The 56,419-nt window shown below is 69.9% G+C and carries 55 protein-coding genes (1 of these 55 cut by a window edge); 26 read left to right on the top strand and 29 right to left on the bottom strand.

Features of this window, described 5'->3' with window-relative positions:
• Positions 1-117, top strand: the final stretch of a protein-coding gene (locus FPZ12_RS11105; protein WP_144747891.1) for a transcriptional regulator. Its footprint begins 1,401 nt before the window's first position; the window shows 117 of its 1,518 coding nt (coding positions 1,402-1,518); its start codon lies off the left edge, out of view; it ends in the stop codon at positions 115-117.
• Positions 117-467, top strand: a complete 351-nt coding sequence (locus FPZ12_RS11100; protein WP_144747890.1) for a signal peptidase I — start codon at positions 117-119, stop codon at positions 465-467. The genes FPZ12_RS11105 and FPZ12_RS11100 overlap by 1 nt, the downstream gene beginning before the upstream one ends.
• Here FPZ12_RS11100 and FPZ12_RS11095 read toward each other — a convergent pair.
• Positions 439-1,803 carry a transcriptional regulator gene (locus FPZ12_RS11095; RefSeq protein ID WP_144747889.1) on the bottom strand — a complete coding sequence of 455 codons (1,365 nt, stop codon included), beginning with the start codon at positions 1,801-1,803 and terminating at the stop codon, positions 439-441. The genes FPZ12_RS11100 and FPZ12_RS11095 overlap by 29 nt on opposite strands.
• A gap of 333 nt (positions 1,804-2,136) precedes the next feature.
• Between FPZ12_RS11095 and FPZ12_RS11090 the strand changes: the two genes are divergently transcribed.
• Genes FPZ12_RS11090 through FPZ12_RS11075 form a run of 4 tightly spaced genes read left to right on the top strand, consistent with a single transcriptional unit; the run spans position 2,137 to position 3,373 of the window.
• Positions 2,137-2,367 carry a hypothetical protein gene (locus FPZ12_RS11090; protein ID WP_144747888.1) on the top strand — a complete coding sequence of 77 codons (231 nt, stop codon included), beginning with the start codon at positions 2,137-2,139 and terminating at the stop codon, positions 2,365-2,367.
• Entirely contained in the window at positions 2,348-2,809 is a 462-nt protein-coding gene (locus FPZ12_RS11085) for a winged helix-turn-helix domain-containing protein (RefSeq protein WP_243769791.1), read from the top strand. The genes FPZ12_RS11090 and FPZ12_RS11085 overlap by 20 nt, the downstream gene beginning before the upstream one ends.
• Complete coding sequence (locus FPZ12_RS11080) at positions 2,806-3,078, top strand: winged helix-turn-helix domain-containing protein (protein ID WP_144747886.1); 273 nt, start codon at positions 2,806-2,808, stop codon at positions 3,076-3,078. Before FPZ12_RS11085 ends, FPZ12_RS11080 begins: the two co-directional genes overlap by 4 nt.
• Positions 3,059-3,373: a hypothetical protein gene (locus tag FPZ12_RS11075; protein WP_144747885.1), complete on the top strand. Its 315-nt coding sequence runs from the start codon at positions 3,059-3,061 to the stop codon at positions 3,371-3,373. The genes FPZ12_RS11080 and FPZ12_RS11075 overlap by 20 nt, the downstream gene beginning before the upstream one ends.
• 15 nt (positions 3,374-3,388) lie before the next feature.
• On the opposite strand, the gene FPZ12_RS11070 is transcribed toward FPZ12_RS11075, so the two are convergent.
• Entirely contained in the window at positions 3,389-3,697 is a 309-nt protein-coding gene (locus tag FPZ12_RS11070; RefSeq protein WP_144747884.1) for an SHOCT domain-containing protein, read from the bottom strand.
• Positions 3,697-4,137, bottom strand: coding sequence for a DUF6325 family protein (locus FPZ12_RS11065; protein WP_144747883.1), 441 nt, complete (start codon positions 4,135-4,137; stop codon positions 3,697-3,699). Before FPZ12_RS11065 ends, FPZ12_RS11070 begins: the two co-directional genes overlap by 1 nt.
• 123 nt (positions 4,138-4,260) lie before the next feature.
• On the opposite strand from FPZ12_RS11065, the gene FPZ12_RS11060 reads away from it, so the two are divergent.
• On the top strand, positions 4,261-4,830 hold the full coding sequence (locus FPZ12_RS11060) for a TMEM198/TM7SF3 family protein (protein WP_144747882.1): 570 nt from the start codon (positions 4,261-4,263) through the stop codon (positions 4,828-4,830).
• On the opposite strand, the gene FPZ12_RS11055 is transcribed toward FPZ12_RS11060, so the two are convergent.
• Entirely contained in the window at positions 4,818-5,249 is a 432-nt protein-coding gene (locus tag FPZ12_RS11055; RefSeq protein ID WP_144747881.1) for a DUF6069 family protein, read from the bottom strand. The two genes, FPZ12_RS11060 and FPZ12_RS11055, sit on opposite strands and share 13 nt — an antisense overlap.
• A 116-nt stretch (positions 5,250-5,365) precedes the next feature.
• On the opposite strand from FPZ12_RS11055, the gene FPZ12_RS11050 reads away from it, so the two are divergent.
• From FPZ12_RS11050 to FPZ12_RS11040, 3 genes are read left to right on the top strand one after another with little or no spacing between them, the layout of a single operon-like run.
• Positions 5,366-7,129, top strand: coding sequence for a SulP family inorganic anion transporter (locus tag FPZ12_RS11050; protein WP_243769790.1), 1,764 nt, complete (start codon positions 5,366-5,368; stop codon positions 7,127-7,129).
• The gene (locus tag FPZ12_RS11045) at positions 7,110-8,240 is read left to right on the top strand and encodes an AI-2E family transporter (RefSeq protein WP_243769789.1); all 1,131 of its coding nucleotides are present in this window, start codon (positions 7,110-7,112) and stop codon (positions 8,238-8,240) included. The genes FPZ12_RS11050 and FPZ12_RS11045 overlap by 20 nt, the downstream gene beginning before the upstream one ends.
• Positions 8,233-8,901 carry a GAP family protein gene (locus FPZ12_RS11040; RefSeq protein ID WP_144747879.1) on the top strand — a complete coding sequence of 223 codons (669 nt, stop codon included), beginning with the start codon at positions 8,233-8,235 and terminating at the stop codon, positions 8,899-8,901. Before FPZ12_RS11045 ends, FPZ12_RS11040 begins: the two co-directional genes overlap by 8 nt.
• A gap of 5 nt (positions 8,902-8,906) precedes the next feature.
• Here the strand turns inward: FPZ12_RS11040 and FPZ12_RS11035 are convergent, their stop codons facing one another.
• Complete coding sequence (locus FPZ12_RS11035; protein ID WP_144747918.1) at positions 8,907-9,356, bottom strand: DUF7144 family membrane protein; 450 nt, start codon at positions 9,354-9,356, stop codon at positions 8,907-8,909.
• A gap of 195 nt (positions 9,357-9,551) precedes the next feature.
• Between FPZ12_RS11035 and FPZ12_RS11030 the strand changes: the two genes are divergently transcribed.
• A complete protein-coding gene (locus FPZ12_RS11030; RefSeq protein WP_144747878.1) occupies positions 9,552-11,435 on the top strand; it encodes an alkyl/aryl-sulfatase in 1,884 nt (627 codons plus the stop codon).
• Between the two features lie 14 nt (positions 11,436-11,449).
• Positions 11,450-12,853 carry a DUF1254 domain-containing protein gene (locus FPZ12_RS11025; protein WP_208025825.1) on the top strand — a complete coding sequence of 468 codons (1,404 nt, stop codon included), beginning with the start codon at positions 11,450-11,452 and terminating at the stop codon, positions 12,851-12,853.
• 45 nt (positions 12,854-12,898) lie between these two features.
• Here FPZ12_RS11025 and FPZ12_RS11020 read toward each other — a convergent pair whose 3' ends face one another.
• The 4 genes from FPZ12_RS11020 to FPZ12_RS11005 all read right to left on the bottom strand — a co-directional run bounded on the left by FPZ12_RS11020 (position 12,899) and on the right by FPZ12_RS11005 (position 16,641).
• Positions 12,899-13,390 carry a DUF1269 domain-containing protein gene (locus FPZ12_RS11020; RefSeq protein ID WP_144747877.1) on the bottom strand — a complete coding sequence of 164 codons (492 nt, stop codon included), beginning with the start codon at positions 13,388-13,390 and terminating at the stop codon, positions 12,899-12,901.
• 90 nt (positions 13,391-13,480) lie between these two features.
• Entirely contained in the window at positions 13,481-14,479 is a 999-nt protein-coding gene (locus tag FPZ12_RS11015; protein ID WP_208025824.1) for a DUF389 domain-containing protein, read from the bottom strand.
• A 146-nt stretch (positions 14,480-14,625) separates the two neighbouring features.
• The gene (locus tag FPZ12_RS11010) at positions 14,626-15,897 is read right to left on the bottom strand and encodes a hypothetical protein (protein WP_144747876.1); all 1,272 of its coding nucleotides are present in this window, start codon (positions 15,895-15,897) and stop codon (positions 14,626-14,628) included.
• Positions 15,898-15,966: 69 nt separating this feature from the next.
• The gene (locus FPZ12_RS11005; RefSeq protein ID WP_166462684.1) at positions 15,967-16,641 is read right to left on the bottom strand and encodes a DUF998 domain-containing protein; all 675 of its coding nucleotides are present in this window, start codon (positions 16,639-16,641) and stop codon (positions 15,967-15,969) included.
• A gap of 102 nt (positions 16,642-16,743) precedes the next feature.
• Between FPZ12_RS11005 and FPZ12_RS11000 the strand changes: the two genes are divergently transcribed.
• Both FPZ12_RS11000 and FPZ12_RS10995 read left to right on the top strand, forming a co-directional pair.
• Positions 16,744-17,103: a BlaI/MecI/CopY family transcriptional regulator gene (locus tag FPZ12_RS11000; RefSeq protein ID WP_243769788.1), complete on the top strand. Its 360-nt coding sequence runs from the start codon at positions 16,744-16,746 to the stop codon at positions 17,101-17,103.
• Positions 17,100-18,050 carry a M56 family metallopeptidase gene (locus FPZ12_RS10995; protein WP_243769787.1) on the top strand — a complete coding sequence of 317 codons (951 nt, stop codon included), beginning with the start codon at positions 17,100-17,102 and terminating at the stop codon, positions 18,048-18,050. The genes FPZ12_RS11000 and FPZ12_RS10995 overlap by 4 nt, the downstream gene beginning before the upstream one ends.
• Here FPZ12_RS10995 and FPZ12_RS10990 read toward each other — a convergent pair.
• The 3 genes from FPZ12_RS10990 to FPZ12_RS10980 all read right to left on the bottom strand — a co-directional run bounded on the left by FPZ12_RS10990 (position 18,026) and on the right by FPZ12_RS10980 (position 20,656).
• Positions 18,026-18,730, bottom strand: coding sequence for a polysaccharide deacetylase family protein (locus tag FPZ12_RS10990; protein WP_144747873.1), 705 nt, complete (start codon positions 18,728-18,730; stop codon positions 18,026-18,028). The two genes, FPZ12_RS10995 and FPZ12_RS10990, sit on opposite strands and share 25 nt — an antisense overlap.
• Before the next feature lie 234 nt (positions 18,731-18,964).
• On the bottom strand, positions 18,965-20,038 hold the full coding sequence (locus FPZ12_RS10985; RefSeq protein ID WP_144747872.1) for a glycosyltransferase: 1,074 nt from the start codon (positions 20,036-20,038) through the stop codon (positions 18,965-18,967).
• 63 nt (positions 20,039-20,101) lie between these two features.
• Positions 20,102-20,656 (bottom strand): TetR/AcrR family transcriptional regulator C-terminal domain-containing protein, encoded by a 555-nt coding sequence (locus tag FPZ12_RS10980; RefSeq protein WP_144747871.1) that lies wholly within the window; start codon positions 20,654-20,656, stop codon positions 20,102-20,104.
• A gap of 106 nt (positions 20,657-20,762) precedes the next feature.
• Between FPZ12_RS10980 and bioB the strand changes: the two genes are divergently transcribed.
• The 8 genes from bioB to atzF all read left to right on the top strand — a co-directional run bounded on the left by bioB (position 20,763) and on the right by atzF (position 32,608).
• Positions 20,763-21,821 carry a biotin synthase BioB gene (bioB, locus tag FPZ12_RS10975; RefSeq protein WP_144747870.1) on the top strand — a complete coding sequence of 353 codons (1,059 nt, stop codon included), beginning with the start codon at positions 20,763-20,765 and terminating at the stop codon, positions 21,819-21,821.
• A 3-nt stretch (positions 21,822-21,824) separates the two neighbouring features.
• Complete coding sequence (locus tag FPZ12_RS10970) at positions 21,825-23,084, top strand: adenosylmethionine--8-amino-7-oxononanoate transaminase (protein WP_144747869.1); 1,260 nt, start codon at positions 21,825-21,827, stop codon at positions 23,082-23,084.
• Positions 23,081-24,202 carry an 8-amino-7-oxononanoate synthase gene (locus FPZ12_RS10965; RefSeq protein WP_144747868.1) on the top strand — a complete coding sequence of 374 codons (1,122 nt, stop codon included), beginning with the start codon at positions 23,081-23,083 and terminating at the stop codon, positions 24,200-24,202. The genes FPZ12_RS10970 and FPZ12_RS10965 overlap by 4 nt, the downstream gene beginning before the upstream one ends.
• Positions 24,199-24,876 carry a dethiobiotin synthase gene (bioD, locus tag FPZ12_RS10960; protein WP_144747867.1) on the top strand — a complete coding sequence of 226 codons (678 nt, stop codon included), beginning with the start codon at positions 24,199-24,201 and terminating at the stop codon, positions 24,874-24,876. Before FPZ12_RS10965 ends, bioD begins: the two co-directional genes overlap by 4 nt.
• A gap of 67 nt (positions 24,877-24,943) precedes the next feature.
• A complete protein-coding gene (locus tag FPZ12_RS10955) occupies positions 24,944-25,669 on the top strand; it encodes a GntR family transcriptional regulator (RefSeq protein ID WP_144747866.1) in 726 nt (241 codons plus the stop codon).
• 35 nt (positions 25,670-25,704) lie between these two features.
• The gene (locus FPZ12_RS10950; protein WP_144747865.1) at positions 25,705-27,339 is read left to right on the top strand and encodes a purine-cytosine permease family protein; all 1,635 of its coding nucleotides are present in this window, start codon (positions 25,705-25,707) and stop codon (positions 27,337-27,339) included.
• Entirely contained in the window at positions 27,336-30,917 is a 3,582-nt protein-coding gene (gene uca / locus FPZ12_RS10945; protein ID WP_243769786.1) for an urea carboxylase, read from the top strand. The genes FPZ12_RS10950 and uca overlap by 4 nt, the downstream gene beginning before the upstream one ends.
• A complete protein-coding gene (gene atzF, locus FPZ12_RS10940) occupies positions 30,914-32,608 on the top strand; it encodes an allophanate hydrolase (RefSeq protein ID WP_144747864.1) in 1,695 nt (564 codons plus the stop codon). Before uca ends, atzF begins: the two co-directional genes overlap by 4 nt.
• On the opposite strand, the gene FPZ12_RS10935 is transcribed toward atzF, so the two are convergent.
• The 9 genes from FPZ12_RS10935 to FPZ12_RS10895 are packed head-to-tail and all read right to left on the bottom strand — an operon-like array spanning position 32,562 to position 42,376.
• On the bottom strand, positions 32,562-33,443 hold the full coding sequence (locus FPZ12_RS10935; protein ID WP_166462683.1) for a class II fructose-bisphosphate aldolase: 882 nt from the start codon (positions 33,441-33,443) through the stop codon (positions 32,562-32,564). The two genes, atzF and FPZ12_RS10935, sit on opposite strands and share 47 nt — an antisense overlap.
• Positions 33,440-34,750, bottom strand: a complete 1,311-nt coding sequence (locus tag FPZ12_RS10930; RefSeq protein WP_144747863.1) for an MFS transporter — start codon at positions 34,748-34,750, stop codon at positions 33,440-33,442. Before FPZ12_RS10930 ends, FPZ12_RS10935 begins: the two co-directional genes overlap by 4 nt.
• Positions 34,750-35,736, bottom strand: coding sequence for a D-erythronate dehydrogenase (gene denD, locus FPZ12_RS10925; RefSeq protein ID WP_144747862.1), 987 nt, complete (start codon positions 35,734-35,736; stop codon positions 34,750-34,752). The genes FPZ12_RS10930 and denD overlap by 1 nt, the downstream gene beginning before the upstream one ends.
• Positions 35,733-37,067, bottom strand: a complete 1,335-nt coding sequence (locus FPZ12_RS10920) for a four-carbon acid sugar kinase family protein (RefSeq protein ID WP_144747861.1) — start codon at positions 37,065-37,067, stop codon at positions 35,733-35,735. Before FPZ12_RS10920 ends, denD begins: the two co-directional genes overlap by 4 nt.
• Positions 37,064-38,239 (bottom strand): DUF993 family protein, encoded by a 1,176-nt coding sequence (locus FPZ12_RS10915; RefSeq protein ID WP_243769785.1) that lies wholly within the window; start codon positions 38,237-38,239, stop codon positions 37,064-37,066. The genes FPZ12_RS10920 and FPZ12_RS10915 overlap by 4 nt, the downstream gene beginning before the upstream one ends.
• 15 nt (positions 38,240-38,254) lie before the next feature.
• Positions 38,255-39,511 (bottom strand): CaiB/BaiF CoA transferase family protein, encoded by a 1,257-nt coding sequence (locus tag FPZ12_RS10910; RefSeq protein WP_144747860.1) that lies wholly within the window; start codon positions 39,509-39,511, stop codon positions 38,255-38,257.
• A complete protein-coding gene (locus FPZ12_RS10905) occupies positions 39,508-41,121 on the bottom strand; it encodes an acyl CoA:acetate/3-ketoacid CoA transferase (RefSeq protein ID WP_144747859.1) in 1,614 nt (537 codons plus the stop codon). Before FPZ12_RS10905 ends, FPZ12_RS10910 begins: the two co-directional genes overlap by 4 nt.
• Positions 41,118-41,873: an SDR family NAD(P)-dependent oxidoreductase gene (locus tag FPZ12_RS10900; RefSeq protein ID WP_144747858.1), complete on the bottom strand. Its 756-nt coding sequence runs from the start codon at positions 41,871-41,873 to the stop codon at positions 41,118-41,120. Before FPZ12_RS10900 ends, FPZ12_RS10905 begins: the two co-directional genes overlap by 4 nt.
• Positions 41,870-42,376, bottom strand: coding sequence for a MaoC/PaaZ C-terminal domain-containing protein (locus tag FPZ12_RS10895; RefSeq protein WP_166462682.1), 507 nt, complete (start codon positions 42,374-42,376; stop codon positions 41,870-41,872). The genes FPZ12_RS10900 and FPZ12_RS10895 overlap by 4 nt, the downstream gene beginning before the upstream one ends.
• A 153-nt stretch (positions 42,377-42,529) precedes the next feature.
• Between FPZ12_RS10895 and FPZ12_RS10890 the strand changes: the two genes are divergently transcribed.
• Complete coding sequence (locus tag FPZ12_RS10890) at positions 42,530-43,342, top strand: IclR family transcriptional regulator (RefSeq protein WP_144747857.1); 813 nt, start codon at positions 42,530-42,532, stop codon at positions 43,340-43,342.
• 189 nt (positions 43,343-43,531) lie between these two features.
• Here the strand turns inward: FPZ12_RS10890 and FPZ12_RS10885 are convergent, their stop codons facing one another.
• Positions 43,532-44,140, bottom strand: a complete 609-nt coding sequence (locus FPZ12_RS10885) for a dihydrofolate reductase family protein (RefSeq protein WP_144747856.1) — start codon at positions 44,138-44,140, stop codon at positions 43,532-43,534.
• Positions 44,141-44,260: 120 nt separating this feature from the next.
• Between FPZ12_RS10885 and FPZ12_RS10880 the strand changes: the two genes are divergently transcribed.
• A complete protein-coding gene (locus tag FPZ12_RS10880; protein WP_144747855.1) occupies positions 44,261-44,905 on the top strand; it encodes a histidine phosphatase family protein in 645 nt (214 codons plus the stop codon).
• Between the two features lie 85 nt (positions 44,906-44,990).
• Positions 44,991-45,812: an alpha/beta fold hydrolase gene (locus tag FPZ12_RS10875; RefSeq protein WP_144747854.1), complete on the top strand. Its 822-nt coding sequence runs from the start codon at positions 44,991-44,993 to the stop codon at positions 45,810-45,812.
• A gap of 454 nt (positions 45,813-46,266) precedes the next feature.
• Here FPZ12_RS10875 and FPZ12_RS10870 read toward each other — a convergent pair whose 3' ends face one another.
• Genes FPZ12_RS10870 through FPZ12_RS10860 form a run of 3 tightly spaced genes read right to left on the bottom strand, consistent with a single transcriptional unit; the run spans position 46,267 to position 50,797 of the window.
• Complete coding sequence (locus FPZ12_RS10870; RefSeq protein ID WP_144747853.1) at positions 46,267-47,004, bottom strand: cysteine hydrolase family protein; 738 nt, start codon at positions 47,002-47,004, stop codon at positions 46,267-46,269.
• A gap of 25 nt (positions 47,005-47,029) precedes the next feature.
• A complete protein-coding gene (locus FPZ12_RS10865; RefSeq protein ID WP_144747852.1) occupies positions 47,030-48,559 on the bottom strand; it encodes a class I adenylate-forming enzyme family protein in 1,530 nt (509 codons plus the stop codon).
• 51 nt (positions 48,560-48,610) lie between these two features.
• A complete protein-coding gene (locus FPZ12_RS10860; RefSeq protein WP_144747851.1) occupies positions 48,611-50,797 on the bottom strand; it encodes a molybdopterin-containing oxidoreductase family protein in 2,187 nt (728 codons plus the stop codon).
• 197 nt (positions 50,798-50,994) lie between these two features.
• Here FPZ12_RS10860 and FPZ12_RS10855 point away from each other — a divergent pair, with 197 nt between their 5' ends.
• Positions 50,995-51,594 carry a TetR/AcrR family transcriptional regulator gene (locus FPZ12_RS10855; protein WP_166462681.1) on the top strand — a complete coding sequence of 200 codons (600 nt, stop codon included), beginning with the start codon at positions 50,995-50,997 and terminating at the stop codon, positions 51,592-51,594.
• Positions 51,595-51,597: 3 nt separating this feature from the next.
• Here FPZ12_RS10855 and FPZ12_RS10850 read toward each other — a convergent pair whose 3' ends face one another.
• The 4 genes from FPZ12_RS10850 to FPZ12_RS10835 all read right to left on the bottom strand — a co-directional run.
• On the bottom strand, positions 51,598-53,091 hold the full coding sequence (locus FPZ12_RS10850) for an alpha/beta hydrolase (protein WP_144747849.1): 1,494 nt from the start codon (positions 53,089-53,091) through the stop codon (positions 51,598-51,600).
• A gap of 67 nt (positions 53,092-53,158) precedes the next feature.
• Entirely contained in the window at positions 53,159-54,799 is a 1,641-nt protein-coding gene (locus FPZ12_RS10845) for an AMP-binding protein (protein WP_144747848.1), read from the bottom strand.
• Positions 54,796-55,806 carry an SRPBCC family protein gene (locus tag FPZ12_RS10840; RefSeq protein ID WP_144747847.1) on the bottom strand — a complete coding sequence of 337 codons (1,011 nt, stop codon included), beginning with the start codon at positions 55,804-55,806 and terminating at the stop codon, positions 54,796-54,798. Before FPZ12_RS10840 ends, FPZ12_RS10845 begins: the two co-directional genes overlap by 4 nt.
• 12 nt (positions 55,807-55,818) lie before the next feature.
• A partial coding sequence (locus FPZ12_RS10835; RefSeq protein ID WP_150980276.1) for an enoyl-CoA hydratase/isomerase family protein occupies positions 55,819-56,419 on the bottom strand: 601 nt, incomplete at its 5' end.

Below are 56,419 nucleotides of genomic sequence, written 5' to 3'. Positions count from 1 at the left end.
ATCGGCGATGTAGCGTGGAGCAACGAGGGACTGTTCGCGCTGCTGCAAGGATTGCGGCGGCTCGGCGAGATCGGCGGTGACCGCGTGGACCTGCCGGCGATCGAAGGGGAGATCTAGTGGGCGCCAACTTCTACAGCGGCAACGCCGACGACGACGCGCCCGGCAACCGCGGCTGGCTGCTCGGTCATTTCATCAGGCCGGCCGACGATGTCCGCGCCACCAAGGACGTCGAGGTCAAATGGGGTATCCACCCGGCAGGCGACAAACGCGCCGAATGGACCGCCGACGACCAGCGCACCACACTGCTGCTCATGGTCGGCGGCACCTTCCGCCTCGACCTCACCGAAGGCAGCGTCACTCTGGCCCGCCAAGGTGACTACGTGATGTGGGGCCCGGGTATCGACCATTCTTGGGAAGCGCTCGCGGATTCCACCGTCATCACCGTGCGCTGGCCATCCGCGACCTGACCTCCGGCAGCCGCGCCCGTTCTCCCCCGCATTCGGTCAACCGGCGAAACCCCTGCAGCAGAGCGAAAAGTCCCTCGTTGCTCCAGTCATCATCCGCGACCAGCTCCGCCGTGAGTTCGGTGTCCACACTGGAATACACCTGAAGCCCTGACGCTTCCCAGTTCGCCTCGATGTGCCCGCCGAACCTGGTCCAGAACTCCTCGTCCTCGACCACGACCAAACCGGCGAACTCGTAGTTGCCGCTGACCAGGTTCAGGCCGAATCCGGTGCACTCCAGGCGCAAGCGGCCTGGCGCGCCGAGCAGCCACCGCATCGGCTCGGTCAACCTGCTCACGTGCATCGGCGCGGCAGCCGCTGCCGCCGCGGCGCTGTCCACCTCCGCGCGCCCGAACAGCTCTTCTTCCATTTCCCGCAACAGTGTCGCGCGAATCGGCAGATCGCCTCGGTGATCGGTCAGTGGCTGGTGAAAAGCCTTGGGAATCACCGACAATCGCCCCGCGCCGTTCACCACGCGATCGGATCTCCGCTGCACCAGCAACGCGTAATCCGCCGGACGATTCCCCTCCGCGGGGCGCGCGATCGCACACAACGCCGCCACGCCACCGGCACACAGGCGTCCGGGCAGGTGCCACACGGCGTCGAGGTCCGGGAGGTAACGGGGCCGCAGCTGCCAGGTGTCCACCGGCCCGGGGAGTTCCGCTTCGAGCAGGTCGGGGCCGAGCGCATAGTCCATAAAGGACACACGACCGAACGTCCCGGAAACTCCGCCCGGCCCGATGTCGATGTCCAGCAGCCGGTACAGTGGCGCGTCGACCATCTCGGCGTCGCGCTTCACGTCGGTACGCGGATCCACCAGGCTTTGCGCGGGCACCAGGTCGAACCGCTCGCTGCCGGGCTCCAAGGTGACCGCGCCGGACAGCCATTCCGGGCGGGTCACGATGCTGGTCACCCTCTCGTCGCCCGCGCAGTCCACGCGGTAGGCGAACTCGTCAGCGCCGTAGTAGCCGACCAGCGTCTCCGCGATCTCGGAGCGCCCGGGCGCGCCCGAGTCCAGCCTGACCTGCGGAGGCTCGAGAAGCTCCTGGATGCCGATGCCGAAGATCCGCTCCAGCAGACGCGCCGTGCCCGGCCTCGGCAGCCCGACCGGCCCGCCACCAGGCCCACGGCCCGCGACCAGCCTGTTCAGGTGCCGGAGACTCACCGTGCCCGACTCCCCGTGCTCGCGGGCGAACCGGTCCGCGAAATCGACGAACTCCCCCAGCGTCAGCCTGCGTCCGCGGATCTCGCGTTCCAGGACCGTGCGAGCTGGCGGCTGACGTACAGCTGAAGTGCGCATGATTTCATCATGCCATTGGGACGCCGTCCCGTCCCAAAGAATCTCTCGTTTTCCGGCGATTCGGCGCCTCGACCGGGACGGCCTGGCCGTCCCCGACAACCCGTCCCATTGGGCCGACCTGGCACCAAAAGCGCAGATAGAAGCCTTGCGTCACCCGTCCCACCAACACCGGAAAGCCCGTCCCAAAGCGGGGACACGTGGGACACCTCGCCCAGGCGCTTCCCGGCGCGGCCGGCCGCAATGGCCCGCTTATGGCCCGGCCAGGACCTGGCCTTGGCATCCCGGGAGCGGCGAACCTGGCAGCGATGATCTTGCCGAACCCGGGAGCCACCGATGAGCCCGTCTCTCACCCTGATCCTGGTCTTCCTCGGACCGCCCCTGACCTACCTGGCCGTCCTCCACCTCCGCGCACGCAGCGGGACCCCTGAACGGATCACCGTCGCGCAGATCCGCGCCCGCATCGCCGCCGAAAGCACTTCGCACAGCTGGCTTCCGCAGGACCGGCACTGGCCCCAGACCGACCCCGACGCGCCGGAGCATCACCGTGGACTTCACGCCCGATAAGAACATCGGCTACCTCTATGCTCAGGTCGCCGACCACCTCGCCGAACGCATCCGCGGCGGCGAACTCGCGCCGCGCACGACACTGCCCAACGAACAAAAACTCGCCGCCGAGTACAACGTTTCACTGGGCACCGTTCGCCACGCCACCAAACTCCTCCGCCTGCGAGGACTCGTCGTCACCCTTCCCTCCCGCGGCACCTACATCGCCGCACCGTCCACACAGGAGGATCAAGCTCGCGCCTTCCTGGTCGAAATCCTCCCGAGCGACAACGCCTGGCACGTCGTCCTCGACGGCGAGCACCTCCGCGGCCACGCCGAGAAATCCAGCGCCTTGTGCACCGGTATCGATGTCGCCCAGACCCACCGCCCCGGCGTTCTCGTCGTCAAGGCACCCGACGGCACCATCGAGGCCGAATACACCTTCGCCCGGAACGCCGAATGAACCGCGGGCCGGGCTACGTCTACGAACGAGTGGCCGACGACCTCGAAGACCGCATCCGGTCCGGCGAACTGGCACCAGGAACCGCGCTACCCAACGAAAACGATCTCGCCCGCGAATACGGCGTCTCCGTCGGCACCAGCCGCCACGCCACCAAACTCCTGCGCGAACGCGGGCTCGTCACCACGATCCGCTGCAAAGGCACCTACGTCACCCCCGTTGACCGATGGAGCAAACCGGGAGAGAACCAAAATGACACCAGCCACTGGTAGCGATTACCGCGCCCAGCACATCCGCGCCCGCACACTGCTGCACCAGCTCACCGACACCGCCGACAAACTCGACGACTACGAGGCGGCGGCCTTCGACCTCGCCCGCGCCGATGTCACCGGCATCGGCGAACTCGAGGAGGCCGACGAAAACGACCTCTGCCAAAGCCTCGTCATCGCCGCCCGGCACGCCCGCGCCGCGCAACGAATTCTCCGCAGCTACGAACGGGACCTCACCACCGCCATGCACCATGAAGGCATCGAGATCGAAAGCGCACCCGATGCCCGCGATGCTTAGGCGAAGCGGTCAGCGCTACGTCCCGAGCAGCTTCGCCTTTGCGGCGGCGAACTCCTGGTCATTGAGAACCCCGGAGGTGTGCAGCGAGTTGAGCCGCTCCAGCTGGCTCATCAGGTCCGAGCCGCCGCTCTGCCCCGGTACCTGAGCCAGCTCAGCCTGTGACTGGAGCGCCGCCTGTTGTGCCCGCGCCTGCTCGGCCGCGTCCCGCTCGTCCGCGCGTCGTTGCATGCGGCCGGTCACTGCCTTGGCCGTGCCCGCGACGACCGCGGTGCGCGCCATGGTGCCCAGCAGCCCGGGCCTCCCGAACCGTCGTCCTCCCAGCATCAGTGGGCACTCCCTTCCAGCGAACCGAGAACCTCGTCCACGACGACGTCCGGCACGTGCACGTCGGCGAGCAGGCGGCCCTCCGACTCGGCCACGGCCGAACGCATCCCGGCGAACCAGGTGTGCTCGAGCACGACCACGGCCGCCGCGTCTCCCGCGCCTAGCCCCGCCGTCAGCTCTTCCGCATCGTCCGCGGACACGAGGTCGACGCCGCCGTCACCGACCAGGTCCGCGAGCGGCGCGAGATCCGGGTCCCCGGCGAGGTCCTCGAACTCGACCAGGCGGACGTGGCCCTCTTCGTCCCGCCGGACGAGCAGGGCGTCGACCAGCCGCGCGACGTTCCGCTCCCGCAGGCTGACCAGCTCCTCGATCACCCGCCCGCTGAACCGGCTGCCCGGGAAGCTGATCACCAGCACTTCGATGGGTTCCAATCCGGCCATGTGCACTCCTCGCTCGAACGGCAACGCCTCGCATGCTCCGCCGCCCGCGCGAGCCCCGGGTCATCCGTCAAGTGTGAGGCGTCCCCCGGCCCGATGCCGGATCCTGCGTTCCGAGGTGATGGCGTGAACACAACCGGACTCGTCGTGCTGGCCGTCGGGCTGCTGCTGTGTTACGCGGGCGTCCGCTCAGTCAACCTGGCGGTACTGGCCTCGGGATTCGCCATCGGCTGGCTGATCACCGAACCGTTCAGCGCCACCTTCCTCACCGCGCTCATCGTCGGGCTGGCGTGCGCGGTGGGCGCGTGGGTCCTGGCGCACCTCGTCTTCCGCGTGGCGCTCTTCTTCGTCGGCGGACTCGCGGGTGCGGTGATCGGCGCCAAGGTCTTCGGGCTGCTCCAGCCCGAAGACCGCAGCGTCGTGCTGGTCATCATTTTCGTCGCGGCCACCGGGTTTCTCGGCGGACTGGTCACCCAGCGATTCCGTCGTCCCGCGCTCGCCGCGATCTGCGCGCTCGGCGGTGCCGCCTTAGTCCTTAGTGGACTCGCCCGCTCTTTCCCGCACGTCTTCACGTTTCTCCGCAACCCGGCTGGAAACTGGCAGGCGGCTTTCGCGGCGATCGTGTGGGTCGCGCTGGCTTGCACCGGCTGGGTGGTCCAGCGCAAAGCCAAGGACAAGGCGGCTCAATCCCGTTGAGCCACGGCGGAAAGCGTGGCGGTGATCGCCAGCCCGATCGCCAGATTGAGGACGGCGGTGGCGATACGGCTGTCGGTATCGGCCTTCGCGCTCAACGGAAGCACCACGACGATCAGCGTCAGCAGCAGCATGATCGAGGAGAAGAACACCCGCTGGCGCGGCGTCCCGGCCAGGATCAGCAGTTGCAGCAAGGCGGTCGCCAGCAGCGCGGCGATCGCGGACGCCACCGCGTAGCCCGCGATCCCGGCGGTGTCGGCGGGGGCGGTGTCCGTGGGCGCGAGCACATCGATGCCCAGGATGCCGTTGATGATCAGGAACCCGGCGATGGCGACCAGCGCGGCGACGACGGCCGCGGCCAGACCGCCGTACCAGAGCCGGGAGAAGGACTTGCGCGCCTGCGGACCTGCTACCTCGTGCATGCGGAGAGCGTGGTCGCGTTGCCCGCGCGGCGCCTCACACGCGAAGGGTGAGTGCGCGCCCCTACGGCGGGCTTCGGCCCGGTCACCGGTTCATCCACAAGAGGCGAGGCGTCCCGGTGGCGACGCGAGACAGGCTGGCCGGAACGGACGGTGAGGAGGCGGCGATGCCTGCCGGGACAGGAGCGTCGGGTCCCTGGTTGTTCGGCTCGTTGCGCGGTTACCGGCCCGCCTGGGTGCGCAGCGACCTGGTGGCCGGGTTCACCGTATGGGCGGTGCTGGTACCGGAGGCCCTCGCCTACGCCACGATCGCCGGGGTACCACCGGTGACCGGGCTCTACGCGGCCCCGGCGGCGTTGGTGCTGTACGCGGTGTTCGGCAGTTCGCGGCATCTGGTGGTGGGCCCGATGTCGGCGACCGCGGCGTTGTCCGCCGGCGTGATCGGGGGCGTCGCGGGCGCGAGCGGCGGCGATTTCGTAGCGCTGACAACGGCTTTGGCGATCGTGGCCGGGGTGGTCGCGGTCGTGGCCGGGCTGGCGAGGCTCGGGTTCCTCGCGGGGTTCATCTCCGAACCGGTGTTGAAGGGGTTCATCGTCGGGCTCGCGCTGACGATCATCGTCGGCCAGCTGCCGAAGCTGTTCGGCATCGAGAAGGCCGAGGGCGACTTCTTCGAGAAACTGTGGGGAGTGATCCGCGAACTCGGCCACGTCGACCTGGCGGATCTGACGATCGGCGTGCTGTCGCTGGTGATCGTGCTGCTGCTCAAGCGGTTCGTGCCGCTGCTGCCGTCGTCGCTGATCGTGGTCGCGCTCGGGGTGCTGGCCGTCGCGCTGTTCGGCCTGGACGACCACGGGGTCGAGACGGTGGGCGACATCGCGGGCGGGTTGCCGTCGCTGGGGCTGCCCGACGTGCCGGCGCACGACTACCTCGCGCTCGCGCCGGGCGGGATCGGCATCGTGCTGGTGGGGTTCGCCGAAGGGCTCGGCGCGGCGAAAACCTATGCCACCAAAGCGGGTTACGACGTGGACGCGAACCGCGAGCTGCTCGGGCTCGGCGCGGCCAACCTCGGGGCGGGGCTCAGCTCGGGCATGGTCGTCAACGGCAGCCTGTCCAAGACCGCGGTCAACGGCGGGGCGGGCGCGCGGTCGCAGGTGTCGGGGCTGATGGTGGCCGTGCTGACCATCCTGACCCTGCTGTTCCTGACTCCGCTGTTCGAGCAGCTGCCCGAGGCGACGCTGGGCGCGGTCGTGATCGCGGCGGTGATCGAGCTCGTCGACATCGACGCGCTGCGGGCGCTGTTCCGGGTCTGGTCCGGCCGGCTGGGCTCGATCTACGGCTACGCCGCGCGCGCGGATTTCCTGGCCGCGCTGGCGGCGATGCTCGGCGTGCTGGTGTTCGACACGCTGCCGGGCCTGTTCATCGGCATCGGGGTTTCCTTGCTGCTGCTGCTTTATCGCGCTTCCCGCCCGAACATCGCCGTACTGGGGACGGTTCCGGGTACGCGAGTGTGGGTCGACCTCGAACGCCATCCCGAAGCACGCACCGTGCCCGGGGCGCTCGTCGTCCGTGTCGAGGGCGGGATCTTCTTCGCGAACGCCGACCACGTGCGGGCGCGGGTCCGGGAGCTGGCCGCGCACCACGAAACGGTGGTGCTCGACGCGGAAACGGTGCCGTTCGTGGACGTGACCGCGGCGCGGATGCTCGCCGAGCTGGCCCACGACCTCGACCGGAAGCACGCGCGGCTCGTCGTCGCGCGCGATGTCGGCCAGGTCCGCGATGTGCTGCGCCGCAGTGACGTCGAGGCGCCGCCCTTCGACGTCTATCCGACCGTCCGCGCGGCGCTCGGCGAAGAAACGGGGAGCGATGACCAACGAAACACGTGAGCGCCACCGGACACGTCGGCGGATCCCACCGCCCGCGCTGCTCCCGGCCGCGGACCGGGACCTGCTGGCGCGGGGCATGCCGAGGGCGCTGATCCTGCTGATCGGCGGCGCGTCCGCAGTGATCCTGCTGGCCGGGATGTCGATCGCCTCGTGGCTGATCGGCCCGCTGTTCCTGGCGATGGTCATGGTGATCGCGCTGAGCCCGGTGCCGCGGTGGCTGCGCGGGCACGGCGTGCCCTCGTGGGCGGCGACCACCCTGCTGATCCTGCTGGTCTACGCGCTGGTCGCCGCGCTGGTCCTGGTGCTCGTCGTTTCGGTGGCGCAGCTGGCGACCGTGCTCCCGACGTACGCGGCGCGGGCGAACGACCTGCTCGCGAGCGTGACCGCTTTCCTGAGCAGGCACGGAATCGATCCGGCGCGGCTGCGGCCCGCGACCGACCAGCTGGACTTCGGCAAGCTCGCCGGGTACGTGGAGACGCTGCTCGGCGCGGTCACCAGCGTCGGCACCGGCGTGCTGTTCCTGTTGTCGCTGCTGCTTTTCGTGAGCATCGAGGCGACGACGGCCCGCAAGCGCCAGCTCGCGATCGCGGCCGACCGGCCCGCGCTGAGCGCCGCGCTCAGCTCGTTCGTCCGCAACACGCGCCGCTACCTGCTGATGACCACGCTGTTCGGGTTCATCGTCGCGGTGCTCGACACCCTCGGGCTCGTCATCCTCGACGTCCCGCTGCCCGTGCTGTGGGGCCTGCTGTCGTTCATGACCAACTACATCCCGAACATCGGCTTCATCCTGGGCCTGGTGCCGCCCGCGCTGCTGGCGTTGCTGGACGGCGGCTGGCCGCGCCTGATCGCCGTGGTGGTGGTCTACTGCGTGCTGAACTTCGTGGTGCAGTCGGTGATCCAGCCGCGGTTCGTCGGCGGCGCCGTGGGGTTGTCGACGATCGCCACGTTCGTCTCGCTGGTGCTGTGGGGCTGGATCCTCGGGCCGCTCGGCGCCATCCTCGCGGTGCCGCTCACCTTGCTGGCCAAGGCTTTGCTCGTCGACGTCGACCCGCGTGCCCGGTGGGTCGACGCGCTGATGGGCAGCCACCCGCCGGAGCCCGGCGATGGGTGACGTCCTGGGCGACCTGCTGCCCTTGGCACTGGGCGTCGCGATCAGCCCGGTGCCGGTGATCGCGGTGATCCTGATGCTGCTCGCCCCGAAAGCGGGCGCCACCAGCGCGGGTTTCCTCGGTGGGTGGGTGGCGGGGATCGTCGTCGCGACGGTGGTCTTTCTCGTGCTGGCCGAGGTCGCGGGCCTCGGTGACGGCGGCGGGCCGTCCACCGCCGCGTCGTGGATCAAACTCGTGCTGGGCTTGGTGATCGTGCTGCTGGGGGCGAAGCAATGGCGCGGCCGTCCTCGCGAGGGCGAAGAAGCCACGCTGCCGAAGTGGATGGCGGCGATCGACACCTTCACCGCGATGAAGGCGACCGGGCTCGGTTTCCTGTTGTCCGCGGTGAACCCGAAGAACCTCGCGATGACCGTGGCAGCCGGGGTGACGCTCGGCGCGCTGCCCGCCGGGCAGGCCGCGATCGGCACGGCGGTGTTCACGGTGCTGGCCGCGTCGACCGTCGCGGCGCCGGTCGTGGCCTACGCGCTCGCGGCGGAAAGCATGGCGAAGGTGCTGGACCGCCTGCGGACCCGGCTGGTCCAGGACAACGCGGTCATCACGGCGGTACTGCTGGTGACGATCGGGGTGATGCTGGCAGGCAAGGGAATCGGGGGCGTGACCTGAGGTCTTCAGTCCGCGGTTTCCCGGCCGTGCACGACGACCGCCCAGATGACCAGTACGTCCAGCGCGATGGCGATGACCGACCACGCGGGCGAGGCGGGCAGGAAAGCCAGCTGCGCCAGCGCGTTGATCCCCGCCAGCAGCACCGCCACGACGCGGGCCCAGGTGGCGCCGCTGAAGAGCGCGAGACCGGTCAGCACGGCGCAGGCGCCCACGACCAGGTGCAGCCATCCCCACGAAGTGAGGTTGAACAGCAGCAGCCCGTTGGGCCCGACGACGTAGTAGTCCTTGCGGAACAACGCCACCAGCCCGAAGATGACGTTGAACAGGCCGGTGATGATCATCATCGTGGCGGCGAACCAGATCCAGCCCACCCACAGGCTCGCCCGTGGCTGCTCGCGGCGGGGCCCGGTCGCCGGTGCGGCGGTCGCGGTGCTGTGCTGCGCTTGCTCGGTCATGTCCACTCCTGGGTAGGCGTCGGGCGCCATGCTCCGCGCGGCGCAGGGCCTCTTCTTCGCCTGCCAGGGGTGAAAAACGTCCACAGTGGACGCGGCCAGGCCGTCCGGGAGCTGGCTCACCCCTGGCAGGCGATTCGCGCCTTCCCCGCGCGTGTTGTCGTCTCGGAAGACGACCACCGACGAAATGGGGCGCGCATGACCGGGACAGTCGCCGACCAGGGCATCGTCGCGGCGGCTGCCGCGATGCAGGACCACCTGCCGTTCACCGACACCACCGACGAAGCGAACGCCCGGCGTGGCTTCCTGCGTACGCGCCGGCCCGCGCAGGTGCGGGCCGAGGACGGCCGCGTCGTGTGGGACGCCGACGCCTGGGCGGGCCTGCTCGCCGGGGAGCGGCCGGACACGGTGAACCCCAGCCTGTGGCGGCAGGCGCGGCTGGTCGCCATGCACGGTCTCTACAAGGTGACCGAGGGTATCTACCAGGTGCGCGGGATGGACCTGTCGAACATGACGATCGTCGAGGGCCGCACCGGCATCATCGTGATCGACCCGCTGATTTCGACGGAGACAGCGGCCGCCGCGCTCGCCCTGTACCGCGAAGAACGCGGCGACAGGCCGGTGACCGCGCTGATCTACACGCACAGTCACGTCGATCATTTCGGGGGCGCACGCGGGGTTCTCTCCGGCGAGCCGGTGCCGATCCTCGCGCCGGAAGGGTTCCTGCACCACGCGGTCGCTGAGAACGTGTACGCCGGGACGGCGATGGCACGGCGGTCGGCCTACATGTACGGCGCCGCGTTGCCGACGGGGGCCGCGGGGCAGATCGGCGCCGGGCTGGGGATGACCGTTTCCACCGGCAACGTCTCGCTGGTGCCGCCCACGCACGATGTCATCCATACCGGCCAGGAAGAAACTCTCGACGGCGTGCGGATCGTTTTCCAGATCACGCCGGGCACCGAAGCACCGTCGGAAATGAACTTCTTCTTCCCCGAACACGGCGCTTTGTGCATGGCCGAAAACGCCACTCACACACTGCACAATCTGCTCACCCTGCGTGGCGCCCTGGTGCGGGATCCGCACGTGTGGTCGCAATACCTGACCGAAGCGATCGAGCTGTTCGGGAACGACACCGACGTCGAATTCGCTTCGCACCACTGGCCGACGTGGGGCCGCGACGAGATCATCACTTTCCTCTCCGAGCAACGGGATCTCTACGCCTACCAGCACGACCAGACGCTGCGGCTGCTGAACAAGGGCTATGTCGGCGCCGAGATCGCGGAAATGCTGGAAATACCGACCGCGCTGGAGAACGCGTGGCACACGCACGGCTATTACGGCTCGATCAGCCATAACGTCAAGGCTGTCTACCAGCGCTATATGGGCTGGTACGACGGCAATCCCGCGCATTTGTGGCAGCACCCGCCGGAGCAGGCCGGACGCCGTTACGTCGCGGCGATCGGCGGGCCCGATGCCGTGCTCGGCGTGGCACGACGGGCTTACGACGAAGGCGACTTCCGCTGGGTCGCGGAATTGACCGGGCACCTCGTGTTCACCGATCCCAGCAACCAGGAGGCGCGTGAACTGCAGGCCGCGGCGTTCGAGCAGCTCGGTTTCGGCGCCGAGAACGGGACCTGGCGCAACTTCTACCTCACGGGCGCGAGGGAGCTGCGCGGGGAGGTCGCCGGGACGCCGACGACCACGGCGTCCGCGGACCTGCTCGCGCAGCTCAGCCTCCCCCAGATGTTCGACAGCCTGGCGATCCGGATCGACGGGCCACGCGCGGGCGAGCTGCGCATCGGTCTGGATTGGACAGTCACGCACGAGGACGGCGAGGACACCTACTGGTCGCGCCTGCGCAACGGGGTGCTCATCCACGGCGCGGGAAGTGGACGCGACGAGGCCGACGCGCGGATCCGGATCAGCCGCGCGGGATTGCTGAAACTGTTGTCCGGCACCGCGAATCCGGATGCGCTGACCGGCTCCGGCGACCTGACGATCGACGGGAACGCGGACGTGCTCACGCGGTTGTTCGGTGTCCTCGACACCCCGGATCCCGGGTTCGCCATCGTGACTCCCTGAGGGGCGGTGAAACCGTGACGACCTCGCCGCTGCTCCGGCGGATCAACAACGGCAACTGGCTTCCGCGCGAGGAAGCGGAGTCCCTGCGCGCCGAGCTGTACTACCAGCGCGCGGTGCACGCCTACGTGACCATGCTGCCCGCGCTGAACCTGATCGGGATGCGGGACGGGTCCGAGGCGGAATTCGGCCAGGGCTACCACGTCCTGCCGATCTGGAAGGACCGGATGGACAGCCGCACCTGGGTGCCGACGCCCAACGCGGACGTCATCTACTCGATGAGCTACCTGGACCTGAAACGCACCGGGCCGCTCGTGGTGAACGCGCCCGCGAACGTGATCGGCATGTTCACCGACTTCTTCCAGCGCACCCTCACCGACGTCGGGGCGGTGGGGCCGGACCGTGGCCGGGGCGGGCTGTTCCTGCTGCTCCCGCCCGGCTACGTCGGCCACGTGCCGGGTGGGTACTACACGTTCGAATCGTCCACGTACAACGTCTTCCTGTTCTTCCGCACGATCATGGGGCGGGGCGAGCACGGGCCCGACCCGGCGTCCGCCGTCGCGGTCGCCGAGCAGACGCGCCTGTTTCCCTTGTGGGAGGAGGAAAAGGACGTCCCCGCGATGCGGTTCCCGAACGCGAGCGGGGTGCGGGTGAACATGATGTACCCGACGGACTTCGCCTACTGGACCAAGCTCAAGGAGTTCGTCGACCACGAACCGGTCGGGGCCATCGCCCCCGAGCTGCGGGGAGTCCTGGCGTCCATCGGCATCGTCAAGGACAGGAAGTTCGAACCCGAGAGCTGGCAACGCGCTCAGCTCGAGCGCGCCGTCACGGACGCGCCGCGGATGATCCTCGCCGCCACCCAGCTGGGGCGCGCGGACAAACGCAACTACTACTACGACGACAGGCAGTGGGAAGTCGCGTGGTGCGGCGCCACGGCGGAGTGGATGCAGGAGACCTACCTCGACATCGACGCGCGCTCGCGCTTCTTCCAGTACGCCTACTCCTCGGCGCCGGCGATGAACATCCACACGACGGGCGCCGGCTCGAAGTACCCGTACACGATCCGTGACGCCGATGGTGAGTTCCTCGACGGCTCGAACACCTACAAGCTCCGCCTGCCACCGAACCCGCCTGCTGGGCTGTTCTGGGCAGTGACCGCCTACAACGTCACCGACGGCACCATGCCCGAGACCGAACAACTGCTGCCGTCGACCAACGGCTACTACGACATCCCCGCGAACGAGGACGGCTCGATCGACCTGTGGTTCGGGCCGCGGCAGCCAGAAGGTGTGGCGGACACGGCGTTCATCCAGACCGTTCCCGGCCGGAACTTCGTCGGCGTACTGCGTCTTTACGGCACGGGCGCCGAGTTCTACGACCAGACCTGGCGGCCGGACGACCTGATCAGAACGATATGAAAGCGCCCCGGCCGGGGAATTCCCGGCCGGGGCGCCGCCTGGTGGTTACTGGGCGATCATCTCGCGCAGTGCGGTTTCCTGGTCGGCCGACAGGTTGGACTGGATGAGCTCCGGCTTGAGGCCGAGGCCGTCCAGCGACGCCTTGACCTTGTCCTGCACCGCGTCGCTGGAGAGCAGGAACAGCGCCGACGTCCCCTGCGTGATCCGTTCCCGCGCGGACTTGATGAGGTCGTCGTCGATTCCGACGTCGCTCATCTTGCCGCCCAGCGCGCCGGTGGCCGCGCCCACGGCGGCACCGAGGAACGGCACGAAGAAGATCAGCCCGAACAGCATGCCCCAGAACGCGCCGCCGAGCGCGCCCGCGCCGGTCAGGTTGTGCAGCTGCCGGATTTTCGGCTTGCCCGCGGTGTGCGGCCACGACACGGTCGCGGCGTCGTGCACTCTGATGAGTTCCTGTTTGCTGAGCGTCTCCAGCATCGCGACCGTGTTGTCGGCCGCCGCGGGATCGTCGAACTTCCAGACCGTCAGCGTCGCCATGGTCGTCCTTCCGTCGGCAATGAGTGATGTGCTCGCAGCGTCCCCCGGCGACCACCGGCGGCCCTCACCTCTGGGGGACGAAATTCCCGCTCACCGATCGGCGGGCAGATCCTGGGTGCCCTCCATGACCAGCGACAGCCGGGCCGGAACGTCACCGAGTCCCGCGTCGTCGAGCGCGGTCCGCAGCGAGGTGGTGTCCCCGGCCGGGGGCAGCCCGGCCACGGTCACTTCGAGCACTCCCTGATCGAAGGTCAGCTCGACGAGGTGCCACGCCCTTTCCTGGGTCCAGCGCTCCACAGCGGGCCGGGCCACAGCGACCGTGCGCTCCTGCTGGAAGACCTGGTAGCTGCCGACGCCCAGCGGCACGCTGACCAGAAGCACGAAACCCACGATCACGACCAGCGTCGGCGCACTGAGCCGTCCCACCGGCTTGCCGAAGGACTGGGCCGCCGCGCGCACCCGGTATGCGAGCAGGACCGCCGTACCGGTCGCGATGATCGCCGCGACGTTGGTGGCGAACAGCAGCAGCGCTCCGCCCGACTGTCCGTAAGCGCCGGACTCCAGCGTCAGGCCGACGACCGAGAGCGGCGGCACGAGCGAGATCGCGATCGCGACACCGGGCAGGGTGTCCGAGACGTCGGACCGCACCAGCGCGAAGGCACCGACGACACCCGTCGCGAGCGCGGCGATCAGGTCGATGAGGCCGGGGCTCACCCGCGCCGCGACCTGTGAATTGGTGTCGGCGGTGACCGGGCCGGGCACGAGCAGCCCCATCAGGTAGCCGATCGCGACCACGACGACCGCCCCGCCGAGGACCAGGGCGACGCTGAGCAGCACCTGCCGCCGGATCGCGAGGACCGCGGCGAGCGCGGTGCCGAGGATCGGTGTCATGAGCGGCGCGACGATCATCGCCCCGATCACGGTGGCAGTGGAGTCGGTCACCACCCCGGCGGTGGAGATGATCGCGGCCAGGGTCAGCAGCACCCAGAACGCCGAGCGTTGTGCCCGTCCGGTCAGGAACAGTTTCCCGGTCATCCGGTCGATATCGGCCTCGGACAGCACGGGCCGCACCACCGATTCGAGGTTCACCCCCGCATCATCAGCACCGTCGGCCTCGTACCCATCGCCTCCGGCGGATGAGGTCTTGTGGCTGAACCGATGATCTCATCCCCGCATGTGAGGCGCCGTGCTCGGGCCGCAGAGCAGCGCGCCGCGACGTTGTGCCAGTCGGGTAGCTAGCTTTCTTTCTCCGCCGCGGGCTGGTCCAGCAGCTGTACCACGCCGAGAAAGGCCAGCAGCACCAACGCGATCAGCCCGACGGTGAGCCCGCTGGGCCGGTCGAGGAACACGAAGATCAGCACCGCCACCGCGACCAGTGCCACCCTCAGCGCGTTCAGGTGCGCGTGCACCCATGGACCCACCGAGCCGGTGCGCAAGCCGCTGGAACCGCGCAGCCAGGCGATGCCTCTGGTTACGCCACGGCGCAGGCCCACGGCGGTGGACGAAGGCCCGGCGAGGAACGCGCCGAGCGCCACCACGACGCCGACCGCGAGCACTGTGCGCAGCCCTGCCCGCAGGTAGCGCACGAAGATGTCGTAGGCGTCACCCGCCGCCACGCTCGCCTGTGGCTGCACCGCGTTGACGAGGATCCCGCGGGCGATCATCAGCCCGACCGCGACGACGAGCATGCTCACCGCGACCCCGAGCCCGGCCCCGACCAGCGCGCGCCGATGACGGCGCGCCAGGAACACTCCGAGCGCCAGCAGCACGAGCATGACCCACGGCAGCCACGTCGCCGCGTTGTCCAAAAGCGCGTATCCCGTCCTGGCTTTCACCAGGCCTGCCGCGTCGGCGATCGCGATCGTCGGGTGGAGGTCGGGGATCCGGCCGGCGAGCGCGAACCCGGAATCGACCAGTTGCTGGCGCGCCACCACGATGAACGGCGCGAGGTCCAGCTGGACCTGCCCGCCGGAGATCACGACCGCCTTGCTGTCACCGGAAAGCACGGAGTTCAGCTGCTCGTGGGCGGTTCTGATGGTCTGGTCCCATAAGCTCGCGACACCCGGACTCGCCACCAGGTCGGCGATCTTGTCGTGGACGAACGTCCGGACGCTCGCGGTCAGCGGGCCGACGAGCCCCTGCATCGTGGTGGTCACGATGGGCGGAAACCCTTGCGCGGCAAGGGCGTCGACCGCGTTCGTGGCCAGGCCCCGCAAGTCGACCTGGCTGGACACGGCCTCGGTGACGCGATCGGTGACCACGGTCCGCACCGCCGGGTCACGGATGAGCGGGGACGCGGTCGCGACGAAACGATCGGTGTCGGCGACCTGGTTGTGCACCCACACGGTCAGCAGCGAGACCGGCGCGAGCAGGCAGCCGAGGACGAGCAGCACAGCGGACACGACCGACTTCCACGAGAACCGGCGGCGAGTCCGCACTTCCGCCCGCAAGCGCGCGAGCTCGTTGCGTTCGTCGGAGGTGAGCGGATCCTCGCGCGCTTCCGGCATCCCCGCACGATGCACCGTCCCGCTCGAGCAGGTCTTCGCCCGTGGGAGGTGACATCCACTGTGGACGGATCAGCGGCGCCTGGCCAGGGCGAGCGCGGGCTGGGCCAGTGTGACGACGTACGTGGCGAAAGCGAGGCGCTCGCACAGCCCTTGCACCGGCAGGGCCGTGCTCGCTCCGGGTCCCGCGAAAATGATCATGACCTGGGTGGCGGCGAAAGCGGCGACGATCACCCAGCACCACCGCGTCCACAAGTGCAACCGGGCGCTGAGCCGCGCGTGCTCGGGGCCGAGGTTGCGGGCGAGAATCCGCAGCGCGGGCGGCAGGCTGGTGAACAACATCGCCCCGGCGGCGAGGTGGATCGAGCCGCCCACGGTCCGCGCGCCGCCGGTCGGGTCGGTCGGGATGAACGCGCAGACGGCGAGCCCCACGCACCAGCCGCACGCCAGCAGCCGGAACCGGTTGCCCAGCTCGATTCCGGCCCGCGCCAGCCCGACGACCAGCAACGCCATCCCGCCCGCGAGCGCCAGCGCGGTGACGGCGAACCAGCCCTCACCGCCGGTCAGCGCGTAGTCGCTGATCACCTCTTCCACCGGATTCACCTTGGCGCCCAAGAAGAAGTGCAACCCGGTGACGACCACGACAGCCACGCCCAGCGCGCCCAAACTGGACAGGAACCAGCGCCGGGAGGCGGCGTGTTCCAAAGGGCGTGCGGGCGCGAGGCGGGAGTCGTCGACGAGAGTCACGCCCGCACACGTTGCCTGCTCCCCATGAGGAAAAGCTGAGAATGCGGTTTCGCTTCGCTGTGAGGTGACCCACGAACTTCTACACTCCTGTAGATTCAAGGGGTGACACGACGAGGGCCCGGAGAGCTCGAGACCGAGGTGCTGGCCGCGCTGTGGAGCCACGACGGCCCCGCCACGGCGGCCGAGGTCCAGCAGCTCGTCGACGCCGGGCTCGCCTACACGACGGTGCTCACGATTCTCACCCGGCTGCACGAAAAAGGCGTACTGACCAGGGAAAAGCGTGGCCGTTCGTTCGTGTTCGCGCCGGTGGAGGACGAGGCGGGGCTGGCCGCGCGGCAGATGCGCGAACTGCTCGACACCCAGCCGGACAGAGCCCGCGTGCTCGCCCGGTTCGTGTCGGATCTGTCGGCGGCGGACGAGACTATGCTGCGCCGGCTGTTCCGCGGCACGGGCAGGACGTGACCGTGGATTTCGACGTGTTCGTCCCGCTGCTCCTGCCGGTGCTCGGCTGGCCGCTCGCCCGGCTGCTCACCTCGACGGCCCGTCCGGCGCGCGCGGCGTGGCTGCTTTCGATCAGCGCCGTCGCGCTGGCGACCGGCAGCACAGTCGCGTTGTGCGTGCTGGCGTTCGCGGGTCTGTCCCTGATTCCGCTCATCGCGCGAATCGGAGAATGGTCGCCGGATTCGTTACGGGGCTTGGAAATCGCGAGTGTGCCGGTCGAGGCCGCGGCGGGGGTGGCGCTGGTTTTCGTGTCGGTGTCCATTGTGGTCGCCGTCCTCCGGCAGCTGCGCAGGCTGCGTGCGGTGCGGCGGATCGTGGCCGGATCAGCCGGGGAACTGGTGGTGCTGCCCGATTCCGGCCCGGTGGCGTTCGCGGCTCCCGTGCGTGGCGGGCGCATTGTGGTTTCGCGGTCGATGCTGGCGGTGCTCAGCGCGGCGGAACGGCGGGCGTTGCTGACTCACGAGCGCGTGCACCTTCGGCGGCGGCACCACCTTTTCCTCGTCGCGGCCGGGTTGTCCGCGGCGCTGAACCCGTTGCTGTGGCCGCTGCGTTCGGCGATCGAGTACCTCGTCGAGCGGTGGGCCGACGAGGAAACCGCCCAGCAGCTGGGAAACCGGCAGCTCGTCGCGACAGCCGTGGCCAAGGCGGCGCTCGCCACCAGGGACAAAGCGCAGGTGTTCACGCCCGCGGCCACCGGCGGCTCGGTGCCCCGGCGCGTGGCGGCGCTCCTCGCGCCCGCGCCGGTTCGCCTGGACTGGCGGCCGGTCGCCGTGCTCTTCGCGGCGCTGTGGATCACGCTCGCCGCCTGGACTTTGCAGGCTTGCGTGGACGCGGCGGTCGACCTGCACGCGGGGTTGCAGATCGCGTCCGTCGGCCACCATCATCACCCCGCACGTGCGACGGCGTGATCGGCGAGCGGCCCCACCCGCAGGCCCCGGCGCCCGCACTCGTCCAGCAACGGCCCGAGCGCGGAAAGCGTTGCGCGCCAGGAACCCAGCGCGGCGGCGTGGTCGGAGTCGTGGAGTAGGACCGTGCCGCCGCCGTTCAGGTCCTTGAACACTGTGCGCAGCACGGATTCCGGGGTGGCGCGGCTCGTCCAGTCGAAGCCCCAGCAGGTCCACAGCACCGGGGTGAGTCCGAGGCGCCGCGCCGCCACGAGTGAGCCGGTGCTGAACACGCCGTAGGGTGCCCTGATCCATTGTGGACGGTAGCCTGCCGCGTCTTCGATCACGTCGCAAGCGCGGGCGAAGTCGTCGTACGCGCGGCGCGGGCCGTGACGGAGGAGGCACTGGTGGGCCCAGCCGTGCACCGCGACCTCGTGCCCGGCTGCGGCGATCTCCCCTGCCAGCCACGGTGCGCGGGCCACCTGCTCGCCCAGCAGGAAGAACGTCGCCCGCACCCCGCGCACCTCCAGCGCGCGCAGGAAATGTGGGGTGGACAGCGGGTTGGGCCCGTCGTCGAAGGTCAGTGCCACGTGGCCGGGATCGCCGCGGCCCGCCAGGCCGGGTGGGCGTAGCGGCGGCAGGAAGAGCGCCGCCGGAGCCGCGTGCAACGCCCCGACCGCGGCTAGTGCGAGTGCTGTTTTCATCCGGCCACCGGGACTTTCCGTGCCCTCGTCGCAGCGAGGGCTGTTTTCACGCAGCCACCGCCACTTCCCGCGCCCCTGCCAAGCGCGCGGGGAGCGCGGCCGGAGCGCCGTGCGGCACGCCAGCCCTTGCGAGCGCTGCCTTCATGCGGCTACCGGGACTTTCCGTGCCGCCGCCGGGCACGCGGAGAGCGCGGCCGGAGCCGCGTGCAACACCAGCGAGCGCGAGCACCGTCTTCACGCGGCCACCGCCACTTCCCGCATCCCCGCCACGCGCGCGAGCAGCGCGGCCGGGTCGTCGCCGGGTGGCAGGCCGGGGGCTTTCACCACCTGCAGCGCGTCCGCCAGGGCTGCCGGGCCGCTCACCGCGGGCACGAGGCCCATCTCGTCGAGCGCACGTGCGTTGGCGCGGCCGTGGCCGGGCAGGCACCGGTACGTGAGCACCGGCAACCCCGCGGCGAGGGCTTCGAGCGAGGTCAGGCCGCCCGCGTTCTGCACCACGACGTCGCACGCCCGCATCAGCCGCGGCATGTCCTCGACCCACCCGAAGACGTGCGGGAAACCCCTGCGCCGCAACCTTTTCCGCAGCGCTTCGTTGCGTCCGCACACCACCACCGGCCGCGCCACCCCGGTGCCCGCGACGTCGATGGTGATGCGCTCGACGTCGCCGACTCCCCACGAGCCCGAGAGCACCAGCGCGAAGCGGCCCTCCGGTTCGAGCCCGAACTTTTCCCGTGCCCGCTTTCGTTCCCCCGGCGCGGCAGGCCGGAATCCGCGCGCGACGGCCGGCTGCGCGCTGACCGCCCGCGGCGCGCCGAACCGCCGGGCGGCGAGCGCGGCACGCGGGTTCGGCGCGATGTGCAGGTCCGCGAACCGGTTCACGGCCAGCCGGTGCACGGCCGGGTCAGTCAGATACGCGGCGACCGGGACATTCAGGACGCCGCGCCGCCGCAACTCCCCTAACGCCTGCGTCGCGAGCGGATAGGTCGAAACGACCAGACCGGGCGAATTCCCCAGCGCGTCAAGGAGTTTCGGCCCCGCCAGCGCCGACGCCCGCGCGGCTAGCCCGGCCAGCGGCTTCGTGCCCGCCGCCGCCAGCAGCCAGTCCCAGCTGCGCGGCGCGACCTCCAGTTCGCGGTGGTAGGCGTCGCACAGCCGCTGCCCCAGCCGGCCGGGCAGCAGGTCGAGGTAGTCGTGGCGCGCGACGTCGCACGCGAGCGCCCGCAGCCTTCGCGCCAGCTCCGCGGCCGCGCCGTCGTGCCCGGCCCCGATCCGCGCGGACAGGACCACGACACGAACTTTTACATCCATGTAGTAGTTCTACAGTGCGGTAGAAGTTCGTAGGGTTAGCTGACGGCAAAAACTCGGTGCCGATCAGACCCGCGAACGCGACCGCAGCCCGTCCAGCAGAAGCTCCAACGCACGCTCGAAATCCGCAGGCCCACCCGGCGCCCTGTCGATCGCACCCGCACTCGCCGCCTGCAACGCCGTCTGCTCATCCACCGCGTGACCGAACACCAGATGCAGCAGCGCTCGCGTGCCCACATCGACCAGATCGTCGGGGAAACCGCCGTCCCGCAAGGCTTCCCGCAAGCGGTTGGCCGGACCGCCCGCGCCGAGGCCGAACGTGTAAGCGGTGGAGACCACCTCGGCGCCGTCACGGTAGGCGAGCATGGCGTCCCGCAGTTCGGCGCAGACCTCGACCACACGCCGGTCCCACGCGCGAGCCCGCTGCGGGCGCCTGCCGCGGGCGAGGATCTCGTCGGCGACGATGGCCAGCAGGGTCTGCTTGTTGGGCACGTGGTGATACAGCGCGCTGGGCTGCACCCCGAGTTCGGCCGCGAGCCGGCGCATGGTCAGTGACTCCAGCCCGTACTCGTCGAGGACCTCGATAGCGCGGTTGACGACGTCATTCCGGTGATAACGCACTCAGGCCCTTCCCGTTGACCGACCGACCCCGCCCAGTATAACCTGCACACCGTTCAGGTGAACACCGTTCGGGTTCGTGACCCGTGCACGACCACAGGGAGACGCGATGAGCGCCACCTTCGACCACCTCGCCGACGCGATCCTCGACGGCCGCCCGGCCTCGCCCGAGGACGCCCTCAAAGTGCTGCGCGCCGACGACGCCGAGCTGATGTCCGTGGTGGCCGCCGCCGGCCGGCTGCGCCGCGCGCACTTCGGCAACACGGTGAAGGTGAACTACCTGGTGAACCTGAAATCGGGTCTCTGCCAGGAAAACTGCCACTACTGCTCGCAGGCGCTCGGCTCGGACGCCGCGATCCTCAAGTACTCCTGGCTGTCCAAGGACGAAACCCTCAAGCAGGCCGGCGCCGGGTTGTCGGGCGGGGCCAGCCGGGTGTGCCTGGTCGCCTCCGGCCGCGGACCGTCCACAAGGGACATCGACAAGGTCGCCGAGATGGCCACGGCGCTCAAACAGGACTACCCCGACGCGGAGATCTGTGCCTGCCTCGGCCTGCTCAAGGAGGGCCAGGCCGAACGCCTCAAGGACGCCGGGGTCGACGCCTACAACCACAACATCAACACGGCCGAGAGCCACCACGAGAACATCGTGCAGACCCACACCTACGCCGACCGCGTGAACACGGTGGAGAAGGCGAAGGGCGCGGGCCTTTCCCCTTGTTCGGGGCTGATCGCGGGGCTGGGCGAAACCGACGAGCAGCTCGTCGAGGCGTTGTTCGCGCTCAAGGAACTGGGCAGCGACTCGATCCCGGTCAACTTCCTGATGCCCTTCGACGGCACGCCGCTGGCCGGATCCTGGGAGCTCACGCCGGCGCGCTGCGTGAAAATCCTCGCCATGGCGCGGTTCGTGTGCCCGGACAGGGAGATCCGGATCGCCGGTGGCCGCGAGATGCACCTGCGCTCGCTGCAGTCGATCGCGCTGCACGTGGCCAATTCGATCTTCCTCGGCGACTACCTCACCTCGCAGGGCCAGGAGGCCAAGGCGGACCTGGAGATGATCCGCGACAACGGTTTCGTCGTGCTGGGGTCCGAAGAGGACCGCGCTCAACGGGCCGCCGATCCCGCGATCCGGCGTCGCGGGGCGGGCACCGATCTCCTCCCCAACGCCTGACCGATGACCCGGGAATCCCTGCTCGCGTTCGACCGCGACCACCTGTGGCATCCGTACACCTCGATGACCGACCCGGCCCCGACGCGGCTGGTCACCGGCGCTTCGGGCAGCCGGATCACCGTCGACGGCGTCGGCGAGGTGGTCGACGGCGTCGCGTCGTGGTGGTCGGCGATCCACGGCTACCGGCATCCGGCGCTCGACGCGGCGGTCCGCGGCCAGCTGGAGCAGCTGTCGCACGTGATGTTCGGCGGCCTGACCCACGAGCCCGCGATCGGGCTGGCGCGGCGCCTGATCGAGCTCACCCCCGCCGGGCTCGACCGGGTGTTCCTCGCCGACTCCGGGTCGGTCAGCGTCGAGGTCGCGATGAAGATGGCGCTGCAGTACCAGCGCGGGACGGGCCGGGCGGAGCGGACCCGGTTCCTCACCCCGCGCGGCGGCTACCACGGCGACACCTTCCACTGCATGAGTGTGTGCGACCCCGAAGGCGGCATGCACACGATGTGGTCCGGCGTGCTGCCCCAGCACGTATTCGGTGAGCGACCGCCAGGGCTCGGCGGCGATGTCGACGCCTGGGCCGCGGAGTTCCGCGCGCTCGCGGCGCGGCACGCGGACAGGCTGGCCGGGCTGATCGTGGAACCGCTGCTGCAGAACGCCGGCGGGATGCACCCGTACCCCGCCGAATGCCTGCAGGTTTTCCGCGAGATCGCCGACGAGCACGGGCTGGTGCTGATCTTCGACGAGATCGCGACCGGGTTCGGCCGCACCGGCACGCTGTTCGCCGCCGAGGCCGCGAACGTGACCCCGGACGTGATGTGCGTCGGCAAGGCGCTCACCGGCGGTTATCTCTCACTGGCTGCCACGTTGTGCACCGCGGAGATCGCGCACGGCGTGTCCGCCAGCGATTCCGGGGTGCTCATGCACGGCCCGACGTTCATGGGCAACCCGCTCGCGTGCGCCGTCGCTTCGGCGAACCTCGACCTGCTCGCCACCGGCGCGTGGGCGGACGGCGTGCGGCGGATCAACACGGGTTTGCAAGCGCTGCACCAGATCGACGCCGTAGACGTCCGCGTGCTCGGCGCTGTCGGGGTGGTGCAACTCGACCACGAGATCGACCTGGTCAAGGCGACCGAGGCGGCGCTGGCCCACGGCGTGTGGCTGCGCCCCTTCCGCGACCTGATCTACACGATGCCGCCGTATGTGTGCACCGACGAGGACATCGCCACGATCTGCGCGGGGATCGCGGCCGCGGCGGAGGCCGGATGAGCGGCTGGGACCCGTGGTTCGCGGAACAACGGACCGCGCGCGAGAACGCCGGCCTGCACCGCGCGCTGCGTCCGCGCGGGCTCGGCGAGGACGTCCTTGATCTCGCCAACAACGACTATCTGGGGCTGAGTGGCCATCCGGCGGTGCGGCAGGCGGCGGCCGAAGCCGCACTCGCCTGGGGCGCCGGGGCGGGCGCGTCGCGGCTGGTGACCGGAACCACCACGCTGCACGCCGATCTGGAGCGCGAACTCGCCGAGTTCACCGGGCGCGAGGCGGCGCTGACCTTCTCGACCGGTTACCACGCCAACCTTTCCGCCGTAACTGTGCTGGCCGACAAGCATTCGCTGATCATCTCCGACGCGCACGTCCACGCCTCGCTGATCGACGCCGCACGACTGTCGCGCGCGGCGATCGAGGTGGTTCCCCACAACGACGTGGCCGCCGTCCGCGCGGCCCTGGCCAAGGCCGGGGGCAGGCGGACGATCGTGCTGACCGAGTCGATCTTCTCGGTACTCGGCGACGCCGCCCCGCTCACGGACCTCGCGGAGGCGTGCGAGGAACACGACGCGCTCCTCGTCGTCGACGAAGCACACGGACTCGGTGTGGTCGGCGAAGGACGAGGGCTGGTGCACGCCTGCGGCCTCGCCCGTCATCCGAACGTCGTGATGACGGCGACGCTGTCGAAAGCCCTGGGGGCGATGGGAGGTGCGGTGCTCGGCTCGGCCGCGCTCGTCGATCACCTCGTCAACCACGCCCGGCCGTTCATCTTCGACACCGGGCTGGCGCCCGCTCCCACGGCGGGTGCGCTGGCCGCGCTTCGGCTGCTGCGCCCGGAACTCCCCGCGCAGATCCACCAGCGCGGGCGGGAACTGGCCGGCCGGCTGGGCGTGGCGCGGTCGGCGGGGGCCGTGCTCTCGGTGCCGATGCCCTCGGCGCGGGTCGCCGTCGAAGCGCAGGCGATGGCGCTGGCGGACGGCGTCCGGGTCGGCTGCTTCCGGCCGCCTTCGGTGCCGGACAAGGTTTCCCGGCTCCGGATCACGCTGCACGCCGGGCTCGACGAGGAACGCTGGGCGCGGGGCGTGGACGTGCTGGAGACGGTCGTCGGGAAAGTGTCGTGATCATCATCGTGACCGGCACGGACACCGGTGTCGGCAAGACCGTGACCACCGCGGCGCTCGCGATCCGGTGCGGGGCGGGAACAATCGTCGTCAAACCCGCGCAAACCGGTGTCGGCCCCGACGAGCCCGACATCGCCGTCGTGCGGCGCTTGGCGGGGTGCGAGGTCGCCGAGTTCACGCGGCTCGAAGACCCGCTCGCGCCCGACACCGCCGCCCGGCTGCGCGGCGTCGACATCCCGCCGATCCGCGAGTACGCGGAACGTATCCGTGAACTCGCGACGCACCGCACCGTGCTCGTCGAGGGTGCGGGCGGCCTGCTGACCCGCCTCGACACGGACGGCGGGACCCTCCTCGATCTCGCCGCCGAACTCGCGCCGGTGCAGGTATACATCGTGACCCGGGTCGGTCTCGGCACGCTGAACCACACGGAGCTGACGGTGAACGCGCTCCGGGCTCGTGGCCTGGAACCGGTGGGGCTGGTACTCGGCTGCGTGCCCGGATCACTGGACTTGGCGGAGGAACGCAACCTCACCGAACTCCCCCGCGTGACCGGGGTGCCCGTGGCGGCCGCCATCCCCGAAGGCGCGGGTCTTCTTGCGCCAGAACAGTTCCGCGCGCGAACCGAAGCCTGGTTCGACGGTGCCCGTGTTACCGCGCGGCACGAGGTTCGGTAACCCACGGAAACATCCGCGTTACCGGCAAGGCGGTTCAGGGAAACACGAGATTCCTAGCGTCTCCGCCATGGACACACCGCTGTATACACACGTGGATCCACCACCGGCGGACCGCGGGATCCCGCAGCGCGAGCGGGTGTACCGGCTGCTGCGCGAGGAGGTCATGAACGGCCGGTTCTCGCCGAGACAGCGGCTGGGTGAGGTCGCGCTGGCGGAGCGGTTCGGTGCTTCCCGCACGCCGGTCCGGGAAGCGCTCGCCCGCCTGCTCTCGGACGGGCTCATCGAACGGCGTGACCACGGTTTCTTCGTCACCGTCCCGAATCTCCGCGAGCTGCGCGACCTCTACGAACTGCGCGTCACGCTCGAACTGCGCGGAATCGCCCGCGCCATCGAGGATCCCGGACTCCGGCACGACGCGGAAATCCTGTCCGCGGAACTGGAGCACTGGTACCGGATGCGCCAGGCCCCGCCGGAACCGGACCCGCAGTTCGTGGTGCTCGACGAACAGTTCCACGCCGCGCTGTCCCGCTCCTCGGGCAATCCCGCGCTCACCGAAACCCTCGTCGGGGTCAACCAGCGCATCCGGCGCGTGCGGATGTACGACTTCCTGACCGCCGACCGGATCAGCTCGACCATCACCGAACACATCCAGATCGCGGAGCTCGTGCTCGACGGCGAACTGGAACCCGCGCTGCGGGCCCTGCACGAGCACGTCGGCGAGTCGATGGCCGTCGTGCTGGAACGCGCGCAGCGCGCGTGGTCGGCGATGTCCCTGCATTCCGGCGCGTTCTGACCTTCCCTTCCCCCCACCTGAGGAGCGCACGCCCCATGACGACGGACCATGTCGCGGAACGGACGCGGACTGCCGCGCCCGGCGCGTCGAAGGAAACCCTCGAGGACTACACGCTGCGGTTCGCGCCGCGCACCTACCGGCGCTGGACGCCCGCCGTCGTCGGCGCGTCGGCGCTGGGCGGGATCGCCTACATGGCCGACTTCTCCATCGGCGCCGGGATCGGGCTTTCGCACGGCACCGCGAACGCGCTGCTGGCGATCGCGGTCGCGGCGGCGGTCATCTTCCTCACCGGCTTCCCGCTGGCCTACTACGGCGCCCGCTACAACCTCGACCTCGACCTGATCACGCGCGGCTCCGGGTTCGGGTACTACGGCTCGGTCATCACCAGCGTGATCTTCGCCAGCTTCACGTTCATCTTCTTCGCCACCGAGGGCTCGATCATGGCCCAGGGCCTGCGGTACGCGCTGAACCTGCCGCTGTGGCTGGGGTATCTGGTGTCCACTTTGGTCATCATCCCGCTCGTGGTGTACGGGATGAAGGCGCTGGCGAAACTGCAGAGCTGGACGAACCCGTTGTGGCTGCTGCTGATGGTGGCGCCGCTGGTGTTCCTGATCGTCAAGGACCCGGACTCGGTCCACCGCTGGCTTTCCTACGAGGGCACCGGGGGATCCGGGGTGAGCACCGCCGCGGTGATGCTGGGCGCGGGTGTCTGCCTTTCGCTGATGGGGCAGATCGGGGAGCAGATCGACTACCTGCGCTTCATGCCGCCCCGCACCACGGACAACCGGCGCGCGTGGTGGACCGCGGTGGTGCTGGCGGGCCCGGGCTGGGTGATCTTCGGCGCGGTCAAGCAGGCGATCGGCGTGTTCATGGCCGTCTACATCCTCGACGCCGTCGGCTCGGCCGCGGCTGTCGAGCCGATCGAGCAGTTCACCGGGGTGTTCAAGGAGATCATGCCGCCGTGGCTGGTGGTGCCGCTCGCGCTGGTGCTGGTCGTGCTCAGCCAGGTCAAGATCAACGTCACCAACGCCTACTCCGGTTCGCTCGCCTGGACCAACTCCTTCACCCGGGTCACGAAGCGTTACCCGGGACGGCTGGTCTTCGTGCTGGTGAACCTGACGATCTCGCTGGTGCTGATGGAAGCCGACATGTTCAGCTTCCTCAACAACGTGCTGAGCTTCTACTCCAACTGCGCGATGGCCTGGGTCGTCACGGTGGCCACCGACATCGTCATCAACAAGTTCGTGCTGAAGCTGTCCCCGAAGCAGCCGGAGTTCCGCCGGGGCATGCTGCACGCGGTGAACCCGGTGGGCGTGGTGTCCTTCCTGGCCTCCTCGATCCTGTCCATCTCCGTCTACTTCGGACTGTTCGGGGACGCGCTCCAGCCGTACTCGCCGCTGGTGGCCGTGGTGGTCGCCGTGGTGCTGACGCCGCTGATGGCGATCGTCACGCGGGGCCGGTTCTACCTGCGCCGCACCGGCGACGGCATCACGGAACCGTTGCTGGACGAGGAAGGCAACCCGAGCGGCACGCGGTACGACTGCGTGGTGTGCGGCGAGCCCTACGAGCGGCCCGACATGACGGCGAGCGCGGCGGGCGGGACGATCTGCTCCCTGTGCCTGAGCACCGACCGCGACGGCCGGCACGTCCTGCCCGCGCAGGCCCGGTGAACGGGAGCGCCGTGTTCGACACCGTGCTGATCGCCAACCGCGGCGAAATCGCCTGCCGGCTCCTCCGCACCGCGCGAGAGCTCGGGCTGCGCACTGTCGCGGTCTACTCCGACGAAGACGCGGGCAGCCCGCACACCCGCCTCGCCGATGACGCCGTGCACCTGAACGGCGCCGAGACCTACCTCGATGTTGCCGGAATCCTCGGCGCGATGCGGGCGACCGGCGCGCAGGCCGTGCATCCCGGGTACGGGTTCCTGTCGGAGAACACCGCCTTCGCCAAGGCCGTGGACGAAGCGGGGTACGTGTTCGTCGGGCCCACGCCGCGGCAGCTGGACCTGTTCGGGGACAAGCACACCGCGCGTTCCGCCGCGGCGGCCGCCGGCGTGCCGCTGCTGCCCGGGAGCGGTCTGCTGACCACGGCCGACGCGGCCGCCGCCGAGGCGGACCGGATCGGCTACCCGGTGATCCTCAAGGCCACTTCCGGGGGCGGCGGGATCGGGCTGCGCCCGTGTAGCGACGAATCCGCGCTGCGCGAAGCGTTCGGGCAGGTGCGCCGGATGGCCGAAACGCATTTCGGCGACGCCGGGGTGTTCGTCGAGCGCTACGTCACGCGCGCACGCCACGTCGAGGTCCAGGTCTTCGGCGACGGCAAGGGCACAGTGCTCGGCCTCGGCGACCGGGACTGCACTTTGCAGCGCCGCAACCAGAAAGTCGTCGAAGAGGCGCCCGCCCCTGATCTTCCGGCGGACCTGCGCGCGCGGATGCACGAGAGCGCGCGTGCGTTGTGCGTGTCCGTGTCCTACCGGGGCGCGGGCACTGTCGAGTTCGTCTACGACGTGGTGCGGCAGGAGGTCGCGTTCCTGGAGGTCAACACCCGGCTGCAGGTCGAGCACCCGGTGACCGAAGCGGTGACCGGGATCGACCTGGTGGCCTGGCAGTTCCGGCTGGCGCGCGGGGAAGACGTGCTCTCCGGCTTCGGGCCGGACGGTCCCCCGATCCGCGGGCACGCCGTGCAGGCCAGGGTCTACGCCGAAGACCCGGCCCGGGATTTCCGCCCCAGCAGCGGATTGCTGACCCGGGTGGAGTTCCCGCCGGGACCGCGGGTGGACACCTGGATCGAAACCGGCCAGCGGGTCGGCACCGCCTACGACCCGCTGCTGGCGAAGATCATCACCCAGGCGCCGGACCGCGCCGCCGCGTTCGGCCTGCTGGGCGAAGCGCTCGGCCGGACCCGGATCGACGGCCTGCACACGAATCTCGCGCTCCTGCGCGCACTCTGCGCGGACGATCGTGTCCGCGCCGTCACGCACGACACCGGCACGTGCGCCACCGTGACCGGCACGGACGCACGTATCGACGTGCTCCGCGCGGGAACGTCGACCACGGTGCAGGATTGGCCGGGCCGCACCGGTTACTGGCAGGTGGGCGTGCCGCCGTCCGGGCCGATGGACGACCTGTCCTTCCGCGCGGGCAACCAGGCGCTCGGCAATCCCGAAGGAGCGCCGGGGCTGGAGTGCACCTTCGAAGGCCCGCGGCTGTTTTTCCGTTCCCCGGCAACGATCTGCGTCACCGGCGCGCCCGCCGAGGTCTCAGTGGACGGGCGTCCGGTCTCGCACTGGGAACCGATCACGGTCGACTCGGGGTCCACTGTGGACATCGGTGTGGCCGCCGGGCCCGGGATGCGCAGCTACCTGCTCGTCCGTGGCGGGCTCGACGTCCCGGAGTACCTCGGCAGCGCGGCGACGTTCACCGCCGGTGAGTTCGGCGGACACGGCGGGCGAGCGCTACGCACCGGCGACACCCTGTACCCGGCGCCCGTTCCCGCCGACGCCCCCGCGCCCCGGCCGGTCCCCGTGGCCGAACGCGCACACCTGGAAACGCACTGGCGGATCGAGGTTTCCGAAGGACCGCACGCGGCGCCGGAGTTCCTCACCCGTGATGGGCTGGACCGCTTCTACGGCACCGACTGGACCGTGCATCCCCAGTCCGCCCGCAACGGCGTCCGGCTCGCCGGGCCGAAACAGCTCTGGGCCCGCTCCGACGGTGGCGAAGCGGGACTGCATCCGTCCAATGTGCACGACACCGCGTATTCGGTCGGCGCGGTCAACGTTTCCGGTGACACGCCCGTGTTGCTCGGCCCCGACGGGCCCAGTCTGGGCGGGTTCATCTGCCCGGTGACCGTCGTGTCCGGCTCGCGCTGGAAACTCGGGCAGCTGCGCCCCGGGGACACCGTGCGGTTCGTCCCCGTGCCCGAGCACGCCGCCGCGGCGCTGCACTCCCGCCCCGGACCGACGCTGATCACCACCGGCAGCGACGGCGACGACGGCGTCCTCGCCCGGCTCGACGGCGCCCCGCCGGTCACGTACCGGCGCGGCGGGCACGACAACCTGCTGGTCGAGTACGGCCCGATGACCCTCGACCTCGGGCTCCGGCTGCGCGTGCACGCCCTGATGGACGCGCTCGCCGAGCACGCGCCGCCCGGGATCGTGGACACCACGCCCGGGGTCCGCTCGCTGCACCTGCACACGGACCCCGCCGTCCTGCCCCTGCGCACGCTGCTCGGACTTCTCACCGAACTGGAGGAGAACCTCCCGCCCACCAACGCTTTGCGGGTGCCCAGCCGGAGCGTGCGGCTGCCGATGTCGTTCGACGATCCGAGCATCCACGAGGCCATCGGCCGCTACGAGGCCGGCGTCCGCGACGACGCGCCATGGAATCCCGACAACATCGAGTTCATCCGCCGGATCAACGGCCTCGCCACCACCGGCGAAGTGCGCGACATCGTGTTCGACGCCGAATACCTCGTGCTCGGTCTCGGCGACGTGTACCTCGGCGCGCCCGCCGCGACTCCGCTGGACCCGCGTCACCGGCTGGTCACCACCAAGTACAACCCGGCCCGCACCTGGACGCCCGAGGCCGGTGTCGGCATCGGCGGCGCGAACCTCTGCGTCTACGGCATGGAAAGCCCCGGCGGCTACCAGCTGATCGGGCGCACCGTGCCGATCTGGTCGGGGCTCCGCCAGTACGGGCCCTTCGAACCGGGAATCCCGTGGCTGCTGCGGTTCTTCGACCGGATCGGCTTCTACCCCGTCGAACCCGCCGAACTGCTCGACCTGCGGGCCGATCTGCTCGCGGGCAGGCACGAACTGGACATCACCGGCGGCGAGTTCGTGCTCGCCGACCACGAACGCGCGCTCGCCGCCCACGCCCCGGAGATCGCGGCCTTCCGCGAACGGCAGCACACCGCATTCCGCGCGGAGCGCGATGCGTGGCAGGCGGCCGGGGAGTTCGACGACCGCCCCGAGCCCGCGCCCGCCGCGACCACCGCCTTGTTCACCACCGCTCCGGGCACGAGCCTCGTCGAGGCGCCGTTGTCGGCGACGGTGTGGGCCGTGGACGTCCGGCCCGGCGACGTGGTCACCGCCGGGCAGCCGATCGCCCGGCTGGAAGCGATGAAGCTCGAGGTCAGCGTCCGCGCCCCGGCCGATGGCACCATCGCCGAACTCCTCGTCACCCCCGGCCAGCACCTCGACGCCGGCCACGGCATCGCCGTCCTCACCGAACGGAAAGCAGCATGACCGGCACCACCGACCGGGTTCGCGAAGCGTTCCGGCTCCTGCGCGAAACCGGCCGCCCCGAAGCGTGGATCACCCTCCGCGACGAGCAGGACCTGTTACTGGAGGCCAAACTCGTCGACGAACGCACCGCGACCGGAGAACACCTGCCGCTGGCGGGCACCGTGTTCGCGGTCAAGGACAACATCGACGTCGCCGGGCTGCCGACCACCGCGGGCTGCCCCTCCTACGCCTATTCGCCGGAGCGGAACGCCACGGCCGTCGCACGGCTCCTCGACGCCGGCGCGCTCTGCCTGGGCAAGACCAACCTCGACCAGTTCGCGACCGGGCTGGTCGGCACCCGCAGCCCGTACGGCGCGGTCCGCCACGCCTTCCAGCCGGACAAGATCTCCGGAGGCTCCAGCTCGGGCTCCGCCGTCGCCGTGGCGCTCGGCATCGCCGATTTCGCCCTCGGCACCGACACCGCGGGCTCCGGCCGTGTTCCCGCCGCCCTGCACGGAATCTTCGGGCTCAAGCCGACGCTCGGCCTCATCCCCACCACCGGCGTCGTCCCGGCCGCGCGCTCGTATGACTGCGTCACCGTGTTCGGCCGGTCGCTGGCCACCGCGCAACGCGCGCTGCGCGTCATGACCGGCCCCGACCCCGCCGATCCCGGCAGCCGCACCTGGCCCGCCACCACGCGCTACGCCGCGGCGAACCCGGCCCGCGTCGCCGTCCCGGATGCGGCCGGGCTCGTCCACCTCACGCCCGAGGCCCGGAAAGCCTTTGCCACCACCATCGAACGGCTGCGCGGCACCGGCGCCGAGATCACCCCGGTCGACACCGCCCCGCTGCTGGAGGCCGCGGGCCTGCTCTACGAGGGCGCCCTCGTCGCCGAACGCCATGCCGCCGTCGGTGCGTTCCTCGAAAGCGGCCCGGCCGACGCCGACCCCGTCGTCGCGGACATCATCCGCTCCGCCGGGCGGCTGCCCGCGCACGCGCTGGCCACCGACCTGGACCGGCTCGCCCGGCACCGCGCGACGGCCACCGCGCTGCTCAGCCCGTTCGACGCCCTGCTCATGCCGACCACCACGAGACATCCCACCCTCGCCGAGGTCGCCGCCGATCCCGTGGAGGTCAACTCACGGCTCGGCGTCTACACCAACTTCGTCAACCTGCTCGACCTCGCCGCCGTCGCTGTCCCTGCCGGCGCCGCCGACGGAAGTCCGTTCGGCGTCAGCATCATCACGCGCGCGTTCGACGACCAGACCGCGCTGGACCTCGCCGCGGCGCTCACCGGGGAGTCCATTGTGGACGTCTACCCTGACGGCGGCACCGACCTCGCCGTGTTCGGCGCCCACCTCCGCGGCCGGCCGCTCAACCACCAGCTCACCGACCTCGGCGCCCGGTACGCCGGCACCGTGCGCACGGCACCCGAGTACCGGATGGCCGCCCTCCCGACAGAACCGCCGAAACCCGGCATCGTGCGCGACACCACGCACGGCGCGTCGCTCACCGGAGAACGCTGGACGCTTTCCCCGGCGGCACTCGGCACCTTCCTCGCCCGGCTGCCCGCGCCCCTGTCACTGGGCCCCATCCGCCTCGACGACGGCAGCCAGGTGACCGGGTTCCACTGCGACCCGGTCGCCGCCGCCGAGGGCACGGACATCACGCGGTACGGGTCGTGGACCGCTTATCTGGAGCGGCGGACGTGAGAGCCAGAACTTCGGTGGCAACGCGGACCGCCGCTTGGCGGAGGGCTTCGGTGTAGGTCAGCATGTCCTCCCCTGCCGCGCGGCAGGGGCCGAGGTTCTTCTCGGCCGCGGCGAGCATCTCGGTCCTGAGTTCGGTGTTGACGTTGACCTTCCCGATCCCCACGGCCGGAGCCGCCTCGAGGTCCTCGACGGGAAGCCCGGACGCTCCGTGCAACACCAGCGGGACTGCCCCGGCGGCAACGCGGATGCGTTCCAGGCGTGGCCAGTCGATCTCCGGCGTGCCCCGGTAACGGCCGTGGACGTTCCCCACGCCGCAGGCCAGCAACCGCGCGCCGCCGGCATCGAGGAACGGACGCACCAGGGCCGGGTCCGTTTTCCCCACCGCGTCGGCATCCTGTTCCGCCGCTTGGTCTTCCGCGCCCGGGACACTGCCGAGCTCCGCCTCGACGACCACGCCCGCGCCTTCCGCGAAAGAGACCACCCGGCGCACGAACTCGGCGTTGGCCGCGAACGGCAGGTGCGATCCGTCGGCGAGAACGGAGTCCACGCCCGCCGCGATGGCGTCCCGAATGACCGGCTCGTCCTTGGCGTGGTCGAGCTGGACGCACACCTCCACGGCGGCGTCGTCTGCGATGCCGCGCAACGCGCGGATCAGTCGCGAGCCTCCGGCAGCGGCGGCCGTGCTCGGTGCCACCAGGAGAATGACCGGCGCCCCAACCTGTTCCGCCGCGGCGACGACCGCCAAGGCGGTATCGGCGCCGTAGCAGGTGAAGCCCGGGACTGCGGCGCCCTGCCGCAGCCGCCGGGTCACCAGCTCGTCGAGCGCTGCCCTCACGGGAGCGCCGGGGCGGTACGGGTGAACCGCTTCCACATCGCGACGATCGCGATCAGCCCGATGACACAGGTCGTGGCGACGAAGTAGTACGGGGAACGCAGGTCGCCGGTCGATTTCACCAGCCAGGTCGCGATGTACGGGGCCGTCCCGCCCGCGATCACGACGGAGACGTTCGTGGCCAGCGCGGTGCCGGTGTAGCGGACTTCGTCGGGGAACAGCTGCGGGGTGACGGTGTACGAGGCGACCTGCAGGAAAGCCATGTTCACCATGACGAGCACGTAGCCGAGCGCGGCGATCCCGAGGTTGCCGAGGTCCATCAGCAGGAACGCGGGATAGGTGATCACCGCGTACCCGACGAGCCCGATGGCGCCGACCTTGAGCGCGCCGATCCGGTCGGCGAGGCGCCCGGTGAACGGCATCAGCACCACCGCCACGGTGGTCGCGCCCGCCGTGATCCAGTACACCGGCGACTTCGCGTAGTGCAGGTTGGTGACCAGATAGATGCTGATGAACGTCGAGCCGATGTACGCCGCGCCCTGCACGCCGATGCCCAGCGCGGTCGCCTTCACCAGCGCCCCGGGGTAGGTCTTCAGCGCGGCGACGAGCGGGAACCCGTGCTTGCCGAGCTTCACGTTCTGGTCGATGTCCGGCAGCATCCGCCGCGCCAGGTAGCACACTACGGTCAGCGGGAGGCCGACGAGGAACGGGATGCGCCAGCCCCACGAGTTGAGCTGTTCGGTCGCGAGCACCCCGGAAACGATGCCGACCGCGGCTGAGGCGACGGCGAACCCGAAGTTGGTGCCCATCGGGGTGAACGCGCCGTAGCGGGCCTTCTTGCCCGGCGGCGCGGCTTCGGCGATCACCGTTGCGGCGCCGCCGACCTCCCCGCCCGCGAAAAACCCTTGTGCCAGGCGGACTATCAGCAGCAGGACCGGGGCTAGCACGCCCGCCACGGCGAAGGTGGGCAGCACCCCGATGGCGGTGTTCGCCAGGCCGATCCCGATGACGGTGACCATCAGGGCCCGGCGGCGGCCGAAGCGGTCGCCGACCCAGCCGAAGAAGATCCCGCCCACCGGACGGATCACATAGGACAGCGCGAACACGGCGAGGACCGACAGCAGTGAGGCGACGGGATCCTTGCTGGGGAAGAACAAGGGCGCGATGATCGTCGAAACGTAGCCGTAGAGCGCGAAGTCGTAGTACTCGATGAGGGTGCCGATCCCGCCGGCGAGGCCGACGCGGCGTACTTCGGCCGCGGTCCGGACTGTCTTTCCGGCGGGGACAACAGCGTCGTTGTCGATGGTCATCACTGCTCTCCTGGGTTGTCGGTGAGGTAGGCGCGAATGATGTCGTCGAACGTCTTCTCGGCTTCCAGGCCGAGCCGGCGCGCGCGGGGAGTGTCGAATTCGGCGGGCCAGCTGCCCACGATCGCGGTGATCCCGGGGTCTCCGGTCCAGTCGATCAGGGAGCTGGTGGTGCTTCCGGTCACGCGGTCGAGCGCTTCGGCCATTTCGCGTGGGTTGGTGGTGAGGGCGGGCAGGTTCATCGCGGTGGTGCTCCCCCATTCCGCGTCACCGACGGCGGCGGCCCGGAGCAGACCGTCCACAGTGCACCGTGGCGAGGAGAGGGCGATCGGGGTTTCCGGGGCGACCGGGCACACCGCGCGCTGCCCGGACAGTGGTTCCCGGATGATGCCGGACAAAAAGCTCGACGCCGCCGCGTTCGGTTTACCCGGCCGCACGGACACGGTCATCAGGCGCACGGACCTGCCGCGCACGAAACCCTTGCGGGTGTAGTCGGCGACGAGCTGTTCGCCGATGAACTTCTGGATACCGTAGCTGGACTGCGGCCGCGGCAGCGTGTTGTCGTCGACCACGCCCAGCGGCGGCAGCGCGGGGTCGTTGCCGAATACGGCCAGCGAACTGGAAAACACCAGTACCGGTGGCGTGCGCAGGCCCCGCGCGTATTGCAGCAGGGCGCGGGTGCCGTCGAGGTTGGTGCGCATGCCGAGGTCGAAATCGGCCTCCGCGGCACCGCTGACCACCCCGGCGAGGTGGAAGATCGCGTCCACGTCCCCGAGCCCGCCCAGTGCCTCCTCCAGTGGCCCGACGACCGGGCGCACCCGGGGATCGGCGGCGAGGTCGGGGTGCGGCTCGGCCAGGTCGAGCAGCAGCAGTTCGCCCACCGGTGCCGGTTCGCTGCCGCCCAGCGCGACCGGCTCGGCGAGGATCCGCCGGGCCAGCAGAGAGCCGAGGAACCCCGCGCCTCCGGTGATGACGATGCGCGTGCTCATGCTTTCTCCAATCGATCCACGACGTCGGCGAGCGAATCCTCGGTACCGACGTTGCCCGCGAACACGACGTAGGGAAGTCCTTGTGCCAGGCCGGAAACGGGCTCCCACAGCGACACGATTCCGGGCAGGAGCGAGCCGCGGACCCACGCGCGGCCGATGCCGAGCGATTCGGTGGCGACGTCGGACGAGGTGATCCCGCCCTTGGCGACGACATACGCCGGGCGCCTGGCCGCCACGATCCGCCCGGCCGTGGTGGTGAGCGCGGAGCTGACCCGGCGGGCGATGTCCAGGCTCGCCGCTTCGTCCGCGCCGCGGACCAGCGTCCTCGAGGTGCTCAACACGACGAGACTGTGTTCGAGGGCGTCGGCGGCTTCTGCCACCGCACGCTCGATCTGCCCTTCCGGACTGTCCAGAAGGGACGGTACATCGAGTTCGACGTTCACGAACTCGCGACGCTCAGCGAGTTTCGCGAGCTGCCTGCTGGTCAGCCCGACGTGCGAGCCGACGACCACCAGCCCGTGCGCGCCGCCGTGCACCAGGCTCGTGAGCGCGCCGTCGTCGATCGGCGGCTGCACGTCCTGCCCCACCCTCGCCCGCACGAAAGACGGGCCGACCCGGTACACAAAGGACACTCCAGCGGCCTCGGCTTCGAGAATCCCTTGCACGGCAACACGAAGGTCACCGTCCTCGGCTGTGTCCACGGCGACCACCTGGCCATCGCGAGCCCCGGACAGTTTCGCGAGATCGCCGGCGCGGAGGTCGTCGACAGTCAGCTCGGCCACCTCGCTTGCCGGGATCCGGCCGCCGCTCTTTTCCTCGACCCAGTCGGCGAGCCGCGAGGACGTGAAGCCGAACGTCGCGTCCTTCGCGAACTCCGTGTCCGCCACCGGAACCAGGTCTTCTCCCGTGCGCACCCAGTGCGTGCCGCCGATGGTGACGCGGCCGGCGTCGGTGTACGCGGGGTTGAGCACGATCGCGTCGACCCGCTTGCCGTGTTCGGCCAGGACCTCGGTGATCACGTCGGTTTCGAGCGGGAAATGGCCGCGCAGCGTGGAATCGCTCCGGCTGGCGAACGCGAGCCGCGCCCCTTCACGGCCCGCGGCGGCCAGGCAGGCTTCGACGACTTCGCGGTCGCGCGCCGCCGCGTCCCGCGGGGCGAGGCTGCGCGTGTTGGTGAGCACGAAGAAGCCCGCGGTGTCCTGCCGCAGCGCCCACTGGATGTCCTCGACCGACCAGCGCGTGAGCACCGGGAGGTCGCGGACGGTCTGGGTGCCGGTGGGGTCGTCGTCGAGGAACACCACGCGCCGCGCGCCGTCGAGAGCAGCGGTCATTCGATGCCTCCCGCGGCGAGCAGCAGCCGCATCCGGTGCGCGGCCAGCTCGGGGTCCGGGAAGAGACCGAGTTCGTCGGTGAGCACGAACAGGTCGGAAAGGTGTTGCAGGGAGCGCATTCCCTCGCGGCCGGTGACCATCCGGAAGTGGTCCTGGTGCCCGGACAGCCACGCGACGAACACCGTGCCGACCTTGTAGCGGTCCGCGGGCGGCTCGAACATCTTGACCGCCATCGGGATCGACCGGTTCATCGTCTCGGCGAATCCCGCCTCGTCCCCGGCGTCGAGCGCGGCGAACCCGGCCGACGCGATGGGCGCGATCGGGTCGAGCACGCCGAGCAGGCCGTGGCTGTGGTGCTCGCCGTCGCCGAGCAGAAGGCCGGTGTAGCCGTAGTCGTCGCCGGTGAACACCTTGACCCCGGCGGGCAGGCGGCGGCGGAACTCCTTCTCCAGCTCCTCGTCGAGGAGGCTGAACTTGATGCCGTCGAGGTGCTCGGCGTTCTCCTGCGCCATGCGCACCACGACGTCCATGGCAGCGCGGACGTCAGTGTGGCCCCAATATCCGGCGAGGGTCGGGTCGAAGCCGGTGCCCAGCCAGTGCACGATCGCGGGCTTGTCGGCCTTGGCCAGCACATCGCGGTAGACCGAGAGGTAGTCGTCCTCGGTCTTCGCCGCTCCGACGAGCGCGTGGCTGGCGCGGATCACGGCCGCGCTTCCCTGCGCCTGCACGAATTCCAGCTGTTCGAGGTAGGCCTCGACGATCTCGGCCAGCGACGGGTTCACGCTGGTCAACTGGTCGGTCCCGGCACCCGCGACGCACGCGGCACCGGCCTCGCGGGCCGCGGCCACGCCGAGCCGGATGAGCTCTTTCGCTTGCGGCCACTGCAAACCGCCGGGCCCGCGCTCGGTGGTGTCCATGCCTTCGGCGATCCCGATGCCGTAGCTGAACAGGTGTTTGCGGAACGCGATCGTGGCTTCCCAGTCGACGGGCGGGGCGTGGCCGGGCTGGTAGTCGGCGCGGGCGTCGGCGACGACGTGCGCGGCGGCGAGCACCGTGCGCGAGGTGAACGGGGCGGGATGGCGCGGGTAGTCGACGGGCTCGTGCAGCACGTGCCGTTTCGTTCCGCCGCCGGACACCGGCAGGACGAGGCCGGTCGAGGTCAGGGTGGTCACGCTTCTCCTTGGATTTCAGGACCAGGCGGCGGGTTCGCCCGCCTGCTGCCGGTCGGTCTCGGTGCCGACAACGCCGGCGGCTTTCAGTTCGGCGATGCGCCGGGGGCTGAGCCCGGCGGCGGCGAGGACGTCATCGTTGTGCTGGCCGATCGTGGGCGGCACGTGGCGCAGGCGTCCCGGGGTTTCCGACAGCGACACCGGCATGCCGACGAACTTCACCGGCCCGACACCGTCCACTTCGGACTCCAGCACGAGGCCGTTGTGGCGCACCTGCGGGTCCTCGAACACCGCGTCGTACTCGTGCACCGGGGCGACGAGCACGTCCTGCGCCTCGAACCGGGCCATGATCTCCTCGCGCGGGAACTTCGCGATCGCGTCGGCGAGCAGCCGGTGCGTCTCCTCGGTGTGTTCGCGCAGGCCCTCGATCGTCTGGAACCGGGGGTCGTCGACCTGCTCCCGCGGGAGCCCGCAGGCGCGGGCGCTGCGCTGCCACTGGTTGTCGACGTAGAACTCGCCGATCAGGGTGAACCACAACCCGTCCGCGGCCTCGTAATAGCCGTACAACGCGGTGTTGTGCGCGTGCGCGACCCCGGCCGTGGGGCGGTCGAACCGCTGCCCGGTGTTGAGGAAGGTGGTGCCCTCCTGCAGATGGCTGGTGATCGCGGCGTTGAGCAGGTTCGAATCCACGACCTGGCCACGGCCGGTCTTCTCCCTGGCGGCGAGCGCGATCATCATGCCCTGCGCGAACTGCATCGACGCGAGGTAGTCGATCATGAACGTGCCGGTCGGCACCGGGCCGGTCTCCTGGCTGCCGGTCAGCGCCATCAGCCCGCTGATCGCCTGCGCCGCGAGGTCCTGCCCGCGCCGGTGCGTATACGGGCCGGTCAGGCCGTAGCCGGAGGCGTAGGCCACGATGATCCGCGGGTTGATCTTGGACAGCTCGTCCCAGCCGAACCCGAGCCGGTCCATCACCCCGGGCCGGAAGTTGCTCGCCACGATGTCCGCGTCCTTCGCGAGCTCGTAGACGATTTCCTTGCCCTGCGGTGATTTCACGTCGAGGCTGAGGCTCTTCTTGTTGCGGTTGGTCGCGGACCAGTGCGGGCTGTACCCGCCGTCGAGGAACGGCGGCTGGAAGCGGCCGATCTCACCCTGGCCGATCCGTTCGATCTTGATCACCTCGGCGCCGAAGTCGGCCAGCACCTGGGTGGCCGACGGGCCCTGTTCGAGCTGGGTGAAATCGAGGATGCGGACGCCTTCGAACGCGTCGGTCATACCTTTCGCGGCCTTTCTCGGTTGCGAGGGCGGGGTTTGAGCCCGGCGCGCCCCGGGCGGAACAGGGCGGGGTCCATCGGCCGTGGCTCGTTCATCACGGGCTCGAACCCCATCTGATCGAGCACATCACGCCGCAGATCGACACCGGGAGCGATCTCGATCAGCTCCACGCCTTGGGCCGTCAGCTGGAACACCGCGCGTTCGGTCACATACAGAACACGTTGTCCCGTCGCGACCGCGCGCCCGGCGCTGAAGCTGATGTGGTCCACTTCGGACACGAACTTCGGGTAGCGGCCCTCTTCGACGATCTCCAGCCGCCCGTCGTCGAGACGGACACGCAAACCGCCGCCGCGCAGCGTGCCGCAGAAGACGAGCGTCCGGGCTTTCTGGCTGATGTCGATGAATCCACCGGGCCCGATCGGTTTGCCCCCGGCCGCGGCGACGTTCACGTTACCGTGGCGGTCGATCTCCGCGAACGCGAGCCCGGCGAAGTCCAGCCCACCGCCGTCGTAGAGGTCGAACTGGCCTGGCATGTCCACAATGGACGAAGGATTGATCGCCGTGCCGGAATCCAGCCCGACACCGGGCAGGCCGCCGAAGATCCCCTGCTCGACAGTGAGCGTGAAGCGGTCGAGGAAGCCTTCTTCCAAGGCCACGTAGGAAATCCCGTTGGCCATCCCGACACCCAGGTTCGCCAGGTCACCCTCGTGCAGCTCGATCGCGGCGCGGCGGGCGACCACCATGCGCTGGTCGAACGGCAGCGGCTCGACCTCGGTCGCGGCGTTCGGCGTGACACCGGTACGGCGCGGATCCGCCACGGTGACCGGGGTCTGGTTCGGGTAGTCCGTGCGCACCACGTGGTCCACCAGCGGCCCGGGGATCCGCACCCGGCTCGCCGGGATCGCGCCGCGCTCGACGAGGCGTTTCACTTCCACCACAACGATTCCACCGCTGTTGCGCGCGGCCTGGGCGATCGCGAGGTTGTCCCCGATCGCGGCCTCGTCGTCCATGCTGATGTTGCCGTCGGCGTCCGCCTCGGTCGCGCGCAGGAACGCGACGTCGATGTCGAACCGCGGGTAGAACAGCCATTCCTCGCCGCCGATGGTGACCAGTTCGCTGAGCCCGGCCTGCGTGCGGGAGTTCATCCGCCCCCACTGCTGCCGCGGGTCGACGAACGTGCCAAGCCCGATGTCGGTGAACAGGCCCGGCCTGCGCGCGGCGATCTCCCGGTACAGCAAGGAAATCGTGCCCGCGGGCAGGCCGATCGCCTCCACCTCGTCGCGCGCGATGACGCCCTGTTCCCGAGGCGAGAGCACGAAATGCGAACCGATGAACCGGCGCACCAGACCGGGAATCGCGATGTGGTCGACCCCGCGGCCCTCGTGATCGCCGAGGCCCATCACGTGCACCACGTCGAGATCCCGTGGCCCGGCTTCGGACTCCCAGCGCCGTTCCAGCGCGGCGAGCAGGGTTTCCGGCACCTGCAACAAGGATCCGGTCCCGCCGACCGCGAGCGTGGCGCCATCGGGAACCAGGGCCGCCGCGGCTTCGGGAGTCAGGTGCAGATCGGGGCGGCCGCGCCCGGACGGCGCCGCGTCGAGCGCGATCATGCCATCACGTCCCCACCGCACACGTTCACGCACTCGCCGGTGATGTACGACGCGTCGTCCGAGGCCAGGAACGCCACCGCGGCGGCGACCTCGTCCGGCCGCCCGATCCGGCCCAGCGGGTTCGACGCGAGCCTGCGCTCCAGCGCCTCGGCGGGCGGCTGACCGGTCAGGCGCCCGACCTCTTCACTGCCGTAGTCCGACAGCCCGGTCTCGATCCGCCCCGGCGCGACCGCGTTCACGCGGATCCCGCGCGGCGCCAGCTCAGCGGCGAACGACTTCGTCAGGCTCAGCACGGCGGCTTTCGACGCGGAATAGTTGGCGGACAACGGATTCGGCAGCAACGCCTGGATCGAGGAGACCGTGACCACCGCTCCGCCGTCGCGCACGAGCCGCGAGGCCAGCTGCAGCGTGAGCATCGTGCCGCGCGCGTTGATGTCCAGCACCCGATCCCAGTCGGCGACGGTCAGCTCGCTCGCGGAGGCGAAGGTCTGGATCCCCGCGTTCGCGACCACGAGATCCAGCCGCTCGTCCACCGCCGCGAACGAGGCTGGATCAGCCACGTCGAGCACACCCGCGTCGACTGTGAAACCCTTGTCCCGCAACGCTTTCACGGCGCCGTCGGCCTGCGCGCCATCGATGTCGGCGACCACGACGCTCGCGCCTTCGGCAGCGAGCCGCTCCACGATCGCGAGCCCGATCCCCCGGGCGCCCCCGGTCACCAGCGCGCGCCGCCCGCCGAACCGCGCCGTCACCGGCCGGTCCCGTCGCTCGCGGCGACGCCGTCGAGCGGAACCTTCGACAGCAGCTCGACCTTCCGGCCCTGCTGACAGACCCGGCCGTCCTGGTCGACCACCTCGACGTCGAAGGTGACGATCGCCTGGTCCGGCTTCGACTTCGAATCGCGCATCTCCGCGACCGAGTAGTTCACGAAGATCGTGTCCCCGATGAAGATCGGCGCCACGAACCGCCAGTCCTTGATCCCGAGGAACGCGATCGCGGTGTGCCGCAACATCTCCGTGCGCGGCCACATCAGCCCGTGCGCGTACGCGAGGCCCAGCATCCCGTGCGCGATCCGCCGGCCGAACTGACTGGCCTTCGCGTACACGTCGCTCGTGTGCACCTCGGAGTAGTCCCCCGTCAGCCCCGCGAACCCGAGCACGTCGGCGTCGGTGATCGTCCGGCCGGGACTGCGAAACGAGAGCCCCACCGACAGGTCCTCATACAGCAGTCCCTGCCGCGGAATCTCCCTGCTCATAACCTGACTTCCTTCCAACACTGGAACGGGCTTCAAAAGTGGAACACCATTCTGCTAGATTGTCAATCACCAGGTGAACACGGGTGGGGACGTCCCGATGGGGCGCTCCACTACGCTTGCCGGACCCCGGCGGTGCGGCGGAGAGCAGGAGCTATGGCGACTGGAGCGTTGTCGAGGGGCCTCGCGGTCCTGGAGTGTCTGGTCGGCTCGCCGGACGGGCTGCCGCTGACCCGGATCGCCGAGACGGTGGACCTGCCCAAGAGCGGCGCGCACCGCATGCTCGTCTCGCTCATCGAGGACGGGTTCGTGCGGCAGGTGCCGTCCGGGGACTACGCGCTCACGCTGAAGATCGTCAGCCTGGGCCTGCGGCACCTCGCGACGAGCACCATCTTCGAGCTGGCCGTCCCGGTGCTGGCCAAGCTGGCGAACGAATCCGGGCAGCTCGTGCGGCTCGGGCTCGTGGACGGCGAACAGTTGCTGTGGGTGGCCAAAGCCCAGGGCGCGCGGACCGGACTGCGCTACGAGCCCGATCCGAACCACGGGTCGGAGATCCCGTTCGGCTCGTCGGCCAGCGGGCTGGCCTGGCTTTCCCAGCTCAGCGACGACGAGGCCCTGCGCCTCGTCGCGCGGCAGGCGCCGGACGACCGGAACCCCATCGGCCACAACGCGCCCAAGACGCTCGCCGAAGTGCAGGCGCGGATCGACAACGCACGCGCCAAGGGGTGGGCGCAGGTGCACGACAGCATCGAAGAAGGCATCTCGGCCATGGCCGCCCCGCTGATCGTCGGGGACCACGCTTCCGTGCCGGGCGTGGTCAGCATCGCCGGCCCGAGCGTGAAACTGACCGCGGACCGGATGGAAGAGCTGGCGCCCAGCCTGCTCGCCACCGCGGCCGAGCTGTCCCAGCTGGCGAGCGGCTTCTCGCACGAACTGCGCAACCGCCAGGAGGCCGGGATCGCGGGATAGTCCACTGTGGACTCCGCGCCGTGCAGGCCCGGGGCGAGCACGTCATGCCCGCCCCGGGCACCCACCACTCCGGGCCCTTCGCCCAGAGCACGCGATATCCTGCCGGACGCCCGCCGGCGCCGAGCACGGGACGGCCCGAAACCAAGATCAACAACTCTGGTAATGCGCCGGTCACGGCGGATCGTGGCGCTAGCTGATGGCCCCGTAGGAAGGCTCGCCCGCGGTGTCGTACACCAGGTGGAGCATCCCGTTGGCATAGCTGACCGACTCGATCAGGCGCAGTGCGGCGGGCGGAACCCCGTCCCCGAACAGCTTCTTGCCGCTGCCGAGCACGACGGGGTCGACCCACAGGTCCAGCCGGTCGACGAGGCCGGCGCGCAACAGCGACTGCACGAGGCCGAGGCTGCCGATGACATGCACCTCCTCGTGGTGCTCCTTCACCGCGGCGACGCTCTCTTCGACGGGCTGCGCCAGCACGGTCGAGCCCTGCCAGGACAGCGGCTCGGTGAGTGTCCGGCTCGCCACGTACTTGGGGACGCTGTTGAGCAGGGCGGTGAACGGCAGCTCCTCGGGCCCGTTCGGCCAGAACCCGGCGAACACGTCGTAGGTGTGGCGGCCGAGCAACAGCGCGTCCATCGATCTGGCGGCTTCGAACCCGGCTTTGCCCGCGTCGGGGTCCAGGAACGGCGCGTGCCAGCCGCCGTGGCCGAAACCGCCGTCGCGGTCCTCGTCGGGCCCGCCCGGCGACTGCGCCACGCCGTCCAGTGTCGTGAACTCGGTAACGATCAGCTTGCCCACGGTGGTTCCTCTCTCCGGATGTCCGTTCGTCAGTGCAGACCAGGAAGAGGCCCGGAACTCGTCGGCCCGCGGGGTGACGCAGGTACCGTCGGGGAGGAAAGTACCGAGGAGGACCGTTCGTTGCGTTTGCTGCTCATCCGTCATGGCCAGACCCCGTCCAATCTCAAGGCGCTCCTGGACACCGCCGAACCGGGGCCAGGGCTGACCCCGCTCGGCGAGGAGCAGGCGGCCGCGCTCCCTGCCGCGCTGGCGGGCGAGAGCATCGGCGCGCTCTACGCCTCCACGCTGGTGCGCGCCCAGCTCACGGCCGCGCCACTGGCCGCGGCCACCGGCCTCGAGGTCCGCGTCCGCGCCGGGATCCGCGAGCTGGCGGCCGGTGATCTCGAAATGCTGGGCGACGAACAGTCCATCGAGACGTATCTCACCACGGCTTTCGCCTGGGCGAAGGGCGAAACCGCGCTCCGCATCCCCGGCGGCGAAAGCGGCGAAGAGGCGCTGGCCCGCTACGACGCCGTAGTCGCCGAGGCCGCGAGCACCGGAGCGGACACGGTGGCCATGATCAGCCACGGCGCCGCGATCCGGACCTGGGCGGCCGCGCGCGCCGGCAACGTCGACGCGGAGTTCGCCGCCCGGCACTCGCTGGGCAACACCGGTGTCGTCACCCTCTCCGGCCACCCCGACGACTGGCGCGTGCTCCGCTGGGAAAGCCACGACTTCGGCGCGAGCGGCCCCACGGGCGAGACGGTCGGCCCGGGAAACGGCTGAACTCACCGACCCGGACATCCAGTCGCGGCATGGTGTGGTCATTCGGCCTATGGCGGTGCGGCTCCCCGGCGCCGACACTTTCCTCATGCCATATTTCGAAGGTTCCGACGGTGCACGGCTCTTCTACAAGGATTGGGGAAGCGGCCCGGCCGTGGTGTTCAGCCACGGCTGGCCGCTCAGCTCGGACGCCTGGGACGTCGAGCTGAAACTGCTCGCGGACAACGGGTTCCGCGCCATCGCGCACGACAGACGCGGGCACGGCCGCTCGGAGCAGACCTGGGCGGGCAACGACATGGACACCTACGCCGCCGACCTCTCGGCGCTCGTCGACGGGCTGGGGCTGTCGGAGGTCGTGGTGGTCGGCCACTCCACCGGTGGCGGTGAAGCGGTCCGCTACGCGGTACGCCATGGAGCGGGCAAGGTGCGCAAAGTGGTCACGGCCGGCGCGGTCCCGCCGGTGATGGTGCAGTCGGACAAGAACCCCGACGGCACCCCGCTGTCCGCGTTCGACGGCATCCGGGACAGCGTGCTCGGCGACCGCTCGCAGTACTGGAAGGACCTGGCGGTGCCCTTCTACGGGTTCAACCGGGACGGGGCCGCCGTTTCCCAGGGACTGATCGACGATTTCTGGCGGCAGGGCATGAATGCCGGGCTGGCGTCGGCCTACGACTGCGTCAAGGCGTTCTCGGAAACGGACTTCACCGAGGACCTGAAGGCGCTGGACGTGCCGATCCTCATCGCGCACGGCGACGACGACCAGATCGTGCCGATCCACGACTCCGCCGCGAAAACGGCGGAACTGGTCAAATACGGCACGCTGCGGGTCTATCCCGGCGCGTCACACGGAATCCACGGTGAGTACCAGCAGCAGTTCGACCGCGACCTGCTCGACTTCCTCCGGAGCTAGTCAGTTGCTCACCGCGTGCCCGGGCGGCGCCTGCCGCTCCTCGCCGACGACGTGCAGTGGCTCGATCAGTCCACTTTGGACGCACTCGCTTTCGTCTCGCGCGGCAGGCCTCGCCCGAGGTGGTCGCGTTCGGCAACGACGGTCCGCTGCCGGAAAACCACATCGTCCCCGGCGGGGACATGGGCAAGTGCACCGAGGGCGGCCAGGACGGGGAGTCCGCGGGCTCGCTGGATTCGCCCGGTTTCATGATGTCGGCCAACGACAACCACCTGCTCGCGGGGTGCACGAGATCGGGCACCACTGCTCTTGATGTACTGCCCGCACGCGACGGGGTGGAGTCATGCCGTCAGGAGCCCCGTGACCCTTCGTGCGACACGCGAGATCTTCACGGCTCTGCGACAGCGCGGGCCAGTAGCGTCACCGGGCAGCGGTTTTCGGCGCCGATCCGACCTTCCTATGACGCGGCCACCCGCTTCAGTGCCGCCGTCGTGTCTTCGGCTGTGACGAGCTGCGCCAGGTAGGCGCCGATGAAGCGCTCGGCGTCTTCCTGGTCGCGCTCGCTCAGGGCCGCCGTGCAGTCCGTGACCAGGTATTGCCGGTAGCCAAGGTCGAATCCGCTCGCGACACTGAGCAGCACGCACGCATTGGTGACAACGCCGGCGTAGAACACGGTGTCGATGTCGAGGTTGCGCAGGATCGTGTCGAGCTCCGAACCCGTGAACGCGCCGGATCCCCTTTTGGCGACCGAGATGTCTCCCGGCGCTTCCAGCCCGTCGAGTACCTGCCCCGCCCACGAACCGTCCCGCGCTTCGGCGGCACGCAGGTAACCCTGGAACGCGGGGACCGCGTCGCGGTAGTCGGGCGCACGGCTGATCAGGCGGGCGTGCAGCACGTGCATCCCACAGGACCTCGCCACCGGCAGGAGCGATTTCAGCGTCGGCAGCAGCACCGTTTCACAGCGTTTCGTGACGAAGTCGGCCTGCGGTACCGAACCGCCCTTCCGGAGCAGCTGCAGGCTCGTGCCGTCCGGATGGGCCTGCCAGTTGATGAGGTCGACGAGGACGAAGGCCGCCCGCGCCGGGTTCAGCCCCTTCCAGGGATCGTTCACGTCGAACGCGGCGGAGTTGAACCAGCGCCCGGTGACATCACCCGGCAGCACTTCGGCGGAGATGTTCGCTTCGTCGACGGTCATCGAGGTCTCCTTTACGGGTTTCCGTTCACGCGGAAGGGGTCCGGACGGCCTCGTCCACGTCGAACCCGGCGCGGACGACGCGCCGCAGCAGTTTCCCGGACATGCTGCGCGGCAACGGTTCCGTCGCCCGGTGCAGGTAACGCGGGAGCTTGTAGTCGGCCAGATGCTCGCGGGCGTAGGCGTACAGCTCGTCGAGGTCGACCTCACCGCCGACGACCACCGCCACCGTCTCGCCCCACCGCTCGTGCGCGACGCCGACAGCCACGGTCTCCTCCACCCCGGGGAACGAGGCGACCACGCGCTCGATCTCGGCGGGGTACACGTTGATCCCGCCGGAGATGATCATGTCCTTCTTCCGGTCCACAATGGACAGGAAACCGTCGTCGTCCAGCCGGCCCAGGTCGCCGGTGTGCAGCCAGCCGTCCCGGATCGCCCCGGCCGTGGCGACCGGGTCGCCCCAGTAGCCGGACATCACCTGCGGCCCCTGGACCGCGATCTCGCCCACGGAACCAGTGGGCAGCGTGGCGCCCTCTCCGTCGACGATGCGGAGCCTGCAGTGCACGCCGGGGATGCCCGCCGTGCCGGACTTGGTCCGGAAGTGTTCGCGCGGGACCAGGGTGGAGCCACCGCAGGCCTCGGTGAGCCCGTACGCCTCCCGCAGCTGAACTCCCTTGTCCGCGTAGGCTTTCAGCAACTTTTCGGTCACCACCGAGCCGCCGGTGATGGCGGTCGTGAGCGCGGACAGGTCGGCCTCGGCGAACTCGGGCAGCGCGACGATCGACTCGTAGGTGATCGGCACGCCGGTCATCGCGGTGACCGGCGCGGCGACGATCTGCTCCAGCGCCCGCGCCGGGTGGAAGTCTTCGAGGATCAGGGTGCCGCCCACGCCGTAGAGCCCGAGCAGCGCGTTGACGACGCCGCCGGTGAACGCCAGCGGGGCGAACAACAGGGATTTCGTGTGGGTTCCCCAGTTCTCCCAGCGCGTGTACGTGTCGACGGTCGCGGCGATGTTGGCGTGCGTGAGCGTGGCGCCCTTGGGATGTCCGGTCGTGCCCGACGTGAACGCGATGACGGCAGGCGTGTCCGGCCCGACGGACGCGGCGGGCCGCACCGCGGACGGCTCGCGGGCCCGGAGCGCGTCCAGCGTGGTGGACGCCGACGCGTCGGCATCCAGCCCGATCCGCAGGATTCCCGGCCGGTCGGCGGTCACCGCGTCCAGCCGGGCCGAGTGCTTTCCGTCGACGGCGATCGCCCGGCAGCCGACGGTGTCGATCATGTAGGCGAGTTCACTCGGCGTGGCACGCACGTTCAGCGGGACCACGGCGCAGCCCGCGCGCAGCGTCGCCAGCGCGATTTCGCACCACGCCAGCGAATTCGCGCCCAGAATGCCGATCCGGTCGCCGGGCAGGACACCCGCCTCGTGCAACGCCGCGGCCACGCGGCCGGTGTTCCGTTCGGCCTGGGCCCAGCTGACCCGCTCCCCGTTTCTCATCCACGCGGTCGCGCCGGGCTGCCAGCGCGCCCAGTATCCGACCAGCTCCGCCAGGGTCGCCATCGACTCTCCCGCATCAGCTTTGATACAAAGAACGAATTTTGTTCTATGACCTTAGCTGACGGTCCGACCGTTTTCCAAGGGTTCTTCCTTCGCGCGGGCCCGGATCCGGACCGGGATCGAGGACAGCCGGGGCATGGCGTTGATCGTCTCCACCACGGCGTCGGTCCGCACGAGGACGTTCGTCGACGCGCCCATCTCCCGGTACGGCAGGGCATCCTCGGGCAGCCCGCCCCAGCAATGGCTCATCGACACGCACCCGCGGCGCACCCCGTCCTCGGCTTCCGCGATCGCCGGGATCCGCCCGCCGTTGTCGGCCTCGATCTCGATCTCGGCCCCGTCGGCGAGGCCGAGCGCGGCCAGATCGGCGGGGTTGAGGTACGCGGCGTTGTAGGGATGCCGCCGGCGCACGCCGGGCTGGACGATCCCGAGCGAGTTCATCATCCCGCGGAGCCGGCGCACGACCAGCCGCAGCGGGAACCGCTCTTCGCCGGCCTGATCCTCCGCCGCCACCTCGGCCACTTCCGCGGCGATATCGGCGGGCATCACGTCGAAGCACGCGGCCGATTCCGGGCGGCGCGGGAGCACCACCGCCGGTTCGACGTCGAACACCCGCCCACCGGGATACCGGGCGATTTCCTCCAGCGGCACCTGGGAATCGCGCAGGATCGACGCCAGCAACTGTTCGGTCGTCGGCGGATTCGCACTGTCCAGCTCCACACCGGCCACCGTCAGCGTGATGCCAAGGCGCCGGGCGAGCGACCAGTAGACGTACCAGTCGTCGACCACCTCCGAACCGGGCGGCGGGTCCACCACGCGCGGCACGTACTGGGCGAACGGCACTTCCAGCAAGGGTTCGTAATGCGGCGACGCGGAGGTGTCCGGCCGCTCGAACTGCAACGTCGGCGGCAGGATGTAGTCGCACAACTGGGCCGTCGGGGTCATGAACGGCTCGACGGCGACGAGCAGATCCAGCGCTTTCAACGCGTCCACCGCCTTGCGCTGGTCGGGCAGGGCGACGGCCGGGTTGCCGCCGTTCACGAACAGCGCACGGAGCCTGCCTTCGTCGGTCCGCAGGATTTCATCGGCCAGCACCCCGCTCATCAGCTCGCCGAACAGGGAACCGTGCCCTGTCGAGGTTTTCGGGCCACGCTCCCATTCGCGGTCCGCGGGCACCACCTCGGCCCGGAACTCCCGCCACGGGTTCTGCACACCGGGGTTGGACACCCGCTCGCCCGCGCGCAAATAGCGGCCACACACCACATTCAGGCACTCGACGAGGTGATCGGCGAGGTTCGAGCGCGGCGACATCGAAGGGCCGGTCCCGGCCGCCGCGACACCGCGCGTCGCTTCGGCCGCGAACATCCGCGCCGCCCGCTCGATCAGCCCGGCGTCCACTCCGGTGCGCGCGGCGACCCTGCCGAGCGTGAAGGGCTCCACCGCCGCCCGTAGCGCCGCCATCCGGGACGCGCCGACGTACTCGTCGCAGAACCCGCCGTCGTTCCAGCCCCGGTCCAGCACGACGCGGAGGATCCCGGCCAGCAGCGCCGGATCCTCCCCCGGTTTGACCTGCAGGAAAAGATCGGCCTGGCGGGCCGTCTCGGTCCGCCTGGGGTCGATCACGATCAGCTTCATGCCACGTTTGAGCGCCGCCTTGAGCCGTTTGACCGGATCGTAGGTCAGCTGGCCCGCCGCAACTGAGACGAACGGGTTGCCCCCGGCGATCAGGTGCACCCCGGAGTCCCCGAGCCGGTGCTTGCCGGCGTTCCAGTACCCCATCCGCCGCATGGTGACCTGCTTCGCGGACTGGTCGATCGTGATGGTGGTGAACACCCGCGTCGAGCCGATCGCCGCCGGCCAGGCCAGCAGGGTGTGATGCGCGGTGACGTTCTTCCAGGTCTGCGTTCCCTTGAAGACGCCGACGCTCTCGCCGCCGCTTTCGGCGAGAATTCCACGAAGGCGGGCGGCGATTTCGTCGAGCGCCTGCTCGAGCCCGATTTCCACGAAACCGCCGGGAGTGCGCTTGAGCGGGCGCAGGATGCGGCCGGGGTGGTACATCGCCTCGGCCGACTGCAGGCCACGCGCGCACGAAAAGCCGTGCGTGAGCGGGTGTTCCTTGTCCGCGACGAGCGAGGTCAGCCTGCCGTCGCCGCCGACGGACGCGATCATCCCGCAGGACCCGCAGCAGTATCGGCAGGCCGTGTGCACGGTGCGGTCCGTCCCACCGCCGGAATTCGCCATCGGATGCCGCCTTTCGCGTTCACGGAACTTCGTCGTCGCCGCGAACCCACAGCCTATTGACGTAAGATAAATGTGTACATGACCGTATTCGTCACGGACACGTGACCACTCCGGTCACCCACCCGGATCACACCCCGGACACATCTTGTATGCTGTTAAGCGAGGGCCTTGAACGCACGCTGGAACCAGGAGGGGCCGTGCCCGGTCGACGCAACGCGCTGCCCAGCGATCCCGGCGCGGCCGCCGAGTCGCTGCTCAAGACGGCCGAGGCCTGCTTCGAGCGCTACGGCGTCAGCCGGGTGACGATGGACGAGATCGCCGTGACGGCGGGCGTTTCCCGCCCCACGCTCTACCGGTACCTCGGCGACCGCGAGAAGCTGCTGCGGGACATCGTCGAGCGGCGCGCCGCGAACCTGGTGACGAAAGTACATCGCGTCATCGCCAAGCACACCACGCTGACGGAAAAACTGGTCACCGGAACGCTTTTCCTCGTCGACATCGGCCGTTCGGACGAGTTCATCCGCGAGCTCCTGCGCTCCGACCGCGCGTCGTTCAGCAGTGAGCTCATGACGGAACACGGCCAGTCGACGGACTTCGCCGCCGCGGTCTGGTCGCCCACCCTGAAATCCGCGCTCGATCAGGGCCTGCTCCCGGCCGGTTTCGACGAGCAAATGGCCTACCGCTGGCTCACGTCGATCAACTACATGATGCTGCTCTGGGCCGACTACGACGACCTCTCGACCACCTACAAGAAGAAGATGCTGCGCGGCTTTCTCGCGCCCGCCTTCCAGAAGTAGGTCTCACGGGCCGGTGGCGACGGCGAGGTACGAGTAGTCGGCAGGGCGCCCGTCTTCAGCGGACATACCCGAGCAACCCGCACGAAGCCCCTCGCAGGTCCAGCGCGCTCCGTCGGCGAGGTGGATGTCCATCCTGGACCGGTAGAGGTTCGAGAAGGCGTTGCCGTCGTGCACCGGGTCGGCGGCGGCGGTGGCCTGGTCGGCCTGCCAGCGCCGGGTGCGCAGCCGGTCGTCGGCGGACGGGTCGTGGGTCAGGTACTTGTCGAACCACGCCGTGGTGTACCAGGCCACGAGGTCCAGCCCGCGGAGCGTGGCGGGAAGAACCGGGACTGACGCGTCAAAAGCGAAGTCGGCGTGCGTACCGCCCTGGATGATGAGCTGGCCGGTGTCGACGCCGGCGGCCGAATACGCCTGTGACGCGGTGGACTTGCCTTCGGGATCAGGGTCCCGCGGAAATCCGGGCAGCACGTAGTCGGCGCTGATGCCGAGCGCGGGTTTTGTCAGCCGCGGAGCCTGCCCGCCCGGCGCGCCGAAGCAGTCGCGCGGGATCCGCGGCGCGAGCGGAAGACTGACCCCGGGCAGGATTTCCGCCTGATCCTGCAGGAACAGGCCCGTGACCTCGTCCGGCGCGGGCTGCACCGGCACGCAAAGACTGTCCCAGGCCACGACGGCCCGCACCCTCGGGTCGTCCTGTGCGACGTAACTGGCTGCCACCGCGCCGTAAGAGTGCCCGGCGAGCCCGACCTCGGCCGGGTTCACCAAGGCCCACAACGGGTTGTAGGCCGCATCGAATCCCGCGGCGGCTCGCGTGCGCTGCTTCTCGGCGTGGCTGGTGTGCGAACTTCGGCTCGGCACCGGGCTGTAGGGATCCGACGGGGTGGACAACGCGAAGTCGAGGGCGTCTTCCGCGCCGTCGTAGAACGGCGAACCATTGTCCGGCAGCCCAGGCGTCCCGCCGCCCGCGCCCTCGGACTGATCGGGCCGCTCGCCGAACTGGTCGGACAGGCCTTCGCCCTGCGCATCGAAGGTCAGCACGACGTAGCCGGATTTCGCCAGCACCTGCGCCTGCGGCCAGTAGCTCTGCTCGAAACCCACGATCGAACCGTTCACGATGACGACCAACGGCCGTTTCGACGGCCCGGACCTGCTCGCCCAGACATGTCCCGACAACGTGGCCCCACTCCGCGCCGTGAAGGCCACCGGAGCGGAGATCTGGTTCCCGTCACTCAGCCGCGGATCCCCGACGCACGCGACGGCCACGGTGCAGGCATCGGGATCGGGATGCCTCCCAGGATCGGCTCGCAGGACGCGGGCACGTTCCGCCGCGGCCGTCAGACCCGCGCGCAGCACCTGCTCCTGGAACTGTGGAGTTCCATAGTGGACGGAGCGCTCCAGCATGCGCGCCTCGTTGACGGGATCGGCGGACGCGGATCCCGCGCAGAGTGCCACCACGCCGAGGAAGACCAGTACGAAACACAAGCCGCGGTTCTCGCCCATCGTTTTCCTCCCCGCCGAGGCGATGCGCGCAAACCTTACGTCTTTAGATTGAGCGGGTCAATACGGATCACCGCTCGAGCACGATCCCGGCGGCGACCCGATCCCAGGCGCCCTCGGTCCGGCCCCGCAGTGCCGCTTTGCGGATCTTGCCCGTCGGCGTGCGCGGGAGCTCGGCGGCGATCTCGACGTACCGGGGCACCATGTACCGCGGCATCCGCGGCGCGAGGAACCCGATCAGCTCGGCCGGTTCGAACCCGGCACCCTCGACGGGAACGACGACCACCTTGATGTCGTCGTCCGAGGCCAGTGCCCCGCGCGGGCGTCCGTCCAATGTGGCCAGTTCGGACGCGACCGCGACGCACGCGCAGTCCTCGACCGCGGGATGGGCCCGCACCTCGGCCTCGACCTCCAGGGAAGACACGTTCTGTCCCCTGGTCCGCAGGTAGTCCGCGATCCGGTCGACGAAAAACCAGTTGCCGTCCTCGTCGCGCCGCAGCATGTCCCCGGTGTGGAACCAGCCGTTGCGCCACGCCCTCGCCGTGGCCTCCCACCGGCCGAGGTAGGAGTCCATCATCAGCCAGGGCAGGTGCGACCTGATGATCAGTTCGCCGGCCTCCCCCACCGGGAGCTCGAAGTCGTCGGCGTCCACGACGCGCGCCTCGTACATCGGGTTGATCCGCCCGCAGCTGCCGGGCACGTCCGGATCGGCGGCCGCCATCGGGAAACCGATCTCGGTCATGCCCCACCCGGTCGAAAGGCGCAGCCCGAACCGTTTGGCGATCGCCTCGTGCTCGGCAGGCACCGGCATGACCAGCGCCCGCACCAGCGGGTTGTCGGCGTCGTCGGGCTGCTCGGGGACATTCGCCAGCACCGGCGCGAAGCCGAGCATGTGGACGTGCGTGCAGTTGAACCGCCGCACGTCGGACCAGAACCCGCTGACGCTGAACCGGGGCCGCATGACCAGCCGCAGCCCCCGGATGACGGCGTAGGTCAGCATGACCTTCCCCGCCGAATGGTAGGTCGGCCATGGCGAGTAACACGCGCCGTCGTCGTAGCGGAATCCGTCTTCTTCGGTGTCCCCGGGGAACATCTGCATCGCCCCGCTGTGCAGGTTCGCCCAGGGCATCACCACACCCTTCGACGGCCCCGTCGTGCCGGACGTGTAGATCACCGCGTAGGCGTCCCGCTCCCGCGGCGGGTCGTCCGTGGGCAGTTCGGGGCCGGACAGCAGCTCGGCCATGGTCACCGCCGGGACGCCGACGTCCGGCGTCTCCTCGTCCACCGTCACGAGCTGCCTGAGCGCGGGCAGCGAGGCGCGGATCGCGGGAATCCGTTCCGCCAGCGCGTTCGTGGTCACCAACACCACCGCACCGGCGTCGGACAACGCGTGTTCGAGAGACCGCCCGCGGAACTCGGTGTTGATGGGCACTTCCCACGCCTTGAGCCACGCCGTGCCCAGCCAGCAGACGTGCGCGAGCGGGGTCGCGTCGAGCATCACCGCGACCCGGTCCCCCGCTTGGACGCCGAGGCGTCGCAACCCCGCGGCGAACCGGAGCACCTCGGAGTGGAAGGCCCCGTTGGTGTAGCCGGGAGAGCCGTCGGCGCAGTCGATCAGCCTGCCGCCTGGATCGGCGGCCGCGCGCCGGGCGACCAGCACGGGCAGCGGCGGGCTCAGCGGGGGTTCGAGACCCCGTACCCCGGCGGTCATCGCGCCCGGTCCCAGGTCCAGGGCACGTCACGGGCGATCGATCCGTGCAGAAGCTGCGTGGCCTTCTCATTCCGGCCCAGCACCAACGCGGGCACACCACCCCGCGGCAGACTGTCCGACACCGACTTCGCCACCACCCAGTCCTCGTCACGCACCGCCCGCAGCACGATCTCCCAGTTCTTCTCCCGGAACCGGCGCGCCTTCTCCGTCACCGGCAACTCCGGCACCAGGAACCACAAATCCACCACACTGCGCGCCGGATCGGTCTCATCCGGCCGGACGTTCCAGATCTCGAAATGCGCCGGCGCCAACGCGATGATCGAACCCGGATAGCTCGTGAAACTCGCGATCGCGTACTTCGTGAACGCCTCGTAATCGAACTCCGCGTCCCGGAACTCCTCCAGCCCCTTACGCGCCACCACCATCCGCCAGTTCTTCCCGAACCGATCACACTTATAGATGTTCGTGTGAAAGAACGGGCCCACCGTGGTCGGATGCACGAACTGCAGATGATAGGCGTCGGTGAACCCGTCCATCACCGTCTTCCAGTTCATGTCCAACCGGAACACCTCATGCCGGTACAACACCGCGCTGCCCACACCACAATGACGGATATCCCGGTCCAGCTCCGGACCGAACCACGCCGCCATATCCAATTCCGCACCCGGCCGCGGGAACACCCACACCAAACCCGCGTAATCCGCTGCGGGATAACGATCCCCAGCGGCATCGACCGCCTCCAGGCCACCGGACCCGGTACGGGTCACCGTCACCCCGGTCGAGCCCGCCGTCGTCGTCACGCTGTCGCCGGGTTTCCGCAGCTGATCCCCGTGCGCCGCGATCCGCGGATGCGCGGTGAACACCGTCTCGAACTCCACCCGCACATAATCCGGATCATAGTAACGAGCCGCATCCACCCACATCGGCTCATCCGCATAATCCGTCGTCCGCGTGTCAATGAAGCCGAGCAACAGCTCGCGCATCCTCACCTTGGTGTCCTGGTGCATCGGTGCACTCCTTCAGTCGGCGCGGGATTTCCGTTCGGTGAAGGGGCGCATGAGTTCCGCTGCCCCCTGCGTGCGCAGTCCTTCCCGGGAAAGGACGTTTTCGGTGTCGTAACGGATGCGCGCGGGCCTGCCGGGCGCCTCACGCATCAGGCGTTTGGCGTCACGGACGGCGTTACCCGGCAACGCGGCCACCTCGGCGGCCAGCGCGATCGCCTGGGACCGGACCTCGTCGTCGCCGACGTAACGGTTCAGCAGCCCGATCTCCGCCGCTCGCGCACCGTCCACGGCCTGGCCGGTGAACAGCATGTCCTTGGCCCGCGAGGTTCCGATCAGGTCCGGCAGCGCCCACGTCAGTGCGGCGTAGCCGTAGGACATCCCGGTGACCTTGAGCTTCGTCGCCGGGCCGCCGACGCGCAGATCGGCGCAGACGGCCAGATAGGAACCGACGCCGTACGCGATGCCCTGTACCGCCGCGACGGTCGGCAGCGGGTGGGCGTACCACCGCCACAACCATTCCTCACGCTCGGTGGTGAGCGCCAGATTCTCCTCGGTGCCTAGAGACGTCATCTCGTGGATGTCCCATCCCGCGGACAAAGCCCGCCCGCCCGCGCCG

The organism is Amycolatopsis acidicola (assembly GCF_007713735.2).
GTDB lineage: Bacteria > Actinomycetota > Actinomycetes > Mycobacteriales > Pseudonocardiaceae > Amycolatopsis_E > Amycolatopsis_E acidicola.
The sequence above is the reverse complement of the archived record's forward strand: the minus strand, read 5'-3'. Positions and strand labels throughout refer to the sequence as shown.

Excerpts from the sequence above, each read along its gene's own strand:
- FPZ12_RS11095 (WP_144747889.1), bottom strand. The coding sequence starts at position 1,803 with ATGCGCACTTCAGCTGTACGTCAGCCGCCAGCTCGCACGGTCCTGGAA.
- FPZ12_RS11090 (WP_144747888.1), top strand. The coding sequence starts at position 2,137 with ATGAGCCCGTCTCTCACCCTGATCCTGGTCTTCCTCGGACCGCCCCTG.
- FPZ12_RS11080 (WP_144747886.1), top strand. The coding sequence starts at position 2,806 with ATGAACCGCGGGCCGGGCTACGTCTACGAACGAGTGGCCGACGACCTC.
- FPZ12_RS11075 (WP_144747885.1), top strand. The coding sequence starts at position 3,059 with ATGACACCAGCCACTGGTAGCGATTACCGCGCCCAGCACATCCGCGCC.
- FPZ12_RS11070 (WP_144747884.1), bottom strand. The coding sequence starts at position 3,697 with ATGCTGGGAGGACGACGGTTCGGGAGGCCCGGGCTGCTGGGCACCATG.
- FPZ12_RS11065 (WP_144747883.1), bottom strand. The coding sequence starts at position 4,137 with ATGGCCGGATTGGAACCCATCGAAGTGCTGGTGATCAGCTTCCCGGGC.
- FPZ12_RS11055 (WP_144747881.1), bottom strand. The coding sequence starts at position 5,249 with ATGCACGAGGTAGCAGGTCCGCAGGCGCGCAAGTCCTTCTCCCGGCTC.
- FPZ12_RS11045 (WP_243769789.1), top strand. The coding sequence starts at position 7,110 with ATGACCAACGAAACACGTGAGCGCCACCGGACACGTCGGCGGATCCCA.
- FPZ12_RS11040 (WP_144747879.1), top strand. The coding sequence starts at position 8,233 with ATGGGTGACGTCCTGGGCGACCTGCTGCCCTTGGCACTGGGCGTCGCG.
- FPZ12_RS11035 (WP_144747918.1), bottom strand. The coding sequence starts at position 9,356 with ATGACCGAGCAAGCGCAGCACAGCACCGCGACCGCCGCACCGGCGACC.
- FPZ12_RS11030 (WP_144747878.1), top strand. The coding sequence starts at position 9,552 with ATGACCGGGACAGTCGCCGACCAGGGCATCGTCGCGGCGGCTGCCGCG.
- FPZ12_RS11020 (WP_144747877.1), bottom strand. The coding sequence starts at position 13,390 with ATGGCGACGCTGACGGTCTGGAAGTTCGACGATCCCGCGGCGGCCGAC.
- FPZ12_RS11010 (WP_144747876.1), bottom strand. The coding sequence starts at position 15,897 with ATGCCGGAAGCGCGCGAGGATCCGCTCACCTCCGACGAACGCAACGAG.
- FPZ12_RS10990 (WP_144747873.1), bottom strand. The coding sequence starts at position 18,730 with ATGAAAACAGCACTCGCACTAGCCGCGGTCGGGGCGTTGCACGCGGCT.
- FPZ12_RS10985 (WP_144747872.1), bottom strand. The coding sequence starts at position 20,038 with ATGGATGTAAAAGTTCGTGTCGTGGTCCTGTCCGCGCGGATCGGGGCC.
- bioB (WP_144747870.1), top strand. The coding sequence starts at position 20,763 with ATGAGCGCCACCTTCGACCACCTCGCCGACGCGATCCTCGACGGCCGC.
- FPZ12_RS10970 (WP_144747869.1), top strand. The coding sequence starts at position 21,825 with ATGACCCGGGAATCCCTGCTCGCGTTCGACCGCGACCACCTGTGGCAT.
- FPZ12_RS10965 (WP_144747868.1), top strand. The coding sequence starts at position 23,081 with ATGAGCGGCTGGGACCCGTGGTTCGCGGAACAACGGACCGCGCGCGAG.
- FPZ12_RS10955 (WP_144747866.1), top strand. The coding sequence starts at position 24,944 with ATGGACACACCGCTGTATACACACGTGGATCCACCACCGGCGGACCGC.
- FPZ12_RS10950 (WP_144747865.1), top strand. The coding sequence starts at position 25,705 with ATGACGACGGACCATGTCGCGGAACGGACGCGGACTGCCGCGCCCGGC.
- atzF (WP_144747864.1), top strand. The coding sequence starts at position 30,914 with ATGACCGGCACCACCGACCGGGTTCGCGAAGCGTTCCGGCTCCTGCGC.
- FPZ12_RS10930 (WP_144747863.1), bottom strand. The coding sequence starts at position 34,750 with ATGACCATCGACAACGACGCTGTTGTCCCCGCCGGAAAGACAGTCCGG.
- denD (WP_144747862.1), bottom strand. The coding sequence starts at position 35,736 with ATGAGCACGCGCATCGTCATCACCGGAGGCGCGGGGTTCCTCGGCTCT.
- FPZ12_RS10920 (WP_144747861.1), bottom strand. The coding sequence starts at position 37,067 with ATGACCGCTGCTCTCGACGGCGCGCGGCGCGTGGTGTTCCTCGACGAC.
- FPZ12_RS10910 (WP_144747860.1), bottom strand. The coding sequence starts at position 39,511 with ATGACCGACGCGTTCGAAGGCGTCCGCATCCTCGATTTCACCCAGCTC.
- FPZ12_RS10905 (WP_144747859.1), bottom strand. The coding sequence starts at position 41,121 with ATGATCGCGCTCGACGCGGCGCCGTCCGGGCGCGGCCGCCCCGATCTG.
- FPZ12_RS10895 (WP_166462682.1), bottom strand. The coding sequence starts at position 42,376 with ATGAGCAGGGAGATTCCGCGGCAGGGACTGCTGTATGAGGACCTGTCG.
- FPZ12_RS10890 (WP_144747857.1), top strand. The coding sequence starts at position 42,530 with ATGGCGACTGGAGCGTTGTCGAGGGGCCTCGCGGTCCTGGAGTGTCTG.
- FPZ12_RS10875 (WP_144747854.1), top strand. The coding sequence starts at position 44,991 with ATGCCATATTTCGAAGGTTCCGACGGTGCACGGCTCTTCTACAAGGAT.
- FPZ12_RS10870 (WP_144747853.1), bottom strand. The coding sequence starts at position 47,004 with ATGACCGTCGACGAAGCGAACATCTCCGCCGAAGTGCTGCCGGGTGAT.
- FPZ12_RS10865 (WP_144747852.1), bottom strand. The coding sequence starts at position 48,559 with ATGGCGACCCTGGCGGAGCTGGTCGGATACTGGGCGCGCTGGCAGCCC.
- FPZ12_RS10860 (WP_144747851.1), bottom strand. The coding sequence starts at position 50,797 with ATGGCGAATTCCGGCGGTGGGACGGACCGCACCGTGCACACGGCCTGC.
- FPZ12_RS10850 (WP_144747849.1), bottom strand. The coding sequence starts at position 53,091 with ATGGGCGAGAACCGCGGCTTGTGTTTCGTACTGGTCTTCCTCGGCGTG.
- FPZ12_RS10845 (WP_144747848.1), bottom strand. The coding sequence starts at position 54,799 with ATGACCGCCGGGGTACGGGGTCTCGAACCCCCGCTGAGCCCGCCGCTG.
- FPZ12_RS10840 (WP_144747847.1), bottom strand. The coding sequence starts at position 55,806 with ATGCACCAGGACACCAAGGTGAGGATGCGCGAGCTGTTGCTCGGCTTC.